This window comes from Bartonella sp. MF74HXZ (genome assembly GCF_042194445.1).
In the GTDB taxonomy this organism is placed as follows: Bacteria; Pseudomonadota; Alphaproteobacteria; order Rhizobiales; family Rhizobiaceae; genus Bartonella; species Bartonella grahamii.
On sequence record NZ_JBHIMW010000003.1, the window covers coordinates 230,686 to 288,356 of the forward strand.

Annotated in this window: 39 protein-coding genes and 3 pseudogenes (2 of these 42 only partly in view); 16 read left to right on the top strand and 26 right to left on the bottom strand. The window is 36.5% G+C overall.

Annotated features, from left to right (window positions below):
* Positions 1–920: the 5' portion of a tRNA guanosine(34) transglycosylase Tgt gene (gene tgt, locus ACFIJ8_RS03815; RefSeq protein WP_375639039.1), read on the bottom strand. Its footprint begins 199 nt before the window's first position; 920 of the gene's 1,119 nt are visible here — the first part of the coding sequence; it begins with the start codon at positions 918–920; its stop codon lies beyond the left edge, outside the window.
* 1,012 nt (positions 921–1,932) lie between these two features.
* Here tgt and ACFIJ8_RS03820 point away from each other — a divergent pair.
* Positions 1,933–2,070, top strand: coding sequence for a hypothetical protein (locus tag ACFIJ8_RS03820; protein WP_375629502.1), 138 nt, complete (start codon positions 1,933–1,935; stop codon positions 2,068–2,070).
* A 305-nt stretch (positions 2,071–2,375) separates the two neighbouring features.
* Here ACFIJ8_RS03820 and ACFIJ8_RS03825 read toward each other — a convergent pair whose 3' ends face one another.
* The 5 genes and pseudogenes from ACFIJ8_RS03825 to ssb form a co-directional block, all read right to left on the bottom strand.
* Positions 2,376–2,888: a peptidylprolyl isomerase gene (locus tag ACFIJ8_RS03825; RefSeq protein ID WP_273788293.1), complete on the bottom strand. Its 513-nt coding sequence runs from the start codon at positions 2,886–2,888 to the stop codon at positions 2,376–2,378.
* 18 nt (positions 2,889–2,906) lie between these two features.
* Positions 2,907–3,500 carry a peptidylprolyl isomerase gene (locus ACFIJ8_RS03830; RefSeq protein WP_273788292.1) on the bottom strand — a complete coding sequence of 198 codons (594 nt, stop codon included), beginning with the start codon at positions 3,498–3,500 and terminating at the stop codon, positions 2,907–2,909.
* Positions 3,490–4,009: pseudogene (gene coaD / locus ACFIJ8_RS03835) on the bottom strand (pantetheine-phosphate adenylyltransferase). Before coaD ends, ACFIJ8_RS03830 begins: the two are co-directional and overlap by 11 nt.
* 24 nt (positions 4,010–4,033) lie before the next feature.
* Positions 4,034–6,817 (bottom strand): DNA gyrase subunit A, encoded by a 2,784-nt coding sequence (gene gyrA / locus ACFIJ8_RS03840; RefSeq protein WP_273788290.1) that lies wholly within the window; start codon positions 6,815–6,817, stop codon positions 4,034–4,036.
* Between the two features lie 228 nt (positions 6,818–7,045).
* Complete coding sequence (gene ssb / locus ACFIJ8_RS03845) at positions 7,046–7,552, bottom strand: single-stranded DNA-binding protein (RefSeq protein WP_273788289.1); 507 nt, start codon at positions 7,550–7,552, stop codon at positions 7,046–7,048.
* Between the two features lie 333 nt (positions 7,553–7,885).
* On the opposite strand from ssb, the gene uvrA reads away from it, so the two are divergent.
* From uvrA to ACFIJ8_RS03865, 4 genes are all read left to right on the top strand, one after another.
* On the top strand, positions 7,886–10,801 hold the full coding sequence (gene uvrA / locus ACFIJ8_RS03850; RefSeq protein WP_273788288.1) for an excinuclease ABC subunit UvrA: 2,916 nt from the start codon (positions 7,886–7,888) through the stop codon (positions 10,799–10,801).
* Between the two features lie 1,068 nt (positions 10,802–11,869).
* Positions 11,870–12,208 (top strand): P-II family nitrogen regulator, encoded by a 339-nt coding sequence (locus ACFIJ8_RS03855; protein ID WP_015856528.1) that lies wholly within the window; start codon positions 11,870–11,872, stop codon positions 12,206–12,208.
* Positions 12,209–12,267: 59 nt separating this feature from the next.
* A complete protein-coding gene (gene glnA, locus ACFIJ8_RS03860; RefSeq protein ID WP_015856529.1) occupies positions 12,268–13,677 on the top strand; it encodes a type I glutamate--ammonia ligase in 1,410 nt (469 codons plus the stop codon).
* Between the two features lie 155 nt (positions 13,678–13,832).
* A complete protein-coding gene (locus ACFIJ8_RS03865; RefSeq protein ID WP_375639040.1) occupies positions 13,833–14,378 on the top strand; it encodes a hypothetical protein in 546 nt (181 codons plus the stop codon).
* A 35-nt stretch (positions 14,379–14,413) separates the two neighbouring features.
* On the opposite strand, the gene ACFIJ8_RS03870 is transcribed toward ACFIJ8_RS03865, so the two are convergent.
* Entirely contained in the window at positions 14,414–15,202 is a 789-nt protein-coding gene (locus ACFIJ8_RS03870) for an ATP12 family chaperone protein (RefSeq protein ID WP_375639041.1), read from the bottom strand.
* 1,212 nt (positions 15,203–16,414) lie between these two features.
* Between ACFIJ8_RS03870 and ACFIJ8_RS03875 the strand changes: the two genes are divergently transcribed.
* The 4 genes from ACFIJ8_RS03875 to ACFIJ8_RS03890 all read left to right on the top strand — a co-directional run bounded on the left by ACFIJ8_RS03875 (position 16,415) and on the right by ACFIJ8_RS03890 (position 19,820).
* Positions 16,415–16,762, top strand: coding sequence for a hypothetical protein (locus ACFIJ8_RS03875; RefSeq protein ID WP_375639042.1), 348 nt, complete (start codon positions 16,415–16,417; stop codon positions 16,760–16,762).
* Between the two features lie 382 nt (positions 16,763–17,144).
* Positions 17,145–17,606, top strand: coding sequence for a hypothetical protein (locus ACFIJ8_RS03880; protein ID WP_375639043.1), 462 nt, complete (start codon positions 17,145–17,147; stop codon positions 17,604–17,606).
* A gap of 4 nt (positions 17,607–17,610) precedes the next feature.
* Positions 17,611–18,558, top strand: a complete 948-nt coding sequence (locus ACFIJ8_RS03885) for a DMT family transporter (protein WP_375629523.1) — start codon at positions 17,611–17,613, stop codon at positions 18,556–18,558.
* The gene (locus ACFIJ8_RS03890) at positions 18,555–19,820 is read left to right on the top strand and encodes an acetyl-CoA carboxylase biotin carboxylase subunit family protein (RefSeq protein ID WP_375639044.1); all 1,266 of its coding nucleotides are present in this window, start codon (positions 18,555–18,557) and stop codon (positions 19,818–19,820) included. The genes ACFIJ8_RS03885 and ACFIJ8_RS03890 overlap by 4 nt, the downstream gene beginning before the upstream one ends.
* Before the next feature lie 950 nt (positions 19,821–20,770).
* On the opposite strand, the gene ACFIJ8_RS03895 is transcribed toward ACFIJ8_RS03890, so the two are convergent.
* The 9 genes and pseudogenes from ACFIJ8_RS03895 to ACFIJ8_RS03935 form a co-directional block, all read right to left on the bottom strand.
* Positions 20,771–23,524, bottom strand: a complete 2,754-nt coding sequence (locus ACFIJ8_RS03895) for an autotransporter outer membrane beta-barrel domain-containing protein (protein WP_375639045.1) — start codon at positions 23,522–23,524, stop codon at positions 20,771–20,773.
* Positions 23,525–24,485: 961 nt separating this feature from the next.
* A complete protein-coding gene (locus ACFIJ8_RS03900; RefSeq protein WP_375639046.1) occupies positions 24,486–24,731 on the bottom strand; it encodes a hypothetical protein in 246 nt (81 codons plus the stop codon).
* A gap of 325 nt (positions 24,732–25,056) precedes the next feature.
* On the bottom strand, positions 25,057–25,458 hold the full coding sequence (locus ACFIJ8_RS03905) for a hypothetical protein (protein WP_015856534.1): 402 nt from the start codon (positions 25,456–25,458) through the stop codon (positions 25,057–25,059).
* Between the two features lie 364 nt (positions 25,459–25,822).
* Positions 25,823–26,224: pseudogene (locus ACFIJ8_RS03910) on the bottom strand (hypothetical protein).
* A gap of 459 nt (positions 26,225–26,683) precedes the next feature.
* Positions 26,684–27,632 (bottom strand): annotated as a pseudogene (locus ACFIJ8_RS03915) (hemagglutinin repeat-containing protein); the annotation flags it as partial.
* 591 nt (positions 27,633–28,223) lie between these two features.
* Positions 28,224–29,600 (bottom strand): amino acid permease, encoded by a 1,377-nt coding sequence (locus ACFIJ8_RS03920; protein ID WP_273788278.1) that lies wholly within the window; start codon positions 29,598–29,600, stop codon positions 28,224–28,226.
* A 931-nt stretch (positions 29,601–30,531) separates the two neighbouring features.
* Positions 30,532–30,894 (bottom strand): hypothetical protein, encoded by a 363-nt coding sequence (locus ACFIJ8_RS03925; protein ID WP_273788277.1) that lies wholly within the window; start codon positions 30,892–30,894, stop codon positions 30,532–30,534.
* Between the two features lie 317 nt (positions 30,895–31,211).
* Entirely contained in the window at positions 31,212–32,750 is a 1,539-nt protein-coding gene (hutH, locus tag ACFIJ8_RS03930) for a histidine ammonia-lyase (protein ID WP_375629541.1), read from the bottom strand.
* A gap of 900 nt (positions 32,751–33,650) precedes the next feature.
* Complete coding sequence (locus tag ACFIJ8_RS03935) at positions 33,651–34,463, bottom strand: class I SAM-dependent methyltransferase (protein ID WP_375639047.1); 813 nt, start codon at positions 34,461–34,463, stop codon at positions 33,651–33,653.
* Between the two features lie 387 nt (positions 34,464–34,850).
* On the opposite strand from ACFIJ8_RS03935, the gene ACFIJ8_RS03940 reads away from it, so the two are divergent.
* The 4 genes from ACFIJ8_RS03940 (at position 34,851) to parE (ending at position 39,336) form a co-directional block, all read left to right on the top strand.
* The gene (locus ACFIJ8_RS03940) at positions 34,851–35,477 is read left to right on the top strand and encodes a LemA family protein (RefSeq protein ID WP_015856539.1); all 627 of its coding nucleotides are present in this window, start codon (positions 34,851–34,853) and stop codon (positions 35,475–35,477) included.
* On the top strand, positions 35,477–36,328 hold the full coding sequence (locus tag ACFIJ8_RS03945) for a YgcG family protein (protein WP_273788274.1): 852 nt from the start codon (positions 35,477–35,479) through the stop codon (positions 36,326–36,328). The genes ACFIJ8_RS03940 and ACFIJ8_RS03945 overlap by 1 nt, the downstream gene beginning before the upstream one ends.
* 122 nt (positions 36,329–36,450) lie before the next feature.
* Entirely contained in the window at positions 36,451–37,188 is a 738-nt protein-coding gene (lipB, locus tag ACFIJ8_RS03950; RefSeq protein ID WP_015856541.1) for a lipoyl(octanoyl) transferase LipB, read from the top strand.
* Positions 37,189–37,269: 81 nt separating this feature from the next.
* Positions 37,270–39,336: a DNA topoisomerase IV subunit B gene (gene parE, locus ACFIJ8_RS03955; RefSeq protein ID WP_375639048.1), complete on the top strand. Its 2,067-nt coding sequence runs from the start codon at positions 37,270–37,272 to the stop codon at positions 39,334–39,336.
* A gap of 17 nt (positions 39,337–39,353) precedes the next feature.
* On the opposite strand, the gene recJ is transcribed toward parE, so the two are convergent.
* Positions 39,354–41,138, bottom strand: coding sequence for a single-stranded-DNA-specific exonuclease RecJ (gene recJ, locus ACFIJ8_RS03960; protein WP_375639049.1), 1,785 nt, complete (start codon positions 41,136–41,138; stop codon positions 39,354–39,356).
* 297 nt (positions 41,139–41,435) lie between these two features.
* Here recJ and rplM point away from each other — a divergent pair, with 297 nt between their 5' ends.
* Entirely contained in the window at positions 41,436–41,900 is a 465-nt protein-coding gene (rplM, locus tag ACFIJ8_RS03965) for a 50S ribosomal protein L13 (protein WP_375639050.1), read from the top strand.
* A 2-nt stretch (positions 41,901–41,902) separates the two neighbouring features.
* Entirely contained in the window at positions 41,903–42,388 is a 486-nt protein-coding gene (gene rpsI, locus ACFIJ8_RS03970) for a 30S ribosomal protein S9 (RefSeq protein WP_015856545.1), read from the top strand.
* 304 nt (positions 42,389–42,692) lie between these two features.
* Here rpsI and ACFIJ8_RS03975 read toward each other — a convergent pair whose 3' ends face one another.
* The 6 genes from ACFIJ8_RS03975 to ACFIJ8_RS04000 form a co-directional block, all read right to left on the bottom strand.
* The gene (locus tag ACFIJ8_RS03975) at positions 42,693–43,058 is read right to left on the bottom strand and encodes a response regulator (RefSeq protein WP_015856546.1); all 366 of its coding nucleotides are present in this window, start codon (positions 43,056–43,058) and stop codon (positions 42,693–42,695) included.
* 523 nt (positions 43,059–43,581) lie between these two features.
* Positions 43,582–43,941 (bottom strand): hypothetical protein, encoded by a 360-nt coding sequence (locus tag ACFIJ8_RS03980; protein ID WP_375639051.1) that lies wholly within the window; start codon positions 43,939–43,941, stop codon positions 43,582–43,584.
* A 736-nt stretch (positions 43,942–44,677) separates the two neighbouring features.
* Positions 44,678–45,466 (bottom strand): ABC-2 family transporter protein, encoded by a 789-nt coding sequence (locus ACFIJ8_RS03985; protein ID WP_375639052.1) that lies wholly within the window; start codon positions 45,464–45,466, stop codon positions 44,678–44,680.
* On the bottom strand, positions 45,450–46,274 hold the full coding sequence (locus tag ACFIJ8_RS03990) for an ABC-2 family transporter protein (protein ID WP_375629553.1): 825 nt from the start codon (positions 46,272–46,274) through the stop codon (positions 45,450–45,452). Before ACFIJ8_RS03990 ends, ACFIJ8_RS03985 begins: the two co-directional genes overlap by 17 nt.
* The gene (locus tag ACFIJ8_RS03995) at positions 46,249–47,268 is read right to left on the bottom strand and encodes an ATP-binding cassette domain-containing protein (protein WP_375639053.1); all 1,020 of its coding nucleotides are present in this window, start codon (positions 47,266–47,268) and stop codon (positions 46,249–46,251) included. The genes ACFIJ8_RS03990 and ACFIJ8_RS03995 overlap by 26 nt, the downstream gene beginning before the upstream one ends.
* Positions 47,269–48,064: 796 nt before the next feature.
* Entirely contained in the window at positions 48,065–49,048 is a 984-nt protein-coding gene (locus ACFIJ8_RS04000) for an RluA family pseudouridine synthase (protein ID WP_375639054.1), read from the bottom strand.
* A 236-nt stretch (positions 49,049–49,284) separates the two neighbouring features.
* Between ACFIJ8_RS04000 and ACFIJ8_RS04005 the strand changes: the two genes are divergently transcribed.
* A complete protein-coding gene (locus ACFIJ8_RS04005; protein WP_375639055.1) occupies positions 49,285–51,066 on the top strand; it encodes a glucan ABC transporter ATP-binding protein/ permease in 1,782 nt (593 codons plus the stop codon).
* Between the two features lie 1,198 nt (positions 51,067–52,264).
* Here ACFIJ8_RS04005 and alaS read toward each other — a convergent pair.
* The 3 genes from alaS to ACFIJ8_RS04020 all read right to left on the bottom strand — a co-directional run.
* Positions 52,265–54,937 carry an alanine--tRNA ligase gene (gene alaS / locus ACFIJ8_RS04010; RefSeq protein WP_375639056.1) on the bottom strand — a complete coding sequence of 891 codons (2,673 nt, stop codon included), beginning with the start codon at positions 54,935–54,937 and terminating at the stop codon, positions 52,265–52,267.
* A gap of 194 nt (positions 54,938–55,131) precedes the next feature.
* The gene (recA, locus tag ACFIJ8_RS04015) at positions 55,132–56,175 is read right to left on the bottom strand and encodes a recombinase RecA (protein ID WP_015856564.1); all 1,044 of its coding nucleotides are present in this window, start codon (positions 56,173–56,175) and stop codon (positions 55,132–55,134) included.
* A 983-nt stretch (positions 56,176–57,158) separates the two neighbouring features.
* On the bottom strand, positions 57,159–57,671 hold the end of the coding sequence (locus tag ACFIJ8_RS04020; protein WP_026500556.1) for a replication-associated recombination protein A. It continues 807 nt past the right edge of the window; only the last 513 of its 1,320 coding nucleotides appear in the window; its start codon lies beyond the right edge, outside the window; the stop codon is at positions 57,159–57,161.

Below are 57,671 nucleotides of genomic sequence, written 5' to 3' on the forward strand. Positions count from 1 at the left end.
CAAAGTGACTGCGGATCAAGAGGATGTGGATCTTCTGCATAACGCGCATTACGCAAATTAATTCTACCAAAGCGGGTAAAAGCTAAACCATGACGTCCTGCACGCGTCGGCATAACACAATCAAACATATCAACACCACGAGCAACACTTTGTAAAATATCATCAGGTGTCCCTACCCCCATAAGATAGCGTGGTTTATCCTCTGGTAAAATCGGACAAGTAGTATCCAATACTGCTGTCATAACACTCTGCGGCTCACCAACAGCAAGCCCTCCAATAGCGTAACCTTTTAAATCCATTTCTTTTAATGCTTGAGCAGAACTTTCACGCAGTTTCATATTATCACCACCTTGAACAATCCCAAACAATGCTTTATTGGGCTGATCTCCAAAAGCTGTTTTACAACGCTGCGCCCACCGCAATGAAAGTTCCATAGCTTCTTCCATTTCTTTTTCAGTTGCAGGTAATGCAATACATTGATCCAACTGCATCTGGATATCCGCACCAAGAAGTTCTTGAATTTCGATAGAACGCTCTGGACTCATTTCATAGTAAGCTCCATTAATGTAAGAGCGAAAAATCACACCTTGTTCAGTAATTTTACGGATTCCCGCCAATGACATAACCTGAAAGCCACCAGAATCGGTTAAAATAGGTCCACTCCAGCGTGAAAATTCATGTAATCCTCCCAAACGCGCAACACGTTCAGCTCCTGGGCGTAACATTAAATGATAAGTATTCCCTAAAATGATATCTGCACCAAGATCACGTATCTGATCCATATACATAGCCTTAACGGTTCCTGCCGTTCCAACAGGCATAAATGCGGGTGTACGAACACATCCTCGCCCCGTTATAATTTCGCCTCGACGTGCGTACCCATCTTGAGCAATTTTTCTATAATGAAATGTCTTTATCATAACTCTCGTCTTTTTGATTCCATCAATGCATATCTCTATAGAAAGAAAAAAGATATCCCCTTACGAGCATTGTCATAAGCTTTATGAATTAATTTTTGATTCGCTCAATATTGTAACCAGCATAAAAAATTAAACGAGATAAAAGAACATTTCTTGTTAAGAAATCACCATAATAAAAGTGATAATCTAGCTCCAGAAAAATAGTACAATCCTTATAATATCATACCTCAAAATACCTACGCTTAACGCACTAAAGCCTTAATAGAACTGAAAAATTATTATCACAATAATCTCATCTTCACATACTTCCATAAGCAATAACTTTGTACGCATAGAAGAAAATTCTGAACGCATTGCACAGCCTACAATATTGTTTACTTTTACAGATAAAAATTTTTCATCTGCTGAGCACGACGATCCCCACGCTTAATAAAAGCGCAAATGAGCATAATCATTTATCCCCTTACAATATTGAGATAGCTCTTGGCACTTGAGATAATTCACAAAAGAAATTAACGTGTAAAAACACTTAAAAAAAACTAAAAATGCTTTTTGTAAAAATTCTCAAATATCAAAAGCTCTATCGTAACATTAGAGGCTGAAAAAGCGTATGATGGTCCCCTCTTGCTCCTTCACAAGCTTTAAAGATGGTGGTGCATAATAGATTTATACTATTTATAGCTTTAAAACTATACACGCCACGAACGTCATTATGGAAGTGAATGTTGATATGTACTGAGAAATGCTTCTTAAAAAAACACGTAAATGTGCAACATGAAGTATATTCCGTTTGGAGCGTTCCTCTATTAAAAAACGAGAAAAATAAAAGCGTAAGGCTATGCATAACCTTCATTATTTAAATGATATCGCTTTAGATACTTTTTAAAAAAGTAAAGCTGAATTAAAAAGAATATGGCAAGACTAGCCATTTATTTCACCTCTGCGCCTCTACATTCTTCTAAGATTAAACTGTCTTCTTGTTTTAAAGATGACACCAATGAGATATACATAAATGATGGTTTTCCACCTTGCTAGGAAAACTGGAGCAGCTCATAAGGCTCTTATCCGTATTAATATGTGTGCTGCTGCATTAGGATTGGATGTTGATTTACAAGCAGCAACAAAAGCACACGCTCTCTCAGGAAAGTAACATCATAAAACCATTAATAGACCAACAATGAATTGAAGAGAAATGCCGAATTTTTTATAAAACACTTTTCCAAACAACAACCATAACATAACAGACTTTGCGTTTTCTTATTCTGACAGGTGTTTGTACAAATCCTTTACATTATACTCTTCAGAAAGATCCCATTGAAGTAAATATATGGACAATTCTTAGCTCGAAATTATAAAAGGTAAGTGTGGTACTACAAAAGAGTTTTGTGTGCCTTTATTGATCAGAAAAGAGTATTTTTTCTTAGAAATTTACAATTGAAGTCAGTATAATTTATACTATTTTGCATCCGCAGCAATAACGGCTTTGGTAATTGAATCTGGATCTGCAACAGGTTCACCACGTTTAATTTTATCAACATTTTCCATACCTTCAACAACCTGTCCCCATATGGAATATTGACGATCAAGCCACGGAGCATCTGCAAAACAAATAAAAAACTGAGAATTAGCAGAATTTGGATTCTGACTACGTGCCATAGAAACTGTACCACGCTTATGAGAAAGATTTGAAAACTCTGCTGTTAAATTTGGTTTTTCTGCCCCCCCCATACCCGCACGGGATAAATTGAATTTTTCACTATCCTTCTTTCCAAATTGGACATCGCCAGTTTGCGCCATAAAACCATCAATAACGCGATGGAAAATAACATTATCATAAGCACCTTCACGTACCAATTCTTTAATACGTGCAACATGTTTTGGCGCTAAATCAGCCAAAAGCTCAATAACAACTCTGCCCTTTGTTGTTTCAAGAATTAAAGTATTCTCTGGATTTTTATTCTCAGCCATATGGAAAGCTCCTTTGATTCATTTCTCAACTTGTAAAGTAGCAGCATTAATAACATCAGGATTTTTTACAGATCCATTATTACTTGTCGTACCTTTTTTTATTTTATCAACAACATCCATCCCCTTTATAACCTCTCCAACAACCGTATACTGACCATTTAAAAAAGCAGCATCATCAAAACAAATGAAGAATTGAGAATTCGCGGAATCCGGATCTTGTGACCGTGCCATCCCAACAGTACCACGTTTAAACGGCTGCTTTGAAAACTCTGCCGGTATATTGGGATAATTTGAGCCACCCATACCAACGCGTTTCAGATCAAAATCTCTACTGCCTTTTTTTCCAAACTTTACATCACCAGTTTGTGCCATGAAATTAGGAATAACGCGATGAAACACAACATTATTATAGGCCCCCTCTTCTGTTAATCTTTTGATTTGCGCAACATGTTTTGGCGCCAAATCAGGACGCAGACGAATAATGACATCACCATCTTTGAGAGATAAAACAAGAAGGCTTGCATCACTCGCTGGACTAGAATTACCGGCGACAGCGGATAATGAAAAAAAACAAAACACACATATCAAAACAGCAAAAATTCTACGAGACACAATTATTCTCCCCTAAAAGATTGGAATTTCGAGCTCAAAGCTTGTGCAATATTGGGCGGTACAAATGGTGTTACATCACCTCCCATAGAGGCAATTTGGCGTACCAATGTAGAAGTTATCGCACGCCCAGAAACGCTTGCCGGCAAAAAAACAGTTTGCAATTCAGGAGCCATAACGCCATTCATCCCTGCCATTTGCATTTCATAATCAAGATCAGTACCATCACGCAATCCACGAATGAGAAATGAAGCACCAACTTCACGCGCCTTCTCAATTAGAAGGTTGCTAAATGAAAGAACCTGCAATCGATTAGAATCCGCACCAAACAAGTCTTTCCCTACCTGCGTAATGAAATCAACACGCTCTTCAAAGCTAAAGAGTGTTTTTTTGTCAGCCTGTATCCCTATAGCGACGATCACCTTATCAGCTAACACAAAACACCCTTTCAAAACATCAAGATGACCATTTGTAAGAGGATCAAAAGAACCTGCGTAAAGAGCAATTTTCATGATTTTACTCCATCCTCTTCAAAATTATTTTTCTTCGCTCATATCAACTGTATCAGAATGCTTCTCACCTTCATCATCTAATGAACTCGTATCATCTTCAGGTTCAGAAATACGTTCAACCGATACAACTCTTTCACCTTTGGCTGTATTAAAAATTGTGACTCCCTTAGTTGAGCGCCCAGCCGTACGAATTCCCTCAACAGGGACACGAATAAGCTGTCCCCCATCTGATACCAACATAATTTGATCTTGCGCCTTCACCGGAAAAGCCGCTACTAATTTACCAATTTCAGCTGTTTTAGATGGATCCGTTGCACGAATCCCTTTTCCGCCACGTCCCGAAATCCGGAACTCATAAGACGAAGAGCGTTTACCATAACCAAACTCACTCACCGTTAAAAGCATTTGTTCACGTGCATGAAGTTCTGCATAACGTTCATCTGTTAACTCTGTTTCAGCACCCCCATCTTCCTCATCAAGAGTTACAATATCTTCAACATCAGCATCTGCACCAGAAGCACGTCGTTCATTCATTACACGTTTAATATAAGCAGAACGCTCAATGGATGTCGCCTCGACATGCTCTAAAATTGTCATCGAAATGACTTTATCGCCTTTAGCTAAATTGATACCACGAACTCCCACAGAATTACGCCCAGCAAAGACACGAACATCAACAACTGGAAAACGGATACATTGTCCATTGGCTGTTGTTAGAACAACATCATCATGTTCTGTACAGGTTTCAACAGAAAGAATTTCATCTTCTTCATCAAGTTTCATTGCAATTTTACCATTACGATTAACTTGAACGAAATCTGATAATTTATTACGACGCACAGTTCCACGTGTTGTCGCAAACATAACATCCAATGCACTCCAGCTCGCTTCATCTTCAGGCAAAGGCATAATCGTTGTAATACGCTCACCTGGTTGTAAAGGAAGCATATTGATCAAAGCCCGCCCACGCGATTGGGGTGTCCCCAGCGGCAGTCGCCAAACTTTTTCCTTATAAACAATTCCACGTGATGAAAAGAAAAGAACCGGCGTATGCGTATTGGCAACAAACAACCGCGTTACAAAATCCTCATCCTTCGTGGACATACCAGAACGCCCCTTACCACCACGTCGCTGTGCACGATAGGTATTAAGAGGCACACGTTTAATATAGCCACTATGGCTCACCGTTACCACCATATCCTCTGGTGCGATCAGATCTTCACTCTCCATCTCAGCACTACCAAAACCAAATACGGTACGTCGCGGCGTTGCAAATTCCTCACGAAGAGCACTCAACTCATCCTTAACAATACACATAATGCGTACGCGTGATGCCAAGATATCAAGATAGTCAGCGATATCCACACCAATTTTATTCAATTCATCAGCGATTTCATCACGCCCAAGGGCTGTCAATCGTTGCAAACGCAATTCTAAAATAGCACGCGCCTGTTCTTCAGAGAGATTATAAGTACCATCCTCATGAATAATATGACGAGGATCATCAATAAGTTTAATCAAAGGCGCGACATCCATTGCTGGCCAGCGTCGTTCCATTAACTGTGCACGTGCTGTCTGCGGATCAGGAGCTTTGCGAATAAGTGCTATAATTTCATCAATATTGGCAACAGCAAGGGCAAGACCGACCAAAACATGTGCTCGCTCACGCGCTTTACGCAAAAGATATTTTGTTCGCCGACTGACAACTTCTTCCCGAAAAGAAACAAATGCACGAAGCATATCAAGCAACGTCATCTGTTCGGGTTTTCCCCCATTCAAAGCAACCATATTACAACCAAAGGAAGTCTGTAGAGGCGTATACCGATATAATTGGTTTAAAACAACTTCCGCAACGACATCTTTCTTCAGCTCAATAACGACCCGATATCCATCACGATCAGATTCGTCACGCAAATCAGAGATTCCCTCAATGCGTTTATCGCGCACCAATTCGGCCATTTTCTCAATCATCGTTGCCTTATTAACTTGATAGGGGATCTCACTCACAATAATTGCTTGTCGACCACTGCGAATTTCTTCGATCTCAACTTTAGCACGCATAATGATTGAGCCACGCCCTGTTTCATAAGCGGCACGAACACCAGAATGGCCGAGGATAATGCCCCCTGTAGGAAAATCCGGACCAGGAATAATTTCAATTATTTTATCGAGTGTGATATCGGGATTGTCAATCAAAGCGATACAACCATCAACGACTTCACCAAGATTATGGGGAGGAATATTGGTTGCCATTCCCACAGCAATCCCCCCTGACCCATTAACCAAAAGATTGGGGAAACGCGCTGGTAAGACAACCGGTTCACGCTCACGCCCATCGTAATTATCCTGAAAATCAACAGTATCTTTATCTATATCAGCTAAAAGTTCTTCTGAAACTTTTTCTAAACGACACTCAGTATAGCGCATGGCCGCGGGTGGATCACCATCAACGGAACCAAAATTTCCCTGACCATCAATCAATGGATTTCTTAAAGAAAAGTCCTGCGCCATACGCACTAAAGCATCGTAAATTGAAGCATCACCATGGGGATGGAATTTCCCCATAACCTCACCAACAACACCAGCAGATTTACGATATGACTTATTGAAAGAAAGCCCCATCTCATTCATAGCATGAAGGATACGTCGATGAACAGGCTTAAGACCATCACGAACATCAGGAAGTGCACGTGAAACAATCACGCTCATCGCATAATCGAGATAGGAGCGTTGCATTTCATCAATAATACTGATTGGTTCAATACCGGTTAGCACATCACGTTCTGGGTGTGGAGTAAGATCGGTCACAATTTTAAAACTTTCAAAAAAGAATCATTTCACTTTATTTATATCGAAAAATACACCAAAATGCTAATTTCTCCCCCATGACAAAAAAGAAATTTAACAATATTTTTCAATATGTTATTAATTTATGTTAAAATTACCAATAATAATCAACAATTTTCACTTCGCTAAACTTCAAAAATCTGAAACAAACAAATCATAAAGTAATCGTAATACGACAAATAATGACTCTTAAAAAGGTACGTCATCATCTAATTTGTGTGAAAAATCTTCTCCCAATTGATTATTATTTTGACCAAACGTATTTCTCTGATTTGAGTTACTATCGGCAAAGCCACCACTATAACTCCCCCCTTGACTTGCTCCTTGCTCCCCGCCCGCGGCGCCCCGCCCATCAAGCATTTGTAATTCGCCACGGTACTTTTGCAAAACAACCTCTGTTGTATAACGGTCATTTCCATTTTGATCTTGCCATTTTCGTGTCTGTAACTGCCCCTCAATGTAAATTTTGCTGCCTTTTTTTAAATATTGCTCTGCAACTTTGACAAGGTTTTCATTAAAAATAACAATATTATGCCACTCAGTGCGTTCTTTTCGCTCATTTGTATTCCGATCACGCCAACTTTCTGAAGTAGCAATACGTAAATTTGCCACTTGGTCACCAGAATTCAAACGGCGGATTTCAGGATCCGCACCAAGATTACCAATCAAAATAACTTTATTAAGGCTACCAGCCATCGCATAAACTCCAAAATTTTAATTCGTAAAATACTCTGTTTTATAACAGTTATAACCATCTCGACCTTCAATTTACATGTCTGCAATTGACCTTCAATATGGATATTGCTATCCTTTCCCAATATTGTATCTGTGTAATTATAACAAAAGATGATAAAGACGCATAGTTTATTCCACCACGAGAGAATAAAAAGCTGCTCATTTGTATTTTTCTTTTCACAAAACTTATACCTTCCTTTAGCATTAAAGCAGTTAAACACATTGTAATTCTAAAAAAACAGTTTTATTCCATTTTAGGTGCTCAGTTTTTGTCACATATGCCAAGGATAAAATATGACTTATCAAAAATATATCTCCATTCGCGGTGCACGTGAGCATAACCTTAAAAATATTGATCTCGATCTGCCTCGTGACAAACTTATTGTTATAACAGGACTTTCCGGATCAGGAAAATCATCCTTAGCTTTTGATACAATTTACGCTGAAGGACAACGCCGCTATGTCGAAAGCCTTTCAGCCTATGCACGCCAATTTTTGGAAGTCATGCAAAAACCCGATGTCGACCGCATAGACGGTCTCTCTCCAGCTATCTCCATTGAACAAAAAACAACCAGTCGCAACCCTCGTTCAACGGTAGGTACCGTTACTGAAATCCACGACTATATGCGTCTTCTCTTTGCACGTATTGGTATTCCTCATTCTCCTGTGACAGGACTTCCTATTGAAAGCCAGACAGTAAGCCAAATGGTGGATCAAATTATGTCCTTACCAGAAGGAACGCGAATTTTTATTATGGCCCCTTTGGTGCGAGGACGAAAGGGAGAATATAAAAAAGAGCTAACAGAACTTTTAAAAAGAGGATTTCAACGCGCTAAAGTTGATGGAAAATTCTATGAAATCGCTGATATTCCACCTCTTGATAAAAAATATAAACACGACATCGATGTCGTGGTAGACCGCATTGTTGTACAGAAGGATATCACCTCTCGCTTGGCTGATAGTATAGAAACCTGTTTACAGCTAGCAAATGGGCTTGCCATTGCTGAAATGGCAGACCAACCCTTGACACAAAAAGAAACGACAAAGGAATCTGCTCATAAGTCGAAAAATAATACACACAAACGGCTCATTTTTTCAGAAAAGTTTTCCTGCCCTGTATCGGGTTTTTCTATTCCTGAAATTGAACCACGCCTTTTTTCGTTCAATAATCCTTTTGGCGCCTGTCCTCTCTGCGATGGACTGGGCATCAAAAAAGCAATGGATCCACTGAAAATTGTGCCCAATAAAAATCTTACCCTCAAAAATGGCGCCATTGCTCCTTGGGCTAAATCGGATTCACTTTATTATAGCCAAACCCTAGAAGCATTAGGAAAAGCTTACGGTTTCAAACTCACAGATCAATGGTGTGAACTCTCTAATGAAGCACAACAGGCTATTCTCTACGGTACAAAAAGAGATGAAATTTCTTTTATCTATAAAAATAATTCTGGTTCGCATAAAACGACCCAACCTTTTGAAGGAATCATCCCTAATATGGAGAGACGCTGGAAAGAAACCGATTCTGCTTGGTCTCGAGAAGAAATCGAACGTTATATGTCTTCTTCGCCCTGCCCAGCTTGTCACGGTTATCGTTTAAAACCAGAGGCACTTGCTGTAAAAATCAACGGAATGCATATTGGGCAAATATCAGATCTTTCTATTCTAAAAGCAGATGATTGGTTTGCCAATGTTCATCAATATCTCACAGAAAAACAACGTAATATCGCCGTACGTATTTTAAAAGAAATTCGTGAACGTTTGGCTTTTTTAAATCATGTAGGATTGGAATATCTTACCTTGTCTCGAAATTCAGGAACGCTTTCAGGTGGAGAAAGCCAACGCATTCGGTTGGCATCTCAAATTGGTTCTGGTCTTACAGGCGTTCTTTATATTTTAGATGAACCATCTATCGGTTTACACCAACGCGATAACGAACGCCTGTTGGAAATGCTGCGCCATTTGCGCAATCTTGGCAATACAGTTATTGTTGTTGAACATGATGAAGATGCTATTCTCACAGCAGACTATGTTGTCGATATGGGGCCTGCCGCGGGCGTTCATGGTGGAGAAATCATAGCGCAAGGAACACCGCAGGAAATTATAGAAAATTCAGCCTCTCTCACAGGCCAATACCTTTCAGGAAAAATGGCTGTTAAAATGCCTACAGAGCGACGCAAAATATCAAAAACGAAAACACTTAAAGTCATCGGCGCCAAAGGAAATAACCTCAAAAATATCAATGCGAATATTCCTCTTGGAACCTTCACATGCATAACTGGTGTTTCTGGAGGAGGAAAGTCAACATTTCTTATTGAAACGCTTTTCAAAGCAGCATCACATCATATCATGGGCTCTCATCACAGCCCTGCCAGCTATGACAAAATTGAAGGATTAGAATTTCTTGATAAAGTCATTGATATCAACCAGTCCCCAATTGGACGCACCCCACGCTCTAATCCAGCAACCTATACAGGCGCTTTTACACCGATTCGTGAGTGGTTTGCCGATCTCCCAGAATCAAAAGCCCGTGGTTACAAAGCTGGGCGTTTTTCATTTAATGTTAAAGGGGGACGTTGCGAAGCATGTCAAGGTGATGGAGTCATAAAAATTGAAATGCACTTTTTACCTGATGTCTATGTTACTTGCGATGTCTGTAAAGGAAAACGCTATAATCGAGAAACACTAGAAATAAAATTCAAAGGACAGTCTATAGCCGATATTTTGGATATGACAATTGAAAAGGCAGAGGAATTTTTCCAAGCTATTCCCGCTATTCATAATAAAATGGAAACTCTCATTAAAGTAGGATTAGGTTACATAAAAGTAGGACAGCAAGCAACCACACTTTCTGGTGGAGAAGCACAACGTGTGAAACTTGCGAAAGAACTTTCACGTAAAACAACGGGACGGACACTCTATATTTTGGATGAACCGACAACAGGTTTACATTTTCACGATATTTCCAAACTTCTTGAAGTGCTGCATGAACTAGTCGAGCAAGGCAACACAGTTATAGTCATTGAACATAACCTTGATGTTATAAAGACAGCCGACTGGATTATTGATTTAGGACCAGAAGGTGGAGATCGTGGTGGTGAAATTGTTGCAATTGGACGCCCTGAAGACATCATTAAGGTTCCTGCTTCCTACACGGGAAAATTTCTAAAAGATGTTTTACTGCGCCCCTCTCCCTATAATTCCAATTCTTAAAAACGCTTTCCATTGTAAATACAGCATACGAACAAAGCCTGTACTTTTATTGTTACCTGTAAACACCAACACCTAAATTCCAGTGGTGCAACATGTTTAAAGCAAAGACTGAAACAATTTAGCGCTTTATAAGCTGTTTCAGTTTTCGTATTGCCCATAGGAACGCGCGCATAATTGCGTATTTATTCTCTGTTTTTTTATATCTGAAACGGCCAAACAGCCCAATTTGGAAAGAATACGAAGTTTTAAGGAGATAAATTAAGTTCCTATCTTTACATCTCCTTTTAATTTATCTTTACGATTTTCAAAGGAATCCGCAGCAGTATCTTATAATGAAGAGTGCCCATTGCTTCACGCTTTTGTTTATCGCGTTCCTTAATGGAATCACATTCCTCACGAAGAGACAAAACGCCCCAAACAAAATATATTTGCGTTGCCGATTCACACATCTGTTTTAAAGAAATATTCCTCAACGCTCTCAAGCCCATTTCACGACGGCACCTAATGCTATAATGATAAATCCATTATTGTATACCACCATCTTTACGTTTATGAAGGAGCATAATCGGCATTATTACACTCTTTTCCAATATGTGTCTCCCCCCTACTCCCTAATATTGCAAAAACTTTAGTTATCGAAAGCTTTTATAAAAAGCATTTTATTTTTTTCAAATGTTTTTATCCACACACTCGTACTATTCATGATATACAAAGGTATCGTTTTGATTGATTGACGATAAAAAGATCTAAAATGAGAAAACCTCACGCTATTAGAGTTTCTCATTCAGTGTAGAGAACGTCTAATTATCATTATAAGTCAACGTATTATCTAACAAAAAAGAAACAAAACTTTTTTATTATATTATTTTAATTCTTATACAAGAATTGTAAGATTTTTTCCAAAAAACAGTATTTGACTTTATTCTACAAAAGAAACTCTCCTAAAAGAGTATAGAGTGTCATTATTTTCGACTTTTTGTGCACAAAGTATCTGTTGGACATCTTACAGTTGTCAATATAATGTGATGCAGTCTAAAAAGACAAAATAACGTTGGAGATAATTTCAGCATGAAAAAAATTGAAGCCATTATAAAACCTTTCAAACTTGATGAAGTGAAAGAAGCGCTTCAAAAAATTGGGTTACATGGTATTACAGTAACAGAAGCGAAAGGTTTTGGTCGTCAAAGGGAACATACAGAACTTTATCGTGGCACGAAATATGTTGTTGACTTTCTACCTAAAGTAAAGATTGAAATTGTTGTGTCCGATGAAAAACTAGAACAAACTGTTGATGCAATACGTAAAGCAGCTCAAACCAAACATATAGGAGATGGAAAAATATTTGTCTTTTCCATTGATGATGCCATTCGTATAGGCACGGACGAAACCGGTATCGATGCCCTTTAATAAATAACGAGAAAATTCACTTTTTTATCCACCTCAACGCCATATTAAGGAAATTGAATATGACAACCGCATCAGATATTATCAAACAGATTACAGACAACGAAATCCGTTTTGTTGATTTACGTTTTACTGATCCACGAGGAAAATTGCATCACATTACAATGGATATCGCAGAAATCAGCGAAGATACTTTTAGTGACGGTGTCATGTTTGATGGTTCTTCAATTGCTGGTTGGAAAACAATTAATGAATCTGACATGGTTTTAATGCCAGATCCAGAAACAGCACATATTGATCCTTTTTTTGCTCAATCTACTTTGGTCATATTTTGTAATGTACTTGATCCTGTCTCTGGTGAATTTTATCGTAGAGATCCTCGTTCTATCGCCAAAAGAGCTGAAGTTTATATGAAATCTTTAGGCATTGGAGATACAATCAATGTAGGTCCAGAAGCAGAGTTTTTTATCTTTGATGATGTGCGCTATAAAACGGATCCTTACAACACAGGGTTTAAACTCGATTCAAGTGAACTTCCCTCCAATGATGATACGGAATATGAAACAGGCAATCTAGGACATCGCCCACGAATAAAGGGAGGCTACCTTCCTGTTCCGCCGATTGATTCCTGCCAAGATATGCGTTCTGAAATGCTCACAGCACTCAAAGATATGGGCGTACAGGTCGAAAAACACCATCACGAAGTAGCAGCAGGCCAACACGAATTGGGTATTCGTTTTGATACACTCGTTCGCGAGGCTGACAAGATGCAAATTTTTAAATATGTTGTACATCAAATAGCAAACAGTTATGGAAAAACAGCAACCTTCATGCCAAAGCCAGTTTTTGGTGATAACGGCTCTGGAATGCATGTCCACATCTCCATTTGGAAAGATGGCAAACCCATTTTTGCAGGAAATGAATATGCCGGACTATCAGAAACCTGTTTGTTTTTTATCGGTGGTGTTATTAAGCACGCAAAAGCAATCAATGCTTTTACAAACCCATCCACAAACTCCTATAAACGTTTGGTTCCTGGTTATGAAGCTCCTGTTCTTCTTGCCTATTCAGCACGTAATCGTTCTGCATCTTGCCGTATCCCAATGAGCTCCTCACCAAATTCAAAACGTGTAGAAGTTCGTTTTCCAGACCCAACAGCAAATCCCTATTTGGCATTTGCGGCCCTTTTAATGGCTGGTCTTGATGGCATCAAAAACAAAATTCATCCCGGACATGCTATGGATAAAGATCTTTATGATCTTCCCTTAAAAGAACTCAAAGAAATCCCTACTGTTTCAGGAAGTCTGCGTGAAGCGCTTGAAGCACTTGACAAAGATCGTGGCTTTCTTAAAGCTGGCGACGTTTTTGATGATGATCAGATTAATTCCTTCATTCAAGTAAAGATGCAAGAAGTCTTGCGCTACGAAACAACACCCCATCCTGTTGAATTTGACATGTACTATTCTGTTTAAACAATCAATACGCATTCTTTTGATTTTTAAAATGGAGGCAAAAGCCTCCATTTTTGTGGATATTCTTCTCATGCAAAAGCGCAAGAGGCTTTTTGCTCATCTGCTTTTCCTTTATAATGGGTTGAATCTCTTCAAATGAATTAACAAGGTTTCTAATGCCGCGAATTTGTTTTCTCGTTCCCGTTCTTTTATGCATTGTCTTTATCACATCAACAACTCAAGCACATACAATAACCAATCAAAAACTCACAGCCCTTGAAAAAGCGACATCCGCTTATAGTAAAGCACTTAAAAATGCCGATGCAAATGCCATCTTAAATGCTATTCCTCCCCAAATCATCAACCGTTTAACCGCCAAAAAAAATCTTAGTCAATCACAATTTCGACAAATCATGAAAAACCAAATAGAACGGTTGGCAGAAAGTTACAAGATTGAAACGATCAACATTGACCAAAAACAAAAACGTGAAGGTACACTTGATAATGGCACTCCTTATTTTGTTATACCCGTGGAGCTTGTAACCACAACAAATGCTGGAAAAAAATGCTCTATTCAAACTGAAATTATTGCCCTATTTTACAATAACCAATGGTATTTTATCCGTGGTAATGACGAAGCGCTCTTAAACATAACCAATGAACTATTTCCTGGACTTGAAAAAGTAAAAATCAATCCCCCAAAAGTCACAAAAATACTCTGAGCAAAAAGAATGCACGTAAATAAAAAATTTAACCCCTATAAACAAGTTGTAACAATTGTAGCCGCAGCCTTAAATTCAACTTTTTTATGAGCACGACGCACCATTGTTTCTTTATCTATTCCCCATTGTTCCATCATCCAATCTTCATCTAAATGGGCAATAGACCAAGCATGATCAGCATCAATGTTTCCCGCAGCAACAGCAAGAGCAATAAGAGCAGATCCCGTTAAGGTTGTCATCATATGAAGAGCAGCAAGCATATAAGGAGACTCAACGCTACGTAAATAATGACTCACAGCTTGAAGTGCTTCTGGTGATTGTTCCACATGCATCAGCCCTTCTGTCAAATAAAACCTTGAACCCAGTTTTTTTTCTGCCCAATCTAATAAAGGATCCCATTGTTCAGATTGTTTTTGCACCAGCTCTTTAGGTGTCTGTGCACGATAAAAGATCATATCACACGCAACGAAACGCAATAAATCTTCAAAAACAACCTGCATATCATCAGCAATACCATCAATAACAGTATTAACCAAACGCGTCATCGGCATTTTTGCAGGATCAACAACGTGCTTTTGGCTCTCAAATTCCTGAGCAACGTATTCAGCAAACACTTCTGTTGGCACATGAAAATGACGCCTTGCGGGCGTTTTAACGGGACGTTCATCTAATAAGATAGTAAAACGCCCTTCCTCACAAGCAATCTTCACTTGTTTATAAAATCGTTTTGCTAGCGGCTGACATGAAAGATTTTGAACCTTTTGAACAGAACTCTTTTTATTCTTATTCAATGGCATATCAAAATGATCCAAAATCTCACGCATCTTTGTTTACCTCTGATCTTTTCAAGAAAGCGAATGTTTTATGTACTTTAATAAAAGTTAATCCGACCTTCCCATACCTCAAAGAAGGAAAAAGATCTTGCCAATCCCAATCTGATTTAAGAGTTATATTTCATGTTTCTTTTACAAACAAGGCAATGATAATATCTTTCATATATTCAATACAATCATGGCTATAGAATAATTTTTAAAATATTATCTTATTTAAAAAGCTAAGTATATTGAATTTGATAGTAAAGGTAATCATGCTTTACCATTTTGCTTATTATCCACCTACAATAATGTTATCGATACGGACAGCTTCAAAAACAATTTTTACAAAATATTAAAACAAAAAAGCTCATCATCAAAAAATGATAGAGCGGTGTGCTTTATGTATCATTCACCTTCGCTTAACCATTCTAATCATTCGTCTAACATATCCAATAAATATCCCCTGCATAGAATTTTTCCTGCTCAATTACTCTCCTAAACAACGATATTTTATGGCATAATAGGATAATGATAAGACCAAATTATATCACAATTTTCTTTCACATATACATATACTTGGTAAAACACTAAATTATTTAACTTATTTTGCTTGATATACTTCAAATATTGCACTATTTTAAATCTATTATTATACTTAAAAAGTATAGAATTCATACAATCTGAAAATAATACTTTTATCTATACACTTATCCCTGCAGATACTAGCTGCACAGCTGCAGCACAATAGTGGCTTGACAATCACAATCAAAATATTTCTTCCGCTGATTTAGAATCACGTATTATCTTATACACAACTCCTGAAAAAGCCTTTGAGAAACCCACCCAGAAAAAAGATGGATATCTTCTAAGGTGTACGGCTTACCCAGATTTGTATACACTCTCATATTTATGCGTTTAGGCGATATGCAATTGTTTAACAGCTTTATTATGCCTACTCACTCTATGGTTTTAACTAAACGCAATAAGTCTGATGAAATTAAAACGTAGCGACTCACTCTGCCCCTCAATCTTTGCTAGCTAATTAATACGACAAAATATTTGCCAACAGAAATGCTGACACAACCGTTCTTTGTAATGCTGAAAAAGCAGTTGCTTGTATCACAACGTCTGTTGCGACAAACCGCTATAAGCTAAATATTATCGAAAATTTTGGACAAGTGCCAATGGTCTTTTTGCTCCACTCACTAAAGTCAGCTTATCATGAAACAGTCTGAAGCACTTCTTTCTATTGTTAATCTGATAAACCAATTTCGTGTGCACCAAGAACTCGATGGGAGTATTGAGGAACCAACTTCAGCGGATAATAATATGATCAATAAATTGATCACTCTGTTGAACTATCATGCAGATATTATTGACGGATTATCTCCAGAACTTTTAAATACCACTTCTGATGATCTTTATCGGTGGATGCTCAACAGTTTAATACTCCCCCAAAAATTGATAACACTTTGGCTGCATTCAAAGCACCATTACCAGACGCTCCGCTATTTCCCTTGGCTCCAATGCATGCAACGAATGGGACTGATCCGGAAAAATTCCGGATAAAATTAGTTACAGGCTACCGTCATGAAATAGCCTATCTTGCCAACGTAAAATATACAAAGAATTATGTATTACATTTTCAATGTATAAAAACGCGAATAGCATCAAAGGGTTGTTTAGAAGGCAATTGCATTGTTCTATTCCCAGAATCTGGGGCGACTGCTAAGAAAATTGATAAGCAGGCATTTGCTTTGTTTTTTTCAGCAAATTCTTCGATATTTACAATGAGCAAACAATTGTGGAAGCTGAATGTTTGCTTGATAGAGATAGTAAATTCTCGTTCGATCAATTGCATAGTTGTAACTTATCTAAAGAGGATATTTATGATGTTCGCTGTTTATGAGGCTATTATCATGACTATGCACATCATACTGGACCGCGGCCATTGGATAAAAATCTGTATATAAAATTAAATTGGTTTACAGGTCTTCTAGAAGAAACTAAAGTGAACTTAATTACAGTGCTTATTATGCTACAAAATCATCCCAAATTTTGGAAAGAAATAACAGAGTTTGTCCTATTAGAACGCATATTTCGTTATCCAAAAGGTTCTGATCAGCATATGACATTCGGTTCTGGTACAGGTGTCTTGCTTTTTGAAATATTGGTGCGTAACAAAGTATTGTTTGAAACGGATCAGAGTTATCTTCAATTTTATTTGGAGCGTATTAAGCAAGTAATAGTATTAATGATAGCAGATATAGAAGCACTTGAAGCATTAGATTATGACTATTTGAAAAAGGGGGGAAGGATTACATCCAAAATAATCTTGGAAGACCGCAAACCTCAAAGCCACGATTTAATTTTTCAACCTCATATTATGCGCGGCGAGTCATTGGAGAATTAAATCAGTGAGTTTTTTAAAAGGACGGTTATTATTATTTACTTTTGCCATTCTGGCGTTGTTTTCTATAAGTTGGTTATTATCTAAGAATTTGGTTAGCAGTATACCGGTAATGCATGCAGTTGGACTTAGGTTGTGTGCTACTGCTGTAGCCTTATGGTTGATTGCAGTATTTCGTGAGAAAGCTGTTTTCAGATCCCTACCATTGCTTTCCATGATACCTTCTTTTTTAATTCTATCAGTGTTAGGATTCTCGTTATATTTTGTATGCAGCTTTGGTGCATTAAAATCGCTCAAAGCCAGTGATTTAACTATGGTTCTCGCTACTATTCCAGGTATTACCTACATATTGGGTGCACTGACGAATAGCCTTACGTTCTCATGGTTAAAACTTATCGGTATGATAATTGTCAGTGTAGCAGCTATAGCATTTAATATAAACAGTGCAGAGGGTGGATATTACAGCCTAATAGGAATAGCTCTTGCCTTAACAGCAGCACTTTCTTACTCTGCTTATGGCTTATTGTCTAAACGTTATCTTGAAAATCTACCTTTGCTCACCTCACTGGCTTGGATCACGACAATTTCTGCAGCATCATTTATGCCATTATTTATTTTTGATCCTGCCCCACTCTTATATCTTAAGTTAGAAGATATATTTAAAATATTGATTTTAGGAACTGTTTGCTCGGCACCAGTTTACGTATTATACCAAAAAGTTTTAGCCGAAGGAGGCGTATTATACGCCAATACTATCGGCGTATTATCTCCTTTTGCAGTGGTTGCATGTGAATGGATAATCGGCTCTAGCACTTCTCTCAATATTATCAAAATAATTGCTATGATTGTAGTTGTTATAGGGATGACACTTTTATTTATAGATGCATCAAAGGTATCTACATGGCAACATAAACGCCATTCTCAAAACTCCAAATTTAATGAGGAAACAAAATGAAAAAACTCGCGTTAGTTTGCCAGCGCAATGCAAAATTACCATTTATATTTGAAGCAGCACAAGCAGCTAATATCGAATTAGTAATGATTTATGATACCGCTGAAAGCGCTCCCACTCAACACCCCGCAGCAGTCACTTCAACTTGGCAACTTCCTGTTTTTGATAACCCAGAGGCAGCTCTAGACACTTTTGCAACGGGAGCAAAAGAACGCAATATTTCTGGGATTATGACCCTTCGCGAAGAAGCCATCCTATGGACAGCTTTGGCTGCAAAAAAAATCAATACTCCAAGTATTGAACCAGAAGTAGCAGCATTAACCAGAAATAAATATCTCATGCGTCAAGCTTTTGCTAAAGCAGGCTTAAGAACACCAGGATTCTTTTATATAGATAATCCAGAAGACCTATCACAAACACAAGCCTTGAATTATCCACTCGTTATTAAACCCGTCTCTGGATGGGCGAGTACAGGCGTAATGTTAGCTAAAAATTCCGCCGAACTTCCTGATCTCATTAAAGCCGTATGGAATGTTCAGCATAAAGACATGGCACGTTTTAATGATAAAAATAAACCTGTAGGTTTAGTCGTAGAACAGTATTTGCCAGGAAAAGAGTTTGTCGTAGAATGCTTTGTTGATACAGCAGGTGTACATGTTCTGGCCGTTGGAGACAAGGGACAGCCTGAGGGACCATGGTTTGAAGAAACAATTTATCGTCAACGCTGTGATATAGATGATCCTTTAATTATTGCTTTATGTGAGACTGCATGCTCTGGAGTTAAAGCTCTTGGTATAAATATGGGTGCTGCCCATGTAGAGCTACGCTTAGATGCTAATAATTTACCTTATATCATTGAGATAGGCGCTCGTATAGGTGGATCGGGTGTCTCCCATTTTATTGTTGAGCAAGGTACAGGAATTTCATTTGCAAAACTATGTATGAATGCCGCTTTAGCTGAACAAAACTTAGACCTTCCCGATATACTCCCAGCTGAAAAAGTGGCTGCAAATTACATTATTCCTCTTCGTGGTCATGGACGGTTTTCTGGATTTTTAGGTCTAGATAAGGTTGCACAACATCCTCAAACCGCCAGAACTATCATTTTCTTTGAAACCAATCACATTTCACCACCTCCACCAGAATTTGGTGGATATCCTGGTTTTATTTTCTCTGTTCATAACTCAAACGAAGAAGCACGCAATTACCATAAATGGCTCGATGATACCTTAAGCATCATATGGAAACACCATGTTTATCAATAGTCCGATAAAGATATTTTTACTGACCCTGAACTTTGATATAAATCTTATCGATACAAATGAAGTCACAATGCAAATGCGTTTTCCTAAAATTTCGCAAACGCTTTTTTCATATTTCAAAAACCAAGAATTAAGGAAGATATGATCTACTTTTACACCCCATTTTAATAAAAGCTCTTCAATATTTCTATATTTGAAACAATAATGAAAACTTATAAACGACTTTTTTGATACGACCAATTTCTTCTCCCCATATCTCAAAGAAGAAAAGAAAGATCTTACCGCCCCCACTCTAATTTAAAAGTTATATTTTATATCTATTTCACAAATAAGACAAGATCTTGTTCATATATTCAATACAGTCATTAGAACAATTTTTTTAAGGATTTATCCTTATAAGAACTAAAGATGTTGCATTTGATTTTAAAAGTATTCACGCTTTACCACTTTTCTCATTATCCACCTACAATAATGCGATTGATACAAACAGCTTCAAAAACGCTTTTTACAAAATTTTAAAGCATAAAAACACGAAACGATAGAGCTCTATATTTTACAAATCCCCTCTTTTCCTTAACAGAAAAAGCTCTTAATCAGCAGGCCAATATCTCCCTGCCTTTCATGATTGATATCAGCGACCTCAAATGACAGCACTTCACAGCATGATAGGATAACAATGCTACTATTTTAAAAAGCTGATGACGAATACATCCCCAATATTTATAGCCCAAATAACACAAATAGATTTACAGTCTCATTGTCAATTTTTTTGAAGCATTTAAGCACCTTTATCAATCAGATAAAAAACACATCAACGTGATCCTTTGATACTTATTAAAACACATGATACCATTATTAAAAGAAGGAACTAAAATTCTGCACCATCAATGGTTTTAATCTCGACAATAAAACAAAACTTTAAAAATCACATTTATTATTTTTAAAACGATTTATTAAAAATGATAGCGCAAACCACCAGAAAAATGAACTCCAGAAAAACCAGCCTTGGTTAACCTATGCTGATAGCTAAGATCACTGTGAAGTGTAACTTTAGAAGAAAACTGCGCATTAATACCCAAACCTGTTTCTAAAGAAGAACCAAAAGAACCCAACTGGAAAACATCTTTAAAATGAACAAATTGTTTTTTACCAAAACGATTAGAAAGATGAATATTACCATAAAAACAAATGATACGATCCTTTTCAGATGCTGAAAATGTTTTATTTAAACGCCCCCCAATACGCACCAACCATTGACCTATTTTTTTCATCTCAACATCAAATCCATCAATATCACGAAACTTATCAAATTGAAGATGTTGATAAATAAGCTGGAGTTGCGGATCAAAAATAAGATCTTCATATCCTGTCATAAACACTTTACCAGCAGAAAACGAAACGTTCAAAGGATTTGCTTTTAATGTCGCCGTCTTACCCCAAGCATGGGTAAGCACATCCCCTTTAAACAAACCATAAGATAAAAGACCATCTACATAAAAACCAGTGTTGTGTTTCACACTACCGTATGTCGTAAATGACCATTTATTAAACGTACTCTTTTGGCTTTGTTCCACGTTACGAGGTTGCAAGGAAAGCTGTCCATAGGTTCCCATAATCCCAAAAGATGTTGTACTATATGCGCTCTCTATTGTTTTGAGCAAAATGTTTGTTGTTATAGCGTTATAATCAACATTACCATCGTACCCATATTTAAGTGTAGAAAGATCTGAGACATAACGATAACTCCCACCATAACCGTGAACAGATAAAGCAAAATTCCCTTCAACTTTTAATAATTTGCGAGGAATAGACTGCGCAACTTGCAATTCCTTTTGTTGATTACTGATATCCATGAGTCCAATATGAAACAAAGCATTTGGTAACAAAAGATAGGTTGGAACTTGCGGAACAACCTCTCTGACCTTTAACTCAGAATGAGGGATAACAGACACTCCCAAAGAAGGCTGAATATACTTACTTTCAAGGCGAAAATCCCAAAAATCTCCATTTCCATCAACCAATCTTTGAGAAATTTGTGCATTTCCAAGAGTAGAATCTGGACCATAAGCATGAAGATAATATCGGTAAGGCAACCCTTCTAATGCAATATAAGCACGATCTAACTGAAAAGAATCTTCTGCCGCTTTTCCAGAAACCTGAATAAGTGAAATACTATGAACATTTTCACCGGTTGCTATCTCACCTTGGTTTCCTGCGACAAATTGCACATAAACTGTCGTTTTTCCAGAAACATCACCATGTATCAAAAGCCGATCAGTCTTTTTATTATCGAGCAAACCATCACTACTGAAATGTGTATTGAGATAAATATCAGCACTTTCTTGCGCACTATAAACTTCTTTCTCTCCCTCCCCAATATAAAGTGTCTGATACTCCTGAAACATTGGAGTTTCAAAAGCAATAAAGCTATTAGAAATTTTTACAAATGAAATAAATGAACTTGTGCGATTTGCAGCTTGCGAAGCTATCTCTCTTCTTTTTGTCAAAAACCATTTTGATCCCCTTGTCAAATAAAGCTCAGCAATAGAATCATCGGCAACATGAGTCCCTCCTATCAATGAAGAAGAATCAGCCAAAATCGCTACAGTCCCTCCCTTTTCAGCTGTTAATAATAAGTCACCAAAAATTTTTGTACCTTCTGTTACTGCAATATAACTACGACTATTATTACTGTGAATAGCTGTTCCATCTGGAACCTCAAAAATCGTCCTTTTCAAAAAGACAAGTCCCTGTTCATACGCATCATTCCCCCCATCCATCTCAAAATACATACCATGTTTATTACCTATTGCTTTAATTGTTGAATCTTCAATATTAACCCGCGAAATTAAAATATTTCCTTCCCTGCCATTATTGGACAGTGTGTTAGAATCTTGTCCAACTGTTAAAACATGAACATCCGTAGAAATAATATTAGTATTTTTTAAATAAACAGAGCCCTGATGTTTTACATTGAAAACTGTATGTGCAATCTTTTCATTTGTATTTTCATTGTCTTCTGTTTTTTGATATTTTGAAGTAATGGTAACACCATCTAAAGTCGCACTCCCCCCTCTCCCCACATAAAGCGCAGCAGCATCATTCACATCAATAAAACCACTTTTCATCTGAATACCCGCATCAGCCCTAACGAAAAGAGCACTCTCTTGACCGATACCCAAACCTTCCACTTTAATTTTTGTATTCGTTAACGTAACAGATGCTCCTCGCTTCTCTGCATAAGCTGCAAACTGAGAAGCCTCAATTGTTCCACGATTAACCTCAATCATTCCACTATCAGCTTTAAGACCTATTGACACATTTTTAAAAGCTGAATCACTCAAAACAATTCTTCCCCCTTGTGATACAGAAACACCATAAATATCTTCTATACCCGCAGTAGCTTCAACCTCTACACGCATTGCCTGAATAACTGTATTTGGCTCCTGCACTACTATAGCAGCAGGCAATATGAGAGAACTACCCTCCCCATTCTTTTCTTTAACAGGTACCGTGAACTTATATACTTTATCACTAATTGTATGCTTTACACCATCACTGCATTTATAAGGCAATTTGTTTTCGTCACATGACAGTGATGTATATGAATGAGAATGCGCCTCAATATTTATATTTAATAAAAAAGAAAAAATAGCTGCTGTAAAAACACACGAATACAAGTGATTTTTAGATACCTTGGTTATCATTGTTTTTCAAAACTCTCTTTTTTTCAACAAAACAAAAAATGCTGGCAAAAAAATAAACCACAAATTAAACACAGTAAGAATAAAACAAACGAGACTGTTTTATTTTTTATGGTAAATTACGGCATACTCATAATATGTTTTGTATTTTATGTAAAGAAAGAACAAAAAGTTTAAAAACACCATTTAGGATGACAATCTTGTTAAAGAGCACATCCCCAAAACCACTGAGAACTGCAATACAAAATGCCAAAAAACTAATCTCAAAAAAACGCGAAAAAATGTAAATTTTTAAAAGATATAATATTCAATATATCTCACCACCGAAAAATAAAGATATAACAAAATGAGAATAATTTTTAAGATTTAAATGATCAAAACGTTTTAATAAAAAATACGATATAATGAGATATAATATATGAAAGCTATAACAGCATCATTTCTCTAACTACAACAAAAAAAACAAACAATCGCACACTAATTTATAACCTAATGTACACAATTTCTGTATTAAAAATGCTAGTATCTAACAAAAAAATTATCATAAAATAAAAAGATCTTTATATCAAAATTACTTGCATAATACTTTAGATCTTTTGATAAAATCTAAAATACAGTAAAACACTCACCATCTTAAAATTAAAAAACACCAAAATAAAATTTCATCAAAATCAGTTTTATGAAAGCTATCTGTTTATTATCATTAAAGAAGATATTTTAGCAAAGCTATTATTTGCCATTCTTTATATTGAATAAATTTCTCTAAACAACAACTCACTATCCTCCGCTATCATCATCATCTGACAACAACACTATTTCTAATCTCGTAGCTGATGAATATAACTATATTGGAGACAAAAGAGCCGTATTTCTCTCTTCTTCCGTTTAATATTTTCATTCAATTATTTCTTTAAAATGAATATTCTACTGTTGATAATCACTTGTGCAAAGCTTTTTTTATTTACTAGCGCTTTTTATCATTTTCAAAACGTAACATCAAATCTCGCTCTTGTTTTGTCGAATTGGTTACACCAAAAGTATCATTATCCATAACCTGTTGATACCCTGCTACCATTAAATTAACTAAAAATGAATCACTTCGCGGCGTTGATGAAAAATAGATTCCCGTTGAATCTTGTAATTTGTACCGATAACCTGCTTTAGTCATGCATTCATAAATTGCTACAAACTGACTTGTACACGAATCCATATTTTCAGGAAAAGCGTAGATCGGCTGCCTGCCACATTTGAACAGTACTTGTGAGATCGTAGATTTATTGACATTGGACTTTTCTCATAATGCCAAGATCGATTGGGGGAGATTTGCTAACACATCCAGCAGCGCTTAATAAAATTATAACACTCAATAATTTCAATATTTTTCATTTCCCCTCCTTCAATATTTACGATAGAAAGGCTGAAAAGCTTGCTAGTATTTTTTCGCATGCAAGATGGCTAGTACATTAAAAAAGCAACCTCGCCCCCCCATGCGAGAAAAAGAACACGAGAATGATTGATTACAGAAACATCAACACCTAAGGTTGACATTCAGGTTGTTCTTTATGCTCTTTACAATGAGGACTATTCAAACGCCTCTCTACACTTCGCTGAGGAATAACTGCATCAGGCTGACAAATTGGAAGATGTTCATATTTCTCACACCACTTCACCCTTCCCAATTTATCTCGGAAACCTGCTTGGATCATACATGCATTCTCTGCCTCCTCAGCATTGAATTTCTCATCCATACTTGTTTCTGTATCAAGACGACCATCAAAATGCTGCACTCCGCATTCCAACAGAGCTTTTTTGATCTCAAGCTGATCTGCGCCGGGCTTTTCCCATGCATCTACGGCTGTTCGAGAAGGCTGCTCTTCGTAACATCCAGCCATAACAAATAAAGTTATCCCGCTTAATAATTTTAAAATATGCTTCATTTTCCTATCCTTGAGTAATTTTGATATTACGAAACAATCTATAAATTATTTTACATGCTGTTTTTTTATTTCTAAAACAATGATGGATATTATCAACCTTTATTATTTTTACCTTTCCGAAGATTATACCATTATTGTTATATCAAAAATACGGTAAAATTATTACTAAAATCATATTCTATCAACGGCATACCTATAATTATTATCAATATTTTTATTACAACAAAAATAGATATTTTTATATTATTGCGCCTACAGTTGTAGTACCCATAAATAAATAGCATTGAAATGGTGAATTAAGTCCCCCCCCCGCACAGGCATGAGAAACATGAAGGTAGTGATTGTTGATTATCACCAGCAAAAATTAAGGCTGGCATTCAGGTGCGGTTTTATATTTTTTACAAAACGAGCTGTTCAAACGCTTCTTGACACTTCGTTGCGGGATAACAGCACTAGGACGACAAATGGGGAGGTTTTCATCTTTATTAAGTATAACACCAATATAGTCCTCCCCATTTGTAGTGGAATTTTGCTTGGATCATGCAAGCATCAATGGAAGCCTCTGCATTGAGGCTTAACTTTTTATTTTCTGGAAAGACATCATACGAGGTTGGCATGCCACATTCTAACAGTGCTTTTCCTACCTCAGTAAAGTCTGCTCCAAGCTTCTCCCAAGCACTCAAAACTCCTAGTGGGGCTTGTCGATGTTATATCCAGCGACCTTTAACAGAATGAGACCACTTAATAATTTTAAGTTTTGTTTCATTTTTTTCTCCATAAATAACCTAAACCTAAATTATCTAAAATCGAATAAATTGGCATAATATGAAACGTTCCATAGTACCTTGCACACGTATAAGGCGCATAACTATAACAATTCTAGGATCATAGCCGCCTAGCGCTCTCCCCTCCTTTCGCATGGGAATTTCTGGTGGAAATAATACATAAGGGAACTCCGAGGGTACCTTATAAAAGTAGGTGGATTGTGACCAAATCCTATACCAATGGGGTTAAGTAAATGATTTTGTAGGTAGACATGATCTTTTTCGCCATCATTTACGACATATAATGGATTCGCTATCGATAGAGCCTTATCAGCTGTTCCCAAAAGATAGATATCTGTTTTCTTTGCTATATTGTGGATGCCACGCTTTTTAAAGTCACGCAATCCTTTACCTACTGTTATGGCACCTTTGGGGCTATGTGCACGAACAATCGCTGCTCTATTGCCATTTAGTCCGCCAATCAAACCATTGCCGATTTTGTGTTTCACATCCCCATGAGTAAAACGTTTTGCTACATCTCTTGTATCTTTTATGGTACCAAGAATGCCCACATTGACAGATCCTGTCACACCAGCAAAGGACTTTTCAGGCATCTCTTGTGTCTTAGAGATATCATAGTTTTCCGAAAGCGTGATATTATTGCCAGCATCAACGTTGACATCACACTCTGCCAAAACATTTGTCGGCTTGCATGTTTACATCATGATCAGCAGTAATCCGCACATCTCTGCGCACTTTGAAATAGGATTGAACGGAGGTATTTTCCTATTGATCGCCAGTGTCTTTCACACTCGTAACCCCAAACACCAACAGAAGCACCGCTGCTCTTTTCAAACTGAAAGCCAAAGCCTGTGCGCTCTTCCTGTGTACTCGAACTATGATTATTGTAACCCACAAACACATTGACATCATGCGCTGCCGAAAGGTTAATACCCTCCCCTGCAAGATCAGAGTCTACTACGCTCACATCTTTTTTCTTGAGTATAATGTTGATATTACAGTTAACACTGAGAGAAGAGCCTTGATGTTCAAAACTCTCTTCATTTTCTGTCTTTATTTCGCTCCCATATATCGAAACAAAATTTTTGCCTGAACCCACATCAAAACCTATGGCATGCGTCTGTAAATGGCTGCTATGATGGTCTATCATGTCAACAATCATCACACTTTCTCCCATTACATTGATATCTTGACCGGAAATCAGATGAGAAACAATAATCATAGCATCTCCGTGTGCATCCGTATCAATTTTGCCCGTTGCCTCAAGGATAGAGGAAATCGTTGTGATATGCGTTTCAGAACTATTGGAAGATTTCTCGTGTAAAAAGCCACTTTCCGATGATTTTTTTGCTGATCGTAGTGTTTTTGAGCGCCTTTTATAATAATATTGAATAATTTTGCACCACAATACAGTTGCGGAGTGCATTTTGTCCTTCTCCACTTGTGATAAAAATTACTCCCGTATCAATTTTATAAAAAATAAGTTTGATCCTTGCTCTTTTGCTCGCAATAACAACAAGAATCGTAAAACTGTCACACGTTCATTGTTCTCTTTAATTTACTCTTCGTTCTCTTTAATTTACTCTTCTATGAAATTTTATTGTGATACCTTACTACTCTTTATTGAAGTTTTTGCAAACACAATGATACAATGACTTATCTTGTAAAATAGAAATCCATTAATGCGTTTGAAAAAGATATCTGCCTATAATCTTGTCTCTAGTAAAATCCATTTGCATTGTTCGGCATTTTAACATGAAAGACTTATGTTGATTGCAGAGCTCACCATCAAAAAATGCCTAATATTTATATGATTTGATCGTTACCATAAGCAATGGCTCACAAAAACTCTCAAAGTAAAATAATAACGAGCAGATTTTCTTCAATCTAGATTATACTAATCTTTAGAGAATAACAATCAAACAACTCTTCTCCTGATAACATCAGCTATTTGTTTTGAGTTTAATCTCTATTCACATTTTATTGCAGTTTCTTTTGCTTAAAATTATAAAGTTTAAGTGCATAAAAACAAATAACAAGCCAAGCAATCCAACTAAAACCTATAATTAAAACTGGTCGTGTCTCATCAAAATACCATAAGAGAATAAAAATAAAAACCATAAATAAAATAGAAAAAATCGATCCTATTGGCCAAAATGGAATTGGAAATTTTAAACCATTCTGTGCTTCTTTAGGCATCTTAATTCGCATAAAAATTTGTGAAAGTAGAATCATCATCCACACAAAAACTGTCGCGAATGTTGCCATTGCAGCAATAAGAAAAAAAAGCTTTTCATGGTAAAAATAATTAAGGACAGCACCAAGAAGAAAAATACCGAAGATCATCAAAATAACAAAAATCGGTATACCATTTTTTGATAAATATTGAAACTTCTTTAACGCATAACCTTCCTGCGATAAACCATGTATCATGCGACAAGCACCATACATTCCACTATTCATTGCAGAAATAGCCGCTGTAACAACAACAATATTTAAGATATTTGCCGCATATGAAATCCCAAGATTTTCAAAAATGGATACAAAAGGGCTGTCCATAAGACCAATCTCATTCCAAGGATAAAGTGACATTAAAATAGCTAACGTCATGATATAAAAAAGCAAAATACGAACTGGAGTAGAATTAATTGCCTTTGAAATTGTTTGATGAGGGTTTTGAACTTCCATGACTGCCATCCCAATGATTTCTATACCACCAAAAGCAAAGACAACAACACTAAAGCAAGCTAAAAAACCAAACCAACCATTAGGAAAAATACCACCATTCTTCCATAAATTATGAACAGTAACAGTAGAAGAAACTGCACTTTCACCCCAACCACAAAAAATAATTACTATTCCTAAAATAATCATTGCAATGATAGCAATAACTTTAATAGAAGACAGCCAAAACTCTAGTTCACCATATACTTCTACGGCAGCTAAATTAATACCCGTGATAATTAACGTAATACTAAATGCCCATACCCAAGGAGCAACATCAGGATACCAAAAACCCATATAAGTCGCAAAAGCTGTAATATCAGCCAAACCGACAAGAATCATTTCAAATACATATGTCCATCCCGTTAAAAAACCTGCTAATGGCGATATGTAATTTGCCGCATAACGTGCAAAAGAACCAGGCAATGGATTATGAATAATCATCTCTCCTAAAGCCCGCATAACCATAAAAATAGCTAAACCAGCAATACAATAGGCAATCAAAACACTTGGACCCGCAAGCTTAATTGCCTGTGCAGACCCATAAAAAAGACCTGTTCCAATAGCAGAGCCAAGAGCTAAAAAAATAACTTGGCGCTTACTCATACCTCGTTTCAGTTCATTTCGTGCCATTACTTTCCTTCTTTATTGAAATGTTGACGAAAATCCACACGACAACAACAGCTTTATGATAAATAAAGCCTCATGTTTCTCTTTCGAAGATATACTTTAAAAGCATTAAACAATAGCCTTCCAGGTGCTCTATCCTAGGCAATGAAAAATACTTTTCTTGCGAATGATTCAGCTTTTTATAGCCTAAGTTTTGTATCATTTTATTGAAATTACGTGATAATAAAATTTTTTATAATTGTCATTTAACTCATTTTTATATTTTCTATTTTTCTGCAGAAAATGTGGGATTGAATGCAAGATAATGTAAACATTTTTATTCATAAGGATAATTTATTGTTTTATATATTGAATTGGCTCCTCAATATCATAAGATTTTCTCTTTTCCAAACCTGTTCATATTGAAGCAATCAAAACTTTTCGTTTACACATTCTAAGCGAGATTGAAGTGTGAATAAAAAACACATAAAGAAAGAAATAAAAATGCCTTTTAATAAACTGTCTCAAATACAAAAAGCTGTCGCAACTCGGAAAATAGATTATATAATAGTATCAACTCGTATCTTCGTAACATAAAAAATAATGATGCACTATTAATCTTATACTTTTCACGAGAGTTTTTAGATTATACCAGTCACGGATGCAATCCTGACATGTAAGCTTAAGTATTGAGGAAATATTTTCTTAAAACAAACCCGTGAATACAAAAAACAACACTGCTTTGCATGAAGGGCATATGCTTCCATTCATCATATGAGTTTTTCAAGGCTATAAATAAAAACCTTAAATTGATATCATCATATTCAAGAGAAACATGCGTTAAACTTTCTATTAATACCGTATAAACTTTCTACACTTTTTAGCTTGTCACATCATCATAAATTGTATTCAACACCACATACACTCATTTTTTAAACCAATTGATATAGCTTAATCAATGATAATACGAATCTCGCCAGTTTTCAAAAGTATGAGAAAGTGTATCTACAACCCATCTTTTAAGAACTCCAACTGCCTTAACTACAAGCTTTCCAATGAAAAAAAAATATACGGTAAAAATAGCATCTTTGACTGTTGGTCCGATGATAGCATTCTCCTTACCTCTGGGAGTTCTCCCTGAGATAGCAATAAAATCTTTGTTTTTCGCTGAAATAAGAGGCTCTTTTTCTTGGTCCACGATCATAATGAAAACATCCTCTGGAAAGCTTCCTCTCCAAAAATTCGCGTGAGCCTCTATAATTTGCGAAAAACAAACAATGATTGTCATTAAAATACATAATAGACGATTTTTAGACATTTATTTCCCCTTTCTCGTGATTTAAAAGTACAAAAATTATAAACCATCTTTTAAAAAGAGAAATACTCAATAAAAACATTAATTTTAGTGAGTAATAATAAATATAATACGCTCATTCATAAACTTATCTAAACTAGTTTATAGCACAAGATAAGCGTATTAAAGAGATAATTGTGAATAAACACAATACATAACAGCCAATAAATGGAAAAATATTTATTAATTATTATAAAGATATATTCATCATTTCTCCAATTTTTGTATAAAGAAATCTCATAATTAGCTCTCCCCTTCTCTTTTAAACTCAAAAATAAATATTATTTAGGTTCTAGTGAAGGAAAAATTGTTTCTGGTAAAACAGATAATAAGTGCCCTTCACGCACAAGTATATGTGCTTGATGAAGATCTGGAGCCAAATAGCGATCTTCCTTAAGAGAAGCAACATTTTTGCGTAAACATTCCATAACAGATTGCAAAAAAGCACTTGTTTTTAAAGGTGCACGATATTCAATTCCTTGTGCTGCAACAAGTGTCTCAATACCAATCAGTGTAAAAAGATTTTCGCTCATTACCAATAACCGACGAGCTCCATGACAAGCCATTGAAACATGATCTTCTTGATTAGCTGAAGTTGGTGTTGAATCAACGGAAGCAGGATGGGCCATTTGCTTATTTTCAGACATTAAAGCTGCTGCTGTTACTTCAGCAATCATAAAGCCTGAATTAAGACCTGCATTATGCGCTAAAAAAGCTGGAAGTCCATAAGAAACTGCTGGATCAACCATCAAAGCAATACGCCGTTGAGAAATAGATCCTATTTCACATAAAGCAAGAGCAATCTGATCAGCAGCAAATGCTACAGGCTCAGCATGAAAATTCCCACCTGATACAACTTCACCATTCCTTAAAATCAATGGATTATCTGTAACAGCATTTGCTTCAATAATCAGTGTTTTTGCTGCTGCTAGCAAAATATCAAAACATGCCCCCATAACCTGTGGCTGGCAACGTATACAATAAGGATCTTGTACACGCTCATCACCACGTAAATGTGCTGCACGAATTTCTGAATCCTCTACAAGCTTTTCTAATGTTTTCGATACAGCAATCTGCCCATAATGTCCTCGTAAAATATGGATATCAGGATGAAATGGCGCCGTTGATCCCATAATGGCATCTGTCGTCAAAGCTCCTGCCAGCAATCCACCACACAATGCCCGATAAGCTCGAAAAAGACCGGCAAGTGCAAGAGCTGTTGATGTTTGAGTCCCATTAATAAGAGCTAGACCTTCCTTTGCCTCTAAAATAATAGGGGACAATCCCGCTTTCTCTAATGCAACCGCTCCACTCATACGAATATTTTGAAAAAATGCTTCTCCTTCTCCCATCATAACAGCCGCCATGTGAGCAAGTGGAGCTAGATCACCTGAAGCACCAACAGACCCTTTTTCAGGGATGACAGGAATGACGCCCTTTGCAAGCATATTTTCCAGCAAATTTACCAATTCTAGACGAACTCCTGAAGCTCCTCTTCCTAAAGAGATAAGCTTTAAGCTCATTATCAAACGCACAATATTTTCAGCTAAAGGCTCTCCTACCCCACAACAATGGGACAAAATAAGATTTCTCTGTAAAACAGCAACATCGTCCGCATCAATTTTAATGGAAGCCAGCTTCCCAAAACCAGTATTAATACCGTATACAGGCTCACTTCCAGCAGCAATTTCAGCAATGCGCTGAGCCCCTTTCTCGATAGCTAAATGCGTGTCATTATGAAGTTTACTCACTTCACCATTAAAATAAATAGCTTCAAGTTCACTAAGCGTCACCTCGCTCGGTTTTAGTATAATAGTCATAATTTACTTTCTTTTTTAATCAAAGTATAATGTTTAGCATTATTGATCCTTCTATAAAACAAAAAAACTATAACGACTCTTTAAAACGAAAATGCTTTCTTAAAGGCATTCCTTACAATGGAGTCATTATCCAAAAGTAGAATAGTTGACGATAAATGAAAATGAAATATTGACAAGCACAACCAAGGTCATGGATTTCAAAAATAGATAACACATTAATTTATAATCATAATCTAGCATTATTTATATTAAATGAGAGAGCCGAACATCTTAAGATTCTCCCATTCTAAATCTGTGTATGTTGAATCAATCAAAACCATTCGCTTGCACGTCATAAGCGAGATTGGCGTATGGATAAAACTGTACAAAAAAGATCTAAAAAACCCCTCTTATGAACCGTCTCAAGGGCTGTCGCAACATTGGGAAATGACAAAGTGTGTGATGATGCAGGCTTGTTCTTGTGTATGAAGCGTAAAGGGAGGACTCAATGAATTTATCATATGGATATATCATTAAGCTATTCCTACTAAACTTATAAAAATCTTAGATAGATAGCTGCCACAATCTATCATGATTGCAAAAATTAAACTCTATAGAAAATTAAAAAACTTATTTACACATCACAACATAGAAGAAATTAAGGTTATTTACCACTTCTAAAATTGTATTTAAAGCGCCAGATTGAAACCTGAAAAGCACATCTTCAATAAAACCACACAAAGCTCGAGCTAACCCGTTATTTAAAATAAAAATAAGATGTAAGATGTAATAAGGTATCAATTTGAATACTGAAGAAGAAAAAACTCTCCCTCCTTAAAACCTGCCTTAATAATGCGTTAATCTCCTGAATACCGCCTACTCTGATGTGCTAAAAGAGCAAAAGCAATCATCGATATCAGATTATCCTGCATACATATAGAGCTCACTTCGATACAAAAGCTCCAAATTACCTTGCACTTCATATTTCTTTATCAATGCAACCAATTGCCGCAAATATTCTTCCCCATAGCAAGCAATAGCACGTTGCGCTTGCGTTGAAGAGCAGCTCATTCCAATAAAAGCTTCAGATGGGATCATCATCGTCCAATTGTGCGTATGGAAAAAAATCTTTTCTGGATCTACCCCAAAGCCATCACTCATTTCCTGTAAAAAATCAAAATTACGATAATACCGAGAATAGTTCGGACTCATTTTCTCTAACAATGTCTCATAAGCCTCTAGAAATTCACTATGCTTGAAATCACGATTATTTTGAATAACAGCCATGACACCATTGACTCGAAGTTGATCTGAAACAGAACAAAGCAACTTAGGACGATCCATCCACTGAAACGCTTGCGCTGCAATGACAAGATCGACCTCACCAATTTGAAGCAATAGGTCTTCTGCACGGCCCTGATACCACTGCACCGTAGGAAATTTTCTTCGCCCCTTCTTAATCATATCTGCCGATACATCGATAGCATGATATTGGTGCTCATTTCCTAAAAATTTAACAATTCCCTCTAATGCGATACCTGTCCCAGCCCCCACATCCACAATGGACAAATGCTTTTTGTTCTTAAAAGGATGGAGCATGGTTTTAAATAAAGTGAGAGGATAACGAGGACGATAACGATCATAATCATTAGCCAATCCATCAAACTTTTCACTTTGCCGTTGAACACTTTCTATCACAGGATTTTCATCTCCTCCACAATTACTACCATACATAATTAAAAAACCCTTTTTTATCCGATGTACTAAGAATAACTGCTACAGGAGGGAAAATAAGAACTGCCCTTACCTTCTATCTTTCCATAAGATTGATGCTTAAATTTTTCCCGTTTCCAATTATTATCTGCACGTTGTGAACCACAAAAAATACTACAAAAATAATATAATTTTCTGTAATAATAATTGATATGAATATTATTGATCTTTTATAAGGTGACATCTATATTACCATTATCATTTTAATATAACAAATCACTTAAGCGTGCCTAAAACGCAGAGAAATGTCGATTTATTGATAAATGTACCTGTTTATAAAATTCAAAATACTTTCCACCAAGAAGATAAACCCTATATAATACATAAAATATCTGTGGAGACATCTTTATGTTAAATGTACAAACTTCTTCAATGTTTAAAATATTAAAACAATTTTCAATCGTGATTTTTTTGGCATGGTTAGTCCCATTTTTAAGTGGGTGCGGATTTAATACGATACCAACAAATGAAGAAAAAGCACATGCAGCATGGAGTGAAGTGCTCAATCAATATCAACGTCGTACAGATCTCATCCCCAATCTTGTAGAAACAGTTAAAGCTTACGCAGCTCATGAACAAAGCGTTTTCACAAATGTAATTGAGGCACGTGCCAAAGCAACACAAGTCAACATTAATGCAGATATGTTGAATAATCCAGAAGTTATGCAGCAATATCTCAAAAATCAAGCAAATTTATCAAGTGCCCTTTCGCGGCTTATGGCTGTTGTCGAAAACTATCCGGATCTTAAAGCAAACCAGAACTTTCTTGCTCTTCAATCACAATTAGAAGGAACAGAAAACCGGATTTCCGTTGCACGCCGCGACTATATTGAAACAGTACGTGCTTACAATACTGCTCTCAAAACAATGCCGACGATGATTTGGGCAAAGCTATGGTTTCGTGATGCTAAACCTATGCCTACTTTTACCATCGATACTGATAGCCAACAAACACCAAAGGTTAATTTTAATTAATGAAAATATTTCAACACTCTATACAACGTCGTATTTTTCTACGTTTATGGGTTCCTTTGAGTATTCTATATTTGATCATTGCATTGGGGAATGTCACTTACGCACACACTAAGTTTCCTCCCTTAACCGGCTATATCAACGATATGGCTCATTTACTTGATCATGCAACACAAAGAAATTTAACGGAAAAGCTAGCTACACTCGAAGAGAAAACAGGAGATCAAATCGTTCTTGTGACGCTCCCTACTCTTTCGGGCAATGATATAGAGACATACAGCAATTCTCTTTTTCGTACATGGAGATTAGGTCAAAAACAAATCAATAACGGCATATTAATCGTCATTGCACCAAATGAACGCAAAGCACGTATTGAGGTAGGCTACGGTCTGGAAGGAGAACTAACAGATGCCATTTCCTCTGTCATTATTAATAGCTTCATGATTCCTAATTTTCGTGAAGGAAATTATCAAAAAGGAATTGTCGAATCCGTTCACGCAATTATCAAAGTGATCACACAAAGTGATGCTGATTTTTCTTTTCGAATCAATCAAAAAGCTAAAGCTGTTGAAGAACAACGCAAACAAGCTGAAAAAGAAGAAATGATTATAAATACAATCACGTTTCTCATTCTCTTTATAGTCGTTGGTTTGCCCATTCTTGCTATGATTTTTGGTAAAAAAATAGGTCCACGAAAGTATCTTTGGCTGGGTATTGTCTTCACACCTTGGTTTTTAAACTTAAATGCGAGCGGTAGAGGTTCTGGTGGAATCTTTGGCGGACCTTCAGGGGGAGGAGGATTCAGAGGTGGTGGTGGATCATCAGGTGGTGGCGGTGCAACAGGAAGATGGTAAAACGAGCATAATGATTTTTTTAATAAAATTCATTGCACTTCTTATAAACTATCTCTTAATCCTGTTCTTTTTTTATTTTTCTGATTATAATACAAACTCAAACATCAAGATAAATATTACCAATGACATTTGAATTAAAACATACGGATCGTAATCACTTATCACATCATTTTAATGCAATTCTAGGAAATCCACCCGTTGAATGGAAGATAAGTAATCATCTAGTTGAGTATCCTGAAGCTCTGCGTTATATGCAAGAACGTGTAGAAAAAATTCTTGCAAAAACCGCGCATGAACAAGTTTGGCTTCTTGAACACCCTTCCCTTTATACAGCAGGGACGAGTGCAAATAAAAAAGATCTTTTGGCGCCTAATTTATTCCCTGTTTATGAAGCAGGACGTGGAGGTGAATTTACATATCACGGTCCAGGACAGCGTATTGCTTATATCATGCTTGATCTTAAACGCCGAAAACAAGACATTCGTGCTTTCATTAGTGCATTAGAAGAATGGATCATACAGATGCTTGCAAACTTTAATATTAAAGGCGAACGCAGAGAAGATCGCGTTGGTGTCTGGGTTAAACAGTCTCATTGCCCATCAAAACAAAATGATCTTTCTTCCGAAGATAAAATTGCAGCTATTGGCATTCGAGTGCGCAAATGGATAAGTTTTCATGGAGTTTCTATCAATGTTAATCCTAATTTAGCCCATTATTCAGGAATTGTTCCTTGTGGAATTAAAAACCACGGTGTAACAAGCTTTCTGGATCTAGGTTACCCTGTAACAATGCATGATATTGATATTGCTCTCAAACACGCCTTTGAACAAATTTTCGGTCCAACAATTGATGTTTCCTAAGTGCATTGATTTTTAAATAAAAAACAGGCATAAAATTACTTTAATAAATATTTTATTTTATGAGGTAGATAGTTAAACGCTATGAGCGATAACAAAAAGGATCTTTTTAGTGTTTTAAATAAAGCCCAATCTCGGGTAAATACAAAAGAAAACACTCTGCAGTCTCCAATGAAATCAAAAGCGATGATTTCAAAAAAAAGTGCAAAAGATACGCAAGAAGATGACTATAATGCCCTCTCTATTCGAGTACTTGAGGGTTTAGAGCCCGTACGTTTACGCCCTGGAATGTATATTGGTGGAACAGACAGTAAAGCGCTTCATCATTTATTTGCCGAAATTATTGATAACGCGATGGATGAAGCTGTTGCGGGTTATGCAGATTTTATTGAGGTCTCATTAGATAGGAACGGTTATATAACCGTTACAGATAATGGACGTGGTATTCCTGTCGAAAATCATCCTCAAATGCCTGAGAAATCTACTCTTGAAGTTATTATGACACAACTCCACTCAGGGGGGAAATTTGATGGAAAAGCTTATCAAACTGCAGGTGGACTTCATGGAGTAGGAATTTCTGTTGTCAATGCTCTTTCTGATGATATGGAAGTTGAAGTTGCACGAGAACGAAAACTTTACCGCCAACGTTTCTCACGCGGTATTCCTCAATCTGGATTGGAAGATCTGGGAGATGTTTATAATCGTCGTGGTACGCGCGTTCGTTTTCATCCTGATCGTGAAATTTTTGGTGAAAAAGCAGCTTTTGATCCAGAAAAAATCTATAAGATGGCATGCTCCAAAGCTTATCTTTTTGGTGGCGTAAAAATTCGCTGGACTTGTGATCCCGTCATACTTGAAGGCGCAAAAAATATTCCTGAAAAAGCTGTTTTTCATTTCCCCAATGGGCTTAAAGACTATTTACTCTCGTCACTAAAAGATGAATATCGAGTAACATCAGAAGTTTTTTCTGGCAAAACACAACAAAATAATGGCCATGGCTCCGTTGAATGGGCTATCGCGTGGCATGGTGGTGATTCTTGTGTGCAATCTTACTGCAATACGATTCCTACAGGAGAAGGCGGAACACACGAAATAGGATTACGTCAAGCTCTTTTGCGTGGATTGAAATCCTACGCTGAGTTAATAGGAAACAAGCGCGCAACAATTATTACGTCTGACGATATTATGATTTCAACAGCCGCAATACTTTCAGTCTTTATCAGTAACCCTGAATTTGTTGGACAAACAAAAGATCGATTAGCGACCATTGAAGCACAGCGTATCGTTGAGAATGCAATCCGCGATCCTTTTGATCATTGGTTAGCAAATTCCCCGCAAGAAGCAACAAAACTTCTCGATTGGGTTATTGAACGTGCTGAAGAACGTGTTAAACGACGCCAAGATAGAGAAATAAGTCGAAAAACTGCTGTCCGTAAATTACGTCTGCCCGGTAAACTTGCAGATTGTAGCCAGAACCATGCTATGGGTGCTGAACTATTCATTGTTGAAGGGGATTCAGCAGGAGGATCTGCTAAACAAGCAAGAAATAGAGCAAACCAAGCAATTTTACCTCTTCGTGGTAAAATCTTAAATGTCGCCAGTGCTGCACATGAAAAAATGAACTCAAGCCAAACAATTAGCGATCTTATCCTTGCTCTTGGATGTGGAACACGCTCCAAGTATCGTGAAAAAGATCTCAGATATGAACGTATTATCATCATGACAGATGCTGATGTTGATGGTGCTCATATTGCGTCACTGCTCATTACCTTCTTCTTTCAAGAAATGCCTGACCTTATTCATCAGGGACATTTATATCTCGCCGTCCCTCCCCTTTATAGAATATCGCAAGGAGGAAAAGTTGCTTATGCTCGTGACGACATTCACAAGGATGAATTACTCAAAACTGAATTTACTGGAAAAGCTAAAATCGAAATCGGGCGTTTTAAAGGGCTGGGTGAAATGCGCGCGGAACAACTTAAAGAAACGACTATGCATCCTCAAAAACGTACATTGCTTCGTGTTTCTATTGATGCCGTGGAAATGCAAGAAACGAAAAAGACTGTAGAAAGTCTCATGGGAACAAAACCAGAAGCACGATTTCGTTTCATACAAGAAAATTCTACTTTTGCTTCTAATCTAGACATCTAATGTAAAAAATATCCCTTTCAAACCACTGCGGCTGCGTCAATCACGCGCAGTTGCGGATTGGTCGTTCCATTCCAATAATTCAAACTAAGATGACCAGCTAAATGAATCATTTCACCAATATTTTCAAAAAGAAAATCACCAAGAGATGTCCCTACAGCACGAAAAGCTATTCCTTGCAGTTTTTTTCCTTCAACATTAGATACAATGAGGCGAAGATGTCCTTTACCAACTTCAGATAGATTCACCAATCGATGAGAGGGAAGAACAAAAACAGGTGTTGCATTCCCTGTCCCAAATGGCCCTGCTTTTTCAAGCAACTCAAACAGTGCTTCATTAACACCAGAAGCAGAAAGAGAACCATCTATACTAAGAGACTTTTTAGCATGCAACTCAGAAACCCTTAAAGAAACTTTTTCTTCTAACCATTTTCGAAAGATTTCAATTTTTGTTGATTGAATTGTAATTCCTGCGGCCATACTATGTCCCCCTCCCTTTTCTAATAAATTTAACGTAACAGCTTCACGAACGAGTGCTCCTAAATCTATACCATTAATTGAGCGTCCCGACCCTACGCCATTTCCATCTTCTTTCAAAGCAATAGCAAAAACAGGACAAAAAAAACGCTCTTTGAGACGGGAAGCAAGAATACCAATAATTCCCGGATGCCATTCTTTATGAGAAATTACAAGTGACAAGGGTATTTCTTGATCTTGATAAAGAGAAGCAATGTAAGATTCCGCTTGTGCTAATTGAATGTTCTCCATTTCTTGGCGTTCTTGATTAAGGTGATCTAATTGTGCTGCTATTCTGTCCGCTTCATCTTTATTCTCACAGCTAAGCAAACGTGCTCCCAAAGCTTGATCACCAATGCGCCCTCCTGCATTAATTCTAGGACCTAACAAAAAACCTAAATGAAAACTATTAAGTGGCTCCCCTATTCGTGCAACCTTTGTTAAAGCTGTTATTCCTGGATTATGCATAGAACGAGCAACTTGAAGCCCTTTTATCACAAAAGCACGGTTAACCCCCTGTAATGGAACGACATCACATATGGTTGCCAATGCAACAAGATCAAGCATACTTAAAAGATCAGGCAGCTGCCCTTGGAATTGTTTTTTCCGCAGCAAATGATGAACCCAAGCTAAGGTAACAAAAACAACGCCCGCTGCACATAAATGCCCCTGTTTAGAAAAATCATCAGGACGATTAGGATTGACAAGAGCAACGGCTTCTTGATGAATCTCTGACATTTGATGATGATCTAAAATCACAACATCAGCACCAGCAAGCCTCGCTGCTTTTACCGCATCTGGACTGTTTGCGCCACAATCAACAGTGATAATTAACCGAGCACCTTCTTGCACAAGCATCCTCATTGCTTGTTCATTCGGACCATAGCCTTCAACAATACGATCAGGAATATAAATTTTGACTTCAATACCAAAATAACGAAAAAAACGCGCTATGAGTGCTGAAGAACAAGCACCATCAACATCATAATCACCAAAAACAGCAACCTGTTCTTGATTGAGAAGAGCCTTAACAATACGCTCTGCAGCGCATTGCATATCCCTAAAACTTTCTGGATCAGGCATAAGCGTACGTAATGTTGGATTAATAAAAGCAACAGCCTCAGCTTCATCCACATCTCTTGCTGAAAGTACGCGAGCTAACTGATCTGGAAAACCAAATTTTTGAGAAATAGCGCGCGCATTATTTATCCCTTGAACATCAAGGGCATCCAACCAAGCTTGACCACAAGCAGAAGATTCAACATTGAGAAAATAACGAGACCACTGCATTATTGCTTATTTTATAATGAAGAAAGATAAAATACAATCATGCGGTAAAGATAAAATAGTCTTTTGCAACATTCATTTTAAGTTTAAATTGTCCACAAACTTCTTTTAATGAGGTATTATAATACCATTCTCATAACATATTGTTTTATAAAGTTTTTATTTTCTCTTGACGTCAATCAAAAGACATTATATCAGAGCAAGTAGTATGCGTTAAATATTTCGCTATGGTAACAATTTTCAACGCAAAACAGTAAAAATTCCCTTAATATTAAAAGGGTTCTAATAAAGGATACTTCTATGGCAACTTTTTCACAAAAGCCAACTGAAGTGGTGAAAAAATGGGTTATTATTGACGCAGAAAACCTTGTTTTAGGTCGTCTTGCCACATTTGTTGCTAACCGCTTACGTGGCAAACATAAAGCTACATTTACTCCACATGTTGATGATGGTGACAACGTTATTGTCATTAATGCAGATAAAATAGCTCTCACTGGCAAAAAATATACGGATAAAAAATATTATTGGCATACCGGCTATATTGGTGGAATCAAACAACGTACAGCACGTCAACTTCTTGAGGGGCGTTTTCCCGAACGCGTTATTGAAAAAGCGGTAGAGCGCATGATTCCTCGTGGTCCCCTTGGTCGCCGTCAATTGAAGAATCTACGTGTTTACGCTGGAAGCCAACATCCACATGAAGCACAACAGCCTAAATCTCTTGACGTTGGTGCTTTAAACCGCAAAAACAAAAGGATTGCTTGATTATGGCTGAAATTAATTCTCTTTCTGAGCTTAGCATAGTAACAAGTATTACAGAAACACATGAAAATGTTGTTCCTGTCCACGTGCAAAAGCTTGATTCACAAGGACGTGCTTATGCAACAGGAAAGCGTAAAGACGCTGTTGCACGCGTATGGATTAAACCAGGTTCTGGAAAAATCACGATCAACAATAAGGAATTTGACAAATATTTTGCTCGTCCTGTTCTTAGAATGATTCTTCGTCAACCAATTGTTGCAACAAACAGGGATACCCAGTTTGATATTATTGCAACCGTTGCTGGTGGGGGGCTTTCCGGACAAGCCGGTGCAGTGCGCCATGGCATTTCCAAAGCTTTAACCTATTACGAACCAGAACTTCGCTCAATCTTGAAAAAAGGTGGTTTTCTTACCCGTGATAGCCGTGTTGTTGAACGTAAAAAATACGGTAAAGCAAAAGCACGTCGTTCTTTCCAATTCTCAAAGCGTTAATTTCATTTTTTGTACAATGCATAAAGCCTCGGATAAAAACGGGGCTTTTTTTAACTGCTAAAACAGGCGTTTCGTAGAGACAAATTTACATCTGTTAGAAGAAAACAAGAATGCAAAACAACCGATTCTCCTTAGACAAGAGCTAAAAAATAGATCAAAAAATTCAAAAGCTCAGTTTCAATTTTTAAAAACTTGTATTTCTCTAATAGACATATCCACGTGCTAGAATACAAAATATCTGTAATATAACTTTAGTTATCTCATAAGCTTTTCAATGTCTTTTTCTATCATTACTTAACAAGCTTCAATCCAAGAAATGCTTTACCATTGTGATAAAATGCGGGACAGAAATAGGTTTTGACATATATTCTTCACATCCACTTGCACGAATTCGTTCTTCATCCCCTTTCATAGCAAAGGCTGTTACGGCAACAACGGGAATCGATCTTAGTTCTTCATCTTCTTTTAATTGTTTAATAACATCTATTCCAGAGACCTCTGGCAACTGGATATCCACAAGGATAAGAGATGGCATTGATGAACGCGCCAAATCTAATGCCATAAGACCATTCCGCGTTTCAATGGTTTCATAGCCACTCGCTTCTACGAGATCACGGAATAGCTTCATATTAAGCTCATTATCTTCCACGATCATGACTTTTTTTGACATTAGTATAACTTCCACCCTTCTTAGACAAAATAGAAATGAATCTACATTCTCTTTGCTTAAAATAAAATGATAAAAAAAATTGTAAACCACAAAGAGACTAGAAGCTTCCAATAAAAGCTTTTTACGCAAACATTTATAATACTCATCACTATGCTTTTTCATTTCATAAAAATGAAACCCACAAATAGTCGTCAGATTGTGTTACCGTATATTTTTTGAGTTGATATGCAAAGTTTATGGATATCTCAATTAATGCATTCGCATTTTCATCATAAAAAATATCAGCCACAAACTTAGCTCAAATACGTATTTTAAAGAGGAAAAAATTTAAGTAGTCTTTAAAATAGCTGATTAGTTAAATTCAATGTGCCATAGATTACCATCCCCCAAACAATATCTTAAGAATAAACTTATCAATATTATTAAGAGTAAAATATAAATAAACCGTGATTAAATATCACGGTTTATTTAAATAAAATATTCAACAACAGAATAATTCAAGGTTCATCAAATAAAATATCTTTTAATTAAAAGCCCATGCACTATGAGCAAGAGCATCGAATGTTTTTCCACCTGTCGTTCTGCTAGGACTCGGTGGCTTTCTAGTAAAGAAATATACAAGATATGCGATTAAACCAAAAATCGCTGCCTCCATCCCCATTAAACCCGCGACTTTTTGGACATTTTTCTCAGCCCCTTGTCCTCCAAATTGGCTAATAATCATATCAACAGCTTTAATAACTCTATTTTCCTGTGTCATTACAGAAATGAAACCAGCATTTTGAAATCTACCATTTAAAGAATCGGCATTGGCTCCTAAAACCTGTGAAAAGAAAATAGCGACTGCAACCACACATACTATACAATGCTTAAATATTTTCATCATAACCACCTATTACAATGTTTAATAAAATAAATTTTTCTTTACCACCCCCTCTAAATAGAAAACACTACATCATCTATCGATAAAGTATATTTATCTTCTTATTAAGAATAATAATATAATACAAAACTTTAATTAATAATTTTATTTTAATTATTATTTTTATATTATACTACATTTACAATATACCCGTTACATATTTATCTTAAGTTTGTCAATTATTTTATTTGTGTTTTTATATTATACAATTTAATGCTAAAATGTATTAAATTAGAATTATTTTATTGTTTTTATTATAATTTTAGCTTTATTATCATAAATATTATTATGGTATTACAGTATAAAAATATTAATGTGTTGTTTTTTAGTTACACATATTGTTTTTATTTTTTGTATATTACAGTAAGATGAATATTTTTAAAATTTACAGAAAACAAAAAAATACTTTATTGAAATATTCTGATAAAATTATTTTGCATTATTATAAATTGAGAAGAAATAGCTGTCCCAGTAAAAAAATTAGCGTAAACTCCAGCTTAGCTCTTTGATTGAAAAAGCTAAATCAGATACAATAAGAGATAACTTTTGATGAACGCGCCAAATCTAATGCCATAAGGACATTACACATTTTGACGATTTCACAGCCTCTCATTTCTACAAGAACGCGGAATAATTTTAATAAAGCTCTTTAATAAAGTTCATTGTCTTCCACGATTATAACTTTCTGACTTTTATATCATCCCCCTAATCCATTAAATTTACGAATTGTTTTCTTAAAACTTATGAAAGTCATGGCAATAAAAAGAAAAGTACTCAACAGAAGATATCCAATATTCCATTCATTTTTACCAAATAACAGTGAAACGGGCAAAGAAGCAGAAAAAGCCATAGGAAGCATAAACAAAAACCATTTTACGATGCTTAAAGGATAAATGCCTATTGGTACAAATGACAGCTCGTAAATCATTTCATGAAAATATTCGACAGGCATCTTACGGCTAATAATAAATGTTACAAAATTAAACATCATGAAAAAACAAATATTGACGATAAAAACACAAAATATTGCAACAATAAAAGAGATCCATCTGAGCTTAAAATCGGATATATTCGGTAATGATACAAATAAATAGGCACTAACATAAAGAACAAAGAGCTTGATCAGATTAAGTGGTTTACACCAACCAAACAACATCAACAACCAGATTGAAACAGGCTTTATAAAGTATGGCTCGATTTTACCATCCGCTACTTTTTCAAAAAATGTTTCAATAGAATTAGTAAAAATATTCAAAAATATTCCAAGTAAAACAAAGACAACAAAGATAAAATGAATTTCATCTGTGCTATAGTTACCGATCTTTCCTGAAAAAGAAGATATTCTATCAATAAATATGAATTGAATAAAATAATAGCATAGAGAAAGAATAAACTCCCCAGCCAAATTCTTACCATAAACAATCTGTCGGCGGATATTCAGGCTGATAAAATGAAGGATTATTTTCATCTCAACCACCCGCTCCATTATATGCTTTCATTCCTTTATTCCAAGCAATATAAATTAAGAATAAAAGACACAAAATATAAGTAAAACTTCCGAAAATAAACTGCTGAAACAACGCTAAATTTTGCGTCGCGAAAAACTCGGCAGGAGCTGATATCATGAAACGATAAGGATTAAATTGCATAAGCGGAATAAGCCACACCGGCCAAAAAGATGGTGGTAAAAGAACACCCCCAAGAAGCGCTGAACTGAGAATACTGAAAGAGAGTAATATATTGTACTCAATCACCCAAAAGCTTAATAAGGCAATTCCAAAAGAAATTAAAAAACAAAGCAATTGTGATAGAATAACAATGAGAAAAAAGAATAGAAAAGCGATGACCAATCCTAGAATATTTTCATAGGATGAAACAAGCTTAACAACAAAAAGAGCCAATAACGGGATGCTATATAATACACTCTCCCCTAAAAAAGTAAAAAGCATTTGTGTCATATAACTGAAGGGCTTTGTAAGATATACTTCTAATTGACCTTCTTTAACATGATGAGAGAAAAACTTAATCACATTATAACCATTATTTAAGCGTCCTAGGACTAAAGCAAAAGCATAATAATACATCATATCATGAAAGCTAAAGCCATTTATGGTGTTGCCCATATCAGAGAAAAGTGCATTCCATAATAGAAGTTGAATAACAAATGGCGAAAGTGTCCCAATGATAATATCGGTAAAAAACATTACTCTATCACTTAGAACAGTGAGTAATCCATTCTTGGCAAAAAGAAACATACCAAAGCAGTGGTTAGATAAATTCTTTAAATTTAACACGGAGCATCTCTTCAAGCGAGGGAGTGGATACAGAGAACGTACAGTTCAGTTCGGTTGTAATTTCGCGTACAAAACGCGCAAAATCCTCACGGGGCAGCGAAACCTCCAGCGAGCATTCTTCAGCGTTAAAGTGCTTATCCTTTAAAGAAGTAGATGATTTCAACGCAATCTCATCAATTTTTTCTACAACAGTTGAAGGTGTAGCTACGTGTTCACAAAAAAGTGTCATTCTCACCAAAGAAGGAATGACATTTTTAAGCGCATGAAGATTGCCATGAAACTGTTTCTTTCCCTTATGCAAGAGAATAATATCATCGACGTATCCATCAATATCTCCCATATCATGACTTGTGATGATATACCCTGTGCCGCGCTCCCTTTTCAGTTTTTTAAGAAGCTCCCTGATTTCATGCTTAGATGTAATATCAAGACCAATACTTGGCTCGTCGAGAAACAATAATTTAGGTCTAAAGGAGAGATTAAATGCCAATTCACTTTTCACTCTCTCACCCAGACTAAGCATCCGCACTGGCTTATCCATAATATGCTCAAGACCCAGCAACTCTGTAATCTCTTTAAGATCACGGGTAAAAGAAGCGCGTTCAAGACCATATAATGGTTGAACCATATCCAGACTGTAGCGTAAGGGCAAATCCCACCATAAACAATTCTTATGACCAAAGACCACACCCAAAGACTTGAATAGATCTTTCTTCGCTTTATAAGGATCAACACCAAGGACTTTAACACATCCCTCATCAGCATATTGTATACCAGAAAGTATTTTAATCAGTGTCGATTTACCCGCTCCGTTAGGGCCAAGAATTGCTAACGATTGCCCTGAAAAGAGGGTGAAACTCATATCTTTTAACACATGATGATTTGTATAAGCCGGCTTGAAGAGAGAAAACACCTTGTTTTTAAAACCAATTCCTCTGTCAATGTTGCGATATATTTTTGAGACGTTATTAACGTCAATCAATAATGATCCCATCCATTACTCCTAATTTCAACTTATCCCCCCTTTGAATGTTCCCATAATAAATATCTGTTTTTGTTCACTAGACAAAACAAAAGTGTTCAAGCCCTCCTTAGAGCAATAAAACGCACCTGACGTTTTATCTCCAATTTTTTGTCTAGATATTTTTTCAATGTGATGAGTTCACTTCAATGAAGCATTAAGATACTAAAAACTTATTTCTTCTTTTATGAAAGATAATCTTTTGGATAAACTAAGTAAGTAGAAAAATAATTGCTCATTGAAAGGAGAACTTTGCTAATAAGCCTTCATTGTATAAGAAAAGATACAAAGCATAAATCTATACTATAAGCATATCAAACCACATTGATAACAAAACAAACTTCCTTGACCACAGGAATTCTCTGAGAAGATGCTTTTCCCAAGCATTACTATAAAATGCCTCAATTATCTCCCATGAAAAAATTAAATTTTCCTTCACTATTTTAGTAAATATCCTTCAGACTTTATCTAACTCATCTCCCTCAACAGACAAACCTCCCCAATATATGATCTCTATAGATAATTCAAAGGAGCAGCTTCATCAACTCAGATTATTAATAACATACCATATCCAAAAATAACAATACAATCTATATGGACAAAGAGCTATAGAAAGAAAACTTATGATATTCGAAAATTTCATCACTCAAAAACACAATTTTCTCATAGCGATTGACTTATCAAAAACGTTCTTCAAATGATGCCCTATTCATCTTATCAAATTTATAGACAAAATTTGTATCAATCAAAAAGAACAAATGAAATTTCTTTACTCTGTTTCAGCATCACTCTCATTAAAAGACAAAAGATTAAAACTTTGGACCATATGAGGTGGTAAAGGTGCAACAATATCCAATATTCCTCCTGAAGGATGAGGAATACGAATACGACGTGCATGAAGATGAAGACGGTTTTGAATTCCTCCTGGTAATGTCCAATTACTATCAGAAAAAAAATATTTTGTATCGCCAATGATCGGATGATCCATATAGGCAGCATGCACACGAAGCTGATGTGTTCTCCCTGTATAGGGTTCCATTTCAAGCCACGAAAGAGCCCGCCCTCGCGTATCTAAAACGCGATAGTAGGAAACCGCATGATGTGCATCTGGCTCCCCATGTTCACAAACACGCATTTTATCACCTTGTGCAGTCATTTCCTTAACCATCCACGTTGAAATTTTGTCCTGCTTTTTTTTAGGTACGCCCCGAACCAACGCCCAATAAGTCTTTTTTGTTTCTCGCGCTCTAAAAGCAGCTGTTAAGGACTGAGCCGCTCCCCTTGATCGCGCAACAATAAGGACACCCGACGTCTCACGATCAAGACGATGAACCAAACGCGGCTTTTCACCTTTTTTATTGCGCCATACCTCAAGCATACTATCCATATGACGTGTTAAACCAGAACCTCCTTGTACAGCCAACCCAGCTGGTTTGTTAAAAACAAATACCTTTGGATCTTCATAAAGCAGCATTTTTTTCAAAACGGTTTCATCATCCTGCCCACGAAGTGTTTTATCCGTTATTGAAAGATTTTCCTTGTCATTAATAGGGAGAGGTGGAATACGAACAGCTTGCCCCATACAAAGACGCGTATCGGCTTTAACACGTCCACCATCAAGCCGTATCTGACCAGAACGCAACAATTTCTGCAAAGCTCCAAAACCAAGTCCTGGATAATGCACCTTAAACCAGCGATCTAAGCGCATTCCATTTTCATCTGCCTCAACTTTTTTTATTTCTACGCCTGCCATGAAAATTCCCTTACCTGATAATTTTCTCTGCCCAAAATTTTTTACCTGATAATTTTATTGATCTATTTTGCGCCTTTATAAACACAAAAATTCATATTTTAGTTGGCTTTATCACACCATATTACATTTAGTATCCAAAATTGCCTTTTCTTAACGGTCAAATTCTATTAGCTAAAAACTAAGCGTTATAAAAATCAACAGCCTTTACGCTTAATAGCGAATGGAGATAATTAACCGTGTCCTTATTCAAAACCTATGCACGTGTTCTCACTTACCTAAATAGAGAAAAAAATGCATCCCTTTTAATCTGTACCGCTAATGTTATGTTAGCTATTATCACCATTGCAGAACCTATTTTATTCGGACGTGTTATTGATTCTATTTCAGAAAAATCAGCTATCATTCCTACTCTTACCCTTTGGGTTTGTTTTGGACTTTCACATATTATTGCTTATGTCCTTGTTGCTCGCGGTGCTGACCGCTTAGCCCATAGACGCCGCTTAACGGTTTTAACGGAATCTTTCGAACGTATTATTGCCATGCCTTTAATTTGGCATCAACAACGTGGGACTTCCAACGCACTCCATACACTTTTGCGCGCAATAGATTCCATGTCAACCATATGGCTTGATTTTATGCGCCAACACCTCTCAACACTTGTCGCCTTATTGGTTCTCATCCCCATAGCGTTTAATATGAATTGGCGTCTTTCAATAGTCTTGGTTGTGCTTGCCATCATCTACGTATTAATTGCACGTTTAGTGATGCGAAAAACAAAAGACGGACAAGCCGCTGTAGAATGCTACCACCACAACATTTTTAAACATGTCAGTGATTCAATCTCTAATGTTTCCATTGTACAAAGTTATAACCGAATAGAAGAAGAAACTTCTATACTGCATCAACATACAAATGCTCTGCTTAAAGCACAAAATCCTGTTCTCAATTGGTGGGCGCTGGCCAGTGGCTTAAATCGAATGGCTTCAACAATTTCAATCGTTTGTGTTCTTCTCCTTGGAGCTTTTTTTGTTGCAAAAGGTCAATTACGAGTAGGTGACGTTGTTGCTTTTGTTGGATTTGCACAACTCATGATTAGCCGTCTAGACCAAATGAGTAATTTTATTAATTGTGCAATATCCTCACAAGCAAAACTGCAAGAATTTTTTGAAATGGAAGACTCAACCTTTCATATCAACGAACCGCAAAATCTTCCTTCCCTCCAAAATGTTAAAGGCGCCATACAATTCCATCACGTGACCTATAAGTTCCCAAATTCTTCTCAAGGTGTTTTTGATGTTTCCTTTGAGGTTAAAGCAGGACAAACTGTTGCGATTGTAGGACCAACAGGGGCTGGGAAGACAACATTAATCAATCTGTTACAGCGCGTATACGACCCTGCCTTTGGGCATATCTCCATTGATGGAATAAATATATGCTCGATCAATCGCGAATCTTTACGCAAATCTCTAGCAACAGTATTTCAAGACTCGGGTCTTTTCAACCGTACTATTCATGACAATATTTCAATAGGAAAAACGAGTGCAACAAATGAAGAACTTTATGAAGCAGCAAAAATAGCAGAAGCTCACGATTTTATTCTAAAAAAAGCTGATTGTTATAACACAATAGTGGGCGAACGAGGATCTCAATTATCAGGTGGAGAAAAACAGCGACTAGCAATTGCACGCGCTGTTTTAAAAAATGCCCCTATTCTCATTCTAGATGAAGCAACAAGCGCTCTTGATGTTGAAACAGAAGCACGTGTCAAAGATGCTCTCGATTCCATACGCCATAACCGCACTACTTTTATTATAGCACATCGCCTCTCAACAGTACGCAATGCTGATGTGATACTCTTTCTGGAACATGGTTACTTAATGGAAAAAGGAAACTTTCAAGAATTGATCGATAAAGGAGGGCGTTTCTCTAAATTTTTAAAGGCAAGTGGTTTAACAATCAAACCACCAGAAAGAGAAGGAGAAAATGTTATCCCCTTACACGAAGCCATAGCATCATAAAAATGATACTCTTCATAAATCTTATGCAAAAAAATCCTCCTCAATACAACAAGAGCACTTGTATAATACAAGTAAAAAGATTTCTAAAAATGCCACAATCCATTTCAGGTATTTAAGACAGATATTAAAACAATTTAGTATTTTCTCTGCTATTACAATTTTACTAGATTGGGACAAAAATATTGCCCTATATCTGTGCGTATTAACGAGTATACACTCTCATTTAGGGAAAATATAAAGATGTAAAGGTAAAAATAACTTCCAGTTTTACCGTCTTCTTTTAACTCAGCTTTACGAATTTCAAAACGAACTGAAGCAATAGCTTTTTAATAATAAATATTATGTATTGCTTTTTGTTTATCACGTTCTTTATAGTCCTCTCATAAAGAACAGAATGTCATTGTTTTGCACATTCATATGGCTTTTTTAGAAACATTTCTCAATGCTCCTAAGCCCATTTCACAACGACATCCATGAATGATTTTGATTAATTTAACATACACAGAATTTGAAACGATAAATTATCATTATAAATCAATGTATTAATACAATATCATCATAATAAATTAGACATTAATCTAAATCTTTAGATTTGTGTAACATTCCTTTGATTTATATTGATAATTTATTATTTTATAACTTGAAATAAAGATTTATAAAGATAGGAGAATATTCTTTTCAAGACCTTTTAATGATAAATAAAAAACTGTTTGCTTGTACATAACAAGCAAAATGAAAACAAGACAATATCTCTAAGATACAACAACTCTTTTATAAGCCTTTTCAAGGAAAGGGATTTTAGTTATTTGAAAGCTAATAAAATAATGACAGCTTATAACTTTATAAGGATAATCGTATGCAATAAATCTTGTATTATCCCTTTCATAAAAAGAGATGTTTCTTCAAAAAAATCTATAGGAGCAACACAATAACTAGTCTTCTTAGTAAAAGAATACATAGCAAAGCATGAAGTGCTGCATAATCTATCTTATCTTAAAACGGTGAATCCTGAAACGCTTGGAAGCTACAAAGCCAAATGAAAAAGTGATAATAAAGACAAACACTGTTTTTGTCTTTACAATTGGATTTTCCCCCAATTACGCTGTATCTTGATTTCAGCAACACACCAGATAGATATTCGTGATACTTAGACGCCAACCCAATATAAAAATGTAAGAAACACCTATGCAGAATGATTTCATTCTTTAATTTTTTCCAAAAAATCTTTTAGTGCCGCAAATGCCTCATCAGCTTTGTTCCCCTCAGGACCACCAGCCTGCGCCATATCAGGACGGCCACCTCCACCTTTACCACCAAGCATACCTGAAAGAATACGAACGAGATCAACAGCATTTAACTTATCCGTTAAATCATCCGTAACGCCGACAACAGCACTCCCTTTTCCATCCTCTGAGACACTAATAAAAGCAACCACTCCAGATCCGATTTGTTTTTTCTCAGAATCGACGAGCGCCTTAAGATCCCGTGGTAAAATATTTTTAACAACGCGTCCGGTAAAAGAAAGCCCATTGATGATGGTAATATCACCTTGGCTCCTTTCTGTTATTCCACCACTCAACATCATTTTCTTGCGTACATCATTCAATTCTTTTTCAAGTTTACGACGATCATCAAGCAAAATTCGCACCCGTTCTTCCACGCCAGCAGAAGAAGTTTTTAAAAGATCAGCAATTTCATGAATACGTTCATCTTGGCGGCTAAGATAAAGACGTGCTTCTTTGCCTGTTAAAGCTTCAATACGCCGCACTCCAGCCGAAACAGAACTTTCAGAAAAAATATGAATCAAACCAATATCACCTGTTCGCTCCACATGTGTGCCTCCACAAAGCTCTATTGACCAATGCTTTTTTAATCTTCGCTGTTCAAGTGGCTCCCCTATAGAAACAACGCGAACTTCATCACCATATTTCTCACCAAATAATGCCATTGCACCTTCAGAAATTGCATCATCTACAGCCATGAGGCGCGTTATCACTCTACTATTTTGCAAAATAATCTCATTTGCTAAATCTTCTATTTTTTTCAGTTCTTCTGGTGAAACGGATTTTGGATGAGAAAAATCAAAACGCAACCGATCTGGCGATACAAGAGAGCCTTTTTGTGTAACATGAGATCCCAAAACTTGTCGTAAAGCTTCATGTAACAAATGAGTAGCAGAATGATTTCCACGAATTTTTTTACGACGGACAACATCAACGGTTAATTCTACACAATCAGACCTCGATGCCTGACCAGATTTTACCTCCCCAATATGGATAAAAACACCATCACCCTTTCTTTGGGTATCATGCACCTCAAAAATAAAATTTTCACCAGAAATGATACCACTATCACCAATTTGTCCACCAGATTCACCATAAAAAGGTGTCTGATTAACAACAAGCATAGCTTTCTGACCTGAAGAAATATGATCAACAAGTTTACCATCACACACGAGAGCTGTAAGAATGCCTTTAGCCGTTTCTGTTTCATAACCCAAAAATTCTGTAACCCCCACTTTATCACGAACAGAAAACCAGATCTTTTCTGTTACAGCTTCCCCAGAACCAGACCAATTGGCACGCGCTTCCTCTTTTTGACGTTCCATCGCTTTATCAAAGGTATCAACATCAACAGATATTCCACGACGCCGCAAAACATCCTGCGTTAAATCAAGCGGAAAACCATAGGTATCATAAAGCTTGAAAGCAACTTCACCATTTAAATGATCTCCTTCTTTAAGATCGGTACTTGCTTCATTTAACAAACCAAGTCCTCGTTCAAGCGTTTTACGAAAACGTATTTCTTCTAACCTTAAAGTTTCTGAAATCAAAGATTCAGCACGGACCAATTCAGGATAGGCTTGTCCCATTTCGCGGTTTAAAGCAGGCAAAAGTCGCCACAATAAGGGCTCTTTAGCACCAAGAAGATGCGCATGACGCATAGCACGACGCATAATACGACGTAAAACATATCCTCTTCCTTCATTAGAAGGAAGCACACCATCAGCAATCAAAAATGCAGATGAACGAAGATGATCAGCAATGACACGATGACTGGCAATAAAATCACCCTTTGCCTCAATCCCTGTAATTTCTTCTGATGCAGCAATTAATGCACGAAAAAGATCAATGTCATAATTATCATGAACGCCCTGTAAAACAGCAGCAATACGCTCTAATCCCATACCGGTATCAATAGAAGGATGAGGCAAATCAACACGTTCTTCCTGAGAAATCTGCTCATATTGCATAAAAACAAGATTCCAAATCTCAATAAAGCGATCGCCATCTTCTTCCATACTTCCAGGAGGACCGCCCCAGATTTCATCGCCATGATCATAAAAAATCTCCGAACAAGGACCACAAGGTCCTGTTTCTCCCATCGACCAAAAATTATCAGCCGTCGCAATACGGACAATTTTTTCATCTGGAAGACCTGAAATTCTACGCCACAGTTCAGCAGCAACATCATCACTATGGTAAACTGTCACCAACAATTTATCTTTTGGTAGGCAAAATTCCTTCGTTAAAAGATTCCATGATAAAAGAATGGCTTCTTCTTTGAAATAATCACCGAAAGAAAAATTACCCAGCATTTCAAAAAATGTATGATGGCGTGCCGTATAACCAACATTATCAAGATCATTATGCTTTCCACCCGCACGAACACATTTTTGTGCCGTTGTTGCCTGCTTATAAGGAGGTTGTTCAAGTCCAGTAAAAACATTTTTAAACTGCACCATCCCTGCATTTGTAAACATAAGTGTAGGATCATTTCTCGGAACAAGCGGACTAGAAGAAAGAATTTTATGCCCATTACGATGAAAATAATCCAAAAATATTGACCGAATATTATTAACACTATTCATACTGACACCTGCTCAATACAGCACAAAACCATAAAAGAAAAATCCCCCTCATTAAATATCCTCTTCGCCAAGCATGGAGTCAATTTAATCAAAGAATGGAATATTTGTTTTAAAAAATTGAGAAAAAAATGACTGTGTATTTAAAAACTCAAACAAAAAAACAGAAAAAAATTATAGACGAAAAAAACGCTCCATCAAATGGTTTCATCACTTTCTATATTTTCTGACCCTGCATTTTCTAACAATTCAATCGCAATCAAACCAGCATTTTGGCGCAAAGCTGATTCAATCTCTGTAGCTATTTCCGCATGTTCACGTAAAAACTGCTTTGCATTCTCACGCCCCTGCCCTAAACGCTGAGAATTATAAGAAAACCATGCACCAGATTTTTCCACAATACCAACCTTGACACCCAAATCAATCAGTTCACCTACTTTGGAAATACCTTCACCATAAATAATATCAAACTCAACCTGTTTGAATGGAGGTGCCAGTTTATTCTTCACCACTTTAACACGCGTCTGATTACCAACGATTGCATCCCTATCTTTAATGGATCCAATGCGACGAATATCTAAACGAACAGAGGCATAAAACTTTAAAGCGTTTCCACCCGTTGTCGTTTCGGGAGAACCAAACATCACACCAATTTTCATGCGAATTTGATTAATAAAGACAACCATACAGTTAGAGCGAAAAATTGCTGCTGTTAATTTTCGCAACGCTTTACTCATTAACCGAGCTTGCAATCCGGGCAAAGCATCACCCATTTCACCGTCAATCTCTGCTCGCGGTGTTAAAGCTGCGACAGAATCCACAACAAGCACATCAACTGCACCAGAACGAACCAACGTTTCTGTAATTTCCAATGCCTGTTCACCGGTATCTGGCTGAGAAATGAACAAGTTTTCTAAATCAACACCAAGCTTACGCGCATAAATAGGATCAAGCGCATGCTCTGCATCAATAAAAGCACAAATCCCACCCCCTTTCTGTGCTTCAGCAATAGCATGTAAAGCCAATGTTGTTTTCCCAGAACTTTCTGGTCCATAAATCTCAACAATACGCCCCTTCGGTAATCCACCAATCCCCAAAGCAATATCCAAGGATAACGACCCTGTTGGAACTGTTTCAATTTCAACAACCTGCTCTTTTTGCCCAAGACGCATAATCGAGCCTTTACCAAAAGAACGTTCAATTTGTGAGAGAGCAGCATCGAGAGCTTTTGTTTTATCCACGATTATATCCTTGACCGATTCATAATAACCTAAAACTTAAGTGTACACTGTACTTTTAATTTAACTAAAGGCTTGAGTTTAAATTTTCACAGACTATTTCCATTCCTATCTCCACATTATGCCCATAACATTCATGACCATCACAATAAAGAATTGGCTTTGCTTATCTTATGACACAAAATAAACTCCAATAAAATAATATCCCCATGAGAGCATAGTTAACATATTTATATCTCTCTAGAAAAGGAACAATTTAAATTTAAACACAATGTTCTACAGCCCTTCTGCTTATCCCTTTGATTAAGTACTTAAGAGACTAGGAGTTCTCCTGCTATTGATCACACAAAAACGCATTATCAATTAACCTCATACCCTATTGCATCAAAGAACAAAACGCCATTGTATTGCATAATTTAAGAAACATCTCTCAACACTCCCAAGCTCACTTCGTGACAACACCCATGAATGCATGTATACTGTAAAACCCTTTGGATGCCACCATCTTTACACTAAAGAAGGGGCAAACCGGCACCATCACACTATTTATCATCCCCCAATGTTGCGACAGCTCTCGGCACTTGAAACGCTTCATAAGAAGAATTTTTAGTTCTTTCTTCTACAGTTTTTATCACACGCTAATTCTACTTATAACATGCAAGCGAATGATTTGATTGATTCAACAAATAACAGGCTTGGAATGAGTAAAATTCACAGTATTTAAGACTTTCATTCAACTTACAAAACAGTGAATTATCGCTATAAATCAATTATATTATTTAATAAAAACCACAAAAATAAAGCAGCTTAAAAGTTGAATAACACATTTAAATTTGATAAAAAAATATGCACTTTTGAAGATATCAAAAAAAATCTCTACGAGCAATGCAATAAATATTTAAAATATAAGCTAAACTGCTCATACAATAACATAAGAGATAAAAAATAAATCCAAGATCAATAAAACATGTATTTCTACTCAAATTTTATTTTTGATCTTTACGTTTTTTGCGCAATTGTTTCCACCACTCAAGACGTTTCACAATTTCACGCTCAAAACCACGCTCAACTGGCTTATAATAACTCTGACGCCCAAGTTTTTCGGGAAAATATTCTTGTCCTGAAAAAGCATCTGGTTCATCATGGTCATAACAATAACCATTTCCAAACCCTTCCTCCTTCATAAATTTCGTAGGAGCATTAAGAATATGCTTAGGAGGTGATAAAGAGCCATTTTTGCGCGCACAACGCAGTGCTGCTTTATACGCGAGATATGTTGCATTTGACTTTGGCGCAGTTGCAACATAAAGACATGCTTGCGCCAAAGCCAATTCTCCTTCTGGTGATCCTAAATAATCATAGGCATCTTTTGCTGCATTACAAATGACCAGAGCTTGAGGATCCGCCAAACCAACATCTTCAACAGCCATACGAACCAATCTTCGCCCAATATAGAGAGGATCTTCACCAGCATCCAACATACGTGCCAAATAATAAAG

What these genes read in the sequence shown, in the direction of transcription:
- ACFIJ8_RS03820 (WP_375629502.1), top strand. Translation starts at nt 1,933, where the DNA reads ATGATGGTTTTCCACCTTGCTAGGAAAACTGGAGCAGCTCATAAGGCT.
- alaS (WP_375639056.1), bottom strand. Translation starts at nt 54,937, where the DNA reads ATGAATAGTGTTAATAATATTCGGTCAATATTTTTGGATTATTTTCAT.
- ACFIJ8_RS03905 (WP_015856534.1), bottom strand. Translation starts at nt 25,458, where the DNA reads ATGAAGCATATTTTAAAATTATTAAGCGGGATAACTTTATTTGTTATG.
- uvrA (WP_273788288.1), top strand. Translation starts at nt 7,886, where the DNA reads ATGACTTATCAAAAATATATCTCCATTCGCGGTGCACGTGAGCATAAC.
- ACFIJ8_RS03900 (WP_375639046.1), bottom strand. Translation starts at nt 24,731, where the DNA reads ATGGATTCGTGTACAAGTCAGTTTGTAGCAATTTATGAATGCATGACT.
- ACFIJ8_RS03890 (WP_375639044.1), top strand. Translation starts at nt 18,555, where the DNA reads ATGAAAAAACTCGCGTTAGTTTGCCAGCGCAATGCAAAATTACCATTT.
- ssb (WP_273788289.1), bottom strand. Translation starts at nt 7,552, where the DNA reads ATGGCTGGTAGCCTTAATAAAGTTATTTTGATTGGTAATCTTGGTGCG.
- ACFIJ8_RS03985 (WP_375639052.1), bottom strand. Translation starts at nt 45,466, where the DNA reads ATGGAGCGGGTGGTTGAGATGAAAATAATCCTTCATTTTATCAGCCTG.
- ACFIJ8_RS03855 (WP_015856528.1), top strand. Translation starts at nt 11,870, where the DNA reads ATGAAAAAAATTGAAGCCATTATAAAACCTTTCAAACTTGATGAAGTG.
- recJ (WP_375639049.1), bottom strand. Translation starts at nt 41,138, where the DNA reads ATGCAGTGGTCTCGTTATTTTCTCAATGTTGAATCTTCTGCTTGTGGT.
- ACFIJ8_RS03975 (WP_015856546.1), bottom strand. Translation starts at nt 43,058, where the DNA reads ATGTCAAAAAAAGTCATGATCGTGGAAGATAATGAGCTTAATATGAAG.
- rplM (WP_375639050.1), top strand. Translation starts at nt 41,436, where the DNA reads ATGGCAACTTTTTCACAAAAGCCAACTGAAGTGGTGAAAAAATGGGTT.
- ACFIJ8_RS03825 (WP_273788293.1), bottom strand. Translation starts at nt 2,888, where the DNA reads ATGGCTGAGAATAAAAATCCAGAGAATACTTTAATTCTTGAAACAACA.
- ACFIJ8_RS03935 (WP_375639047.1), bottom strand. Translation starts at nt 34,463, where the DNA reads ATGTATGGTAGTAATTGTGGAGGAGATGAAAATCCTGTGATAGAAAGT.
- ACFIJ8_RS03940 (WP_015856539.1), top strand. Translation starts at nt 34,851, where the DNA reads ATGTTAAATGTACAAACTTCTTCAATGTTTAAAATATTAAAACAATTT.
- lipB (WP_015856541.1), top strand. Translation starts at nt 36,451, where the DNA reads ATGACATTTGAATTAAAACATACGGATCGTAATCACTTATCACATCAT.
- glnA (WP_015856529.1), top strand. Translation starts at nt 12,268, where the DNA reads ATGACAACCGCATCAGATATTATCAAACAGATTACAGACAACGAAATC.
- ACFIJ8_RS03945 (WP_273788274.1), top strand. Translation starts at nt 35,477, where the DNA reads ATGAAAATATTTCAACACTCTATACAACGTCGTATTTTTCTACGTTTA.
- parE (WP_375639048.1), top strand. Translation starts at nt 37,270, where the DNA reads ATGAGCGATAACAAAAAGGATCTTTTTAGTGTTTTAAATAAAGCCCAA.
- ACFIJ8_RS03895 (WP_375639045.1), bottom strand. Translation starts at nt 23,524, where the DNA reads ATGATAACCAAGGTATCTAAAAATCACTTGTATTCGTGTGTTTTTACA.
- ACFIJ8_RS03980 (WP_375639051.1), bottom strand. Translation starts at nt 43,941, where the DNA reads ATGAAAATATTTAAGCATTGTATAGTATGTGTGGTTGCAGTCGCTATT.
- ACFIJ8_RS03875 (WP_375639042.1), top strand. Translation starts at nt 16,415, where the DNA reads ATGAAACAGTCTGAAGCACTTCTTTCTATTGTTAATCTGATAAACCAA.
- ACFIJ8_RS03865 (WP_375639040.1), top strand. Translation starts at nt 13,833, where the DNA reads ATGCCGCGAATTTGTTTTCTCGTTCCCGTTCTTTTATGCATTGTCTTT.
- ACFIJ8_RS03920 (WP_273788278.1), bottom strand. Translation starts at nt 29,600, where the DNA reads ATGGCACGAAATGAACTGAAACGAGGTATGAGTAAGCGCCAAGTTATT.
- ACFIJ8_RS03925 (WP_273788277.1), bottom strand. Translation starts at nt 30,894, where the DNA reads ATGTCTAAAAATCGTCTATTATGTATTTTAATGACAATCATTGTTTGT.
- ACFIJ8_RS03995 (WP_375639053.1), bottom strand. Translation starts at nt 47,268, where the DNA reads ATGGGATCATTATTGATTGACGTTAATAACGTCTCAAAAATATATCGC.
- ACFIJ8_RS03870 (WP_375639041.1), bottom strand. Translation starts at nt 15,202, where the DNA reads ATGCGTGAGATTTTGGATCATTTTGATATGCCATTGAATAAGAATAAA.
- ACFIJ8_RS04000 (WP_375639054.1), bottom strand. Translation starts at nt 49,048, where the DNA reads ATGGCAGGCGTAGAAATAAAAAAAGTTGAGGCAGATGAAAATGGAATG.
- rpsI (WP_015856545.1), top strand. Translation starts at nt 41,903, where the DNA reads ATGGCTGAAATTAATTCTCTTTCTGAGCTTAGCATAGTAACAAGTATT.
- hutH (WP_375629541.1), bottom strand. Translation starts at nt 32,750, where the DNA reads ATGACTATTATACTAAAACCGAGCGAGGTGACGCTTAGTGAACTTGAA.